Below are 57,671 nucleotides of genomic sequence, written 5' to 3'. Positions count from 1 at the left end.
AGGCCGCTGCCGCTCACCATTTGCTGGATTCAGGCCGCCATATCGGCAAGCTGGTATTAACCATGGCCCCCTTGCCATCAGATAAATAAGGGTCATAGCAGACTTGGCCGAGGTGGATGCGGTGATATCCAACGCGGAAAGTATCCCGCCGCAGGCGTAAGGGTTGCGGTAAATAAAAAAGAGACCGGCTGATGGCCGGTCTCTTTTTTGGTAACCGGAAGGGACATTATTTTTATGGCATCGGATTAAAGAACGCGAACGTCCGATTACGCTTCGCTAATCGAACCTACAGACTTTCTTGACTTATTTGGCCACGACTTAATCTTTCTACGTTCTTTTTCAACCAATCTTGAACGCCACATTAAGTCTGACAGTAAGATTGCTATAGCAAAATTAAAGCGCATTCTTGGTGTTGAATTTGACTCCAGCTCCTCTGGGCCACACCAAGGTAACTGACTCACAAGATTTAGTACCTTACCAGAACAAAAATCCACACCTCTCCAACTATGACCAAACTCATTTCTAATCTTACGGATTATAGTTATCTCATGATACTCACTTTCTTCAATAAGACCGAGCGCATGAGCAGCAGTTACCTTAGCGGCAAACGTTCCAAGTGGTGCATTGAAACCACTAACAAGTTCACTACCTGATTTGTTTTTAACAAAAAATGACTCAAGAATATTTTTCAACCAGTCATCTAACACTGCGGCTGCATTAAGTACAGCCCCGCGATCACTCTCTTTATTGAACTCCAACAGAAATTCAGATAGTTCAATGATTTCTGTTTCTGTCTGCATAAAACGCCCCTGGTATTAACCCTTGAATCAGATAAACATTTTTAACATTAATAGCTAAATAAAACGCCCCCCATCTTGCGATGGAGGGCGTTTTATTTTCCGGCTATTGGGCCAAGCTGGCCCAATCTTCAGGAATTACAGGGATTCAGCGGTCGCAACCACGTTTTCCACGGTAAAGCCAAATTCCTTGAACAGCAGCTCGGCCGGTGCGGACTCACCGAAGGTGGTCATACCGATGATCTTGCCACCGAAACCGACGTACTTGTACCAGTAGTCAGCGATGCCGGCTTCGATGGCCACACGCTTGGTGACGGAGGACGGCAGGACGGACTCTTTGTACTCGGCAGACTGGGCGTCGAACACATCGGTAGACGGCAGAGAGACCACGCGCACGGCACGGCCCTTGGCTGTCAGCTGCTCATAGGCGGCAACGGCCAGTTCCACTTCGGAACCGGTGGCGATCAGGATCAGCTCCGGAGTACCGGCGCAATCCTTCAGCACGTAGCCACCCTTGGCGGTATCAGCCAGCTGCTGGGCAGTACGGTCCATCTGGGCCAGGTTCTGACGAGAGAAGATCAGAGAGGTCGGGCCGTCGGTACGCTCGATGGCGTGTTTCCAGGCGATGGCAGATTCAACCTGGTCACACGGACGCCAGGTGCTCATGTTCGGAGTCAGACGCAGGGAGGCGATCTGCTCAACCGGCTGGTGAGTCGGGCCATCTTCACCCAGACCGATGGAGTCGTGGGTGTAAACGAAGATAGCGCGCTGCTTCATCAGGGCGGCCATGCGCAGGGCGTTGCGGGCGTACTCCATAAACATCAGGAAGGTAGCGCCGTAGGGGATGAAACCACCGTGCAGGGCGATACCGTTCATGATGGCGGACATGCCGAACTCGCGTACACCGTAGTGGATGTAGTTGCCGGAGGCATCGTCGTTGGTCAGGGACTTGGAGCCGGACCACATGGTCAGGTTGGATGGAGCCAGGTCGGCAGAGCCGCCCATGAACTCCGGCAGCAGCTTGCCGAACGCTTCCAGAGAGTTCTGGGACGCTTTACGGGTCGCAATCTTGGCCGGGTTGGCTTGCAGGGTTTCGATGATCTTGGCGGATTCGGCAGCCCAGTTGGCCGGCAGTTCGCCAGCTGTACGGCGCTTGAATTCGGCAGCCAGAGTCGGGTGAGCGGCTTCATAGGCAGCGAACTTGGCAGCCCAGTCGGCTTCCAGCTTGGCACCCTTCTCCTGAGCGTTCCACTCGGCAGCGATATCGGCCGGGATAACGAACGGGGCGTGGTCCCACTTCAGGAAGGCACGAGCCGCGGCGATCTCGTCGTTGCCCAGCGGTGAGCCGTGGCAGTCGTGAGAACCGGATTTGTTCGGGGAACCGTAACCGATGATGGTGCGGCAGCAGATCAGGGTCGGCTTGCCGGTCTCGGCCTTGGCGGCTTCGATGGCGGCATTGATGGCTTCCGGGCTGTGACCGTCAACAGCCGGGATAACGTGCCAGCCGTAGGCTTCGAAACGCTTGACGGTGTCGTCGGTGAACCAGCCTTCTACGTGACCGTCGATGGAGATACCGTTGTCATCCCAGAACGCGATCAGTTTGCCCAGTTGCAGGGTACCTGCCAGGGAGCACGCTTCGTGGGAGATACCTTCCATCAGGCAGCCGTCGCCCATAAAGGCATAGGTGTAGTGGTCAACGATGTCGTGGCCCGGCTGGTTGAACTGCTCAGCCATGGCTTTCTCGGCGATCGCCATACCAACGGCGTTGGTGATGCCCTGACCCAGCGGGCCAGTGGTGGTTTCAACGCCCGGTGCATAGCCGTACTCCGGGTGACCCGGGGTGCGAGAGTGCAGTTGGCGGAAGTTTTTCAGATCGTCGATGGAGAGGTCATAACCGGAGAGGTGCAGCAGGGAGTACAGCAGCATGGAGCCGTGGCCGTTGGAGAGAATGAAACGGTCGCGGTCGGCCCACTTGGGGTTGTTCGGGTTATGTCTGAGGTGGCTACGCCACAGCACTTCGGCGATATCCGCCATTCCCATGGGGGCGCCCGGGTGACCGGAGTTGGCTTTTTGAACGGCATCCATACTCAATGCACGAATGGCATTGGCAAGCTCTTTACGAGAAGGCATCTGAATCTCCTGCGATTGCTTCATTTGATGGCCAAGATTAAGGCGCGTTATTGTCCCAGCAGGGCGCGCGGCGTGCAAATATTATCTGGATGAATAAAGTGGCTTTGGGAGGACAATCGCTTTTCTTGCCCTCTATTGACCAAAGCAACCAGAGAAAAACGTTTGATCCCCATCCCTTTCGGGATAGGAGATCACAGCTTGTGACCCATTGGACACTGTGCGACAAAATAGTGCTGGCAATCGCGGGGGGCGCTAATTAATATAGACGTCCAGATGTAGATACCTCTACACCATCCCATTCACCCGGTTATTGCTGTGGCGATAACCCAGACAAGCTGAGATTCATATCATGGCAAAGCTGTTTACTTCCGAGTCGGTCTCCGAAGGCCATCCCGACAAGATTGCGGACCAGATCTCCGATGCGGTACTGGACGCCATCCTCAAGCAAGATACCAAGGCCCGTGTCGCCTGCGAGACCCTGGTCAAGACCGGTATGGTCATGGTGGCCGGCGAAGTAACCACCTCTGCCTGGGTTGATATCGAAGAGATCGTGCGTGATACCGTGCGTGAAATCGGCTACACCCACTCCGACATGGGCTTCGACGCTGACTCCTGTGCCGTGCTGAACGCCATCGGCAAGCAGTCCCCGGACATCAACCAGGGTGTTGACCGCAGCGATCCGCTGGAGCAGGGCGCTGGCGACCAGGGCCTGATGTTCGGCTACGCCACCAACGAAACCGACGTGCTGATGCCGGCCCCCATCACCTACTCTCACCTGCTGGTGAAGCGTCAGGCTGAAGTGCGCAAGAACGGCACCCTGCCGTGGCTGCGTCCGGATGCCAAGAGCCAGCTGACCTTTGCCTACGACGACGCAGGCAAGATCATCGGTGTCGATGCCGTTGTACTGTCTACCCAGCACGCTGAATCCATCAGCCACAAGGATCTGGTTGAAGCGGTACGCGAAGAGATCATCAAGCCGGTGCTGCCGGCCGAGTGGGTCAACAAGGACACCAAATACTTCATCAACCCGACCGGCCGTTTCGTTATCGGCGGCCCGATGGGTGACTGCGGTCTTACCGGTCGCAAGATCATCGTCGACACCTACGGCGGCATGGCCCGTCACGGTGGTGGCGCCTTCTCCGGTAAGGACCCTTCCAAGGTTGACCGCTCCGCTGCCTACGCCGCCCGCTACGTTGCCAAAAACATCGTTGCCGCCGGTCTGGCCGATCGCTGTGAAATCCAGATCTCCTACGCCATCGGCGTGGCCGAGCCGACCTCCATCAGCGTGGAAACCTTCGGCACTGCCAAAGTCGCCGAAGATCTTCTGGTCAAGCTGGTACGCGAGCACTTCGAACTGCGCCCGTACGGCCTGATCCAGATGCTGGATCTGAAGCGCCCGATCTACCAGGCTACCGCTGCCTACGGTCACTTCGGTCGCGACGAGTTCCCGTGGGAGCAGACTGACAAGGCCGAACTGCTGCGTTCCGCCGCTGGCCTGTAAGGCTCGCTGTTGTGATAAAAGGGGAGCCTGGCTCCCCTTTTGCTTATCCGCTATCTGACGAGATGTTGATGTCTGCCACTCCTGCCCAGCTTGTCGCCCTGCTGCAACAACGCGTCGACGCCTGCTTTGTGCAGGCCGAAGCGCGCCTTGGCCGCACCTTCCCCCGCCCGCAAGTCCATTGCAACATGCGCGGTCGGGCGGCGGGATCGGCGCGGCTGCAAACCTGGGAGCTGCGCTTCAATCCTGCCCTCTGTCAGGCCAACCAGCAGGCGTTTCTGGATGAGGTCGTGCCCCACGAGGTGGCCCATCTGCTGGTCTATGCCCTGTGGGGTGAAGGTCGCGGCAAAAGCCGGGTCTTGCCCCACGGCAAGCAGTGGCAGTCGGTGATGCGGGAGGTGTTCGGCCTTGAGCCCAGAACTACCCACAGCTTCGATCTGGCGGTATTGGCCCAGCGCACCGTGCCCTATCGCTGTCACTGCCAGCAGCATCAACTGTCGATACGCCGCCACAACAAGGTGGTACGTGGCGAAGCCCGCTATCACTGTCGTCGCTGCAAGCAGCCGCTGGAGCGGGAACGGCCGGAGCCAGAGCAGTAAGCCAGCTTGTGTCGCGCCCCTGTGGTAGGGTGCCCGCCATCGTTCGTCAATCACCCTGTTTTGCAAGGAATCCCATGCGTTTCATCTCCTCCCTCGCCCTGACCCTGCTGGCCGGTTTACCGCTGCTCAGCGCCCCCCTGCACGCCCAGACCTTTCGCGAAGCCAAGCAGGATCTGGTGAAGCTCTATCGCAGCCAACCTGCTGTCACCACCTTCTACTGCGGCTGTGACATCAATTATCAGGGCAAGAAAATGAGCCCGGATCTCGCCAGCTGCGGCTATGAGCCGCGCAAGCAGGCCAAGCGCGCCGCCCGCATCGAGTGGGAACACGTGGTCCCGGCCTGGGAGTTCGGCCACCAGCTGCAGTGCTGGCAGGATGGCGGTCGCAAGAACTGCGAAAAAGCGAGCCCCGAGTTCAACAAGATGGAGGGGGATATGCACAACCTCTTCCCCGCCATTGGCGAGGTGAACGGCGATCGGGCCAACTACCGCTTCTCCGACTGGAACGGCAAGCCGGATCAGTACGGCCAGTGCCAGATGCTGGTGGATTTCAAGGATCGTCGGGTACAGCCGCCCAAGGGGCCGGTGCGGGGCCAGATTGCCCGCGCCTACCTCTACATGAGCGAGCAGTATGGGCTGCGTCTGGCAGCGCAACAGCGTAAACTGTTTGAAGCTTGGGACAGGCAGTACCCTGCAGAAGGCTGGGAGTGCGAGCGCAACCGCCGCATCGGCAAGCTGCAGGGCAATACCAATCCCTTTATTGAAAAGCAGTGCCAATAACCCCATTTGACCAGGGAGGGGGATCGCCCCTCCTATTATGAAGCCCTTCCCTACTGCCGCGTGAGCCTTGCTCACCGCCTCGCAGCAGGAGATAAAGAGTTTCCAAGCGAGAGACTGACAAGCAGCCATGCGCATTCCACGTATCTATGAACCGGCCACCCTGCAAGTTGGCCAGACCATCGCCCTGTCGGAAGACGGCGCCAACCATATCGGCCGGGTACTGCGCATGCAGCCGGGCCAGCAGCTCGAGCTGTTCAACGGCGATGGCAATCAATATCCCGCCACGATCGCCAGCGTCGGCAAGAAGTCGGTGGAAGTGACCATCGAGCGCTGCGATGCCCAATCGGTGGAGTCACCGTTGGCCATCCATCTGGGTCAGGTGATCAGCCGTGGCGACAAGATGGATTTCACCATCCAGAAATCGGTGGAGCTGGGCGTCACCTGCATTACCCCGCTCTTCTCCGAACGCTGCGGCGTCAAGCTGCCGGCCGATCGACTGGAGAAGAAGCGCGAGCAGTGGCAGAAGGTGGTGATCAGCGCCTGCGAACAGTGCGGCCGCAACGTAGTGCCAGAGGTGCGTATGCCGATGGAGCTGGACGCCTGGCTGGCGGAAGAGACCAAAGAGCTCAAGCTCAACCTGCACCCGCGCGCCGAGTACAGCATCAACACCCTGCCAGTTCCCGAGCACGGCGTGCGCCTGCTGATTGGCCCGGAAGGGGGATTGTCGAGCGACGAGATCGCCCGTACCGTGCAGGAAGATTTCAAAGAGATGCTGCTGGGGCCGCGGGTGCTGCGTACCGAAACTGCCGCCCTAACTGCGATTACTGCGCTGCAGTGCCGCTTTGGCGATCTCGCTTGAAACCAGTCCAATGTCTTACTGCGAGGTCGTGATCAAGGCTCATGCGCTGCTCGGAATCCTCACGTATGTCTATACGCTCCGGTTCCTGCGCTGCTCTTTACCTTGCTGACGACCTCTCGCGACAGACTTTGAACAGGTTTTAAGAATCTCACTCGCAATCGAGCCACAAGAAGGATATTCGGATGACCATTAAACTCGGCATCGTGATGGACCCCATCTCGGCCATCAACATCAAGAAAGATTCCAGCTTTGCCATGCTCGAAGAGGCGCAAAAGCGCGGCTATGAGCTCTTCTATCTGGAGATGAAGGATCTCTACATGGAAGCTGGTCGCGCCTTTGGCACCATGCGCCCGCTCACCGTCAAATATGACTATGCCGACTGGTACACCCTGGGCGAGGTGGTGGATCAGCCCCTCTCCAACCTCGATGTGATCCTGATGCGCAAGGATCCGCCGTTCGACACCGAATTTATCTACGCCACCTATATGCTGGAGCGGGCCGAGGATGAGGGTTGCCTTATCGTCAACAAGCCGCAGAGCCTGCGTGACGCCAACGAGAAGCTCTACACCGCCTGGTTTGCCGAACACACCCCGACCACGCTGGTGACCCGCCGCGCCGACAAGCTGCGCGCCTTCCACGCGAAGCACAAAGACGTGATCCTCAAGCCGCTGGACGGCATGGGCGGTGCCTCCATCTTCCGCATGAAGGAAGATGACGCCAACGTCGGCGTGATTATCGAGACCCTGACCGCCCACGGCAGCCAGTACTGCATGGCGCAGACCTATCTGCCCGCCATCAAGGATGGCGACAAGCGGGTACTGGTGGTGGATGGCGAGCCGGTTCCCTACTGTCTGGCCCGTATTCCGGCGCAAGGCGAAACCCGTGGCAATCTGGCTGCCGGTGGCCGTGGTGAAGCGCGTCCCCTGAGCGAAGCCGACTGGGCCATCGCCCGTGCGGTAGGCCCCACCCTGAAGGAGAAGGGGCTTATCTTCGTCGGCCTCGATATCATCGGCGATCGGCTGACCGAGATTAACGTCACCAGCCCGACCTGCATTCGCGAGATTGAAGCCGCCTTCGACGTGCACATTACCGGCATGCTGATGGATGCCATCGAGCGTCGGCTGGCCCAGTAATCACCAGGCAGGCTAAACCGACCTGTTCGGGGGTAACCCGCCCCTGACAAGCCCTGAAAAAGAGAGGGTGGCCCAGCGCCATCCTCTCTGTTTTAAGACAATCCGGAAAGGGGCGGGATCTCGCCCAGCCCAAAAAGCGGTTTTTCCCATGGGGATCAACTGCCATAATTGACCTCAAATACCTTTGCACTATTTGGCCTCTATGCAAACACTGCAAAATCACTTCCTGCTTGCCATGCCAAGCCTGACGGATCCCTACTTCGAGCGTTCGCTGGTCTATCTGTGCGAGCACAACGAAGAGGGCGCCATGGGACTGGTCGTCAACATTCCGGTCGAGATGTCGCTGGAAACCATGCTGACTCAGCTCCAGCTCAACCCGCCCAACAACCCGGAGCTCAAGCAGCCGGTACTGCAAGGTGGGCCGGTTCACGCCGATCGTGGCTTCGTGCTGCACAGCTTCCGCCCCGGTTTCAACTCCACCCTGCAGGTGGGGGATGAGATGATGGTGACCACCTCCAAGGATATTCTGGAAACCCTGGGTACGAGCGAGGCCCCTGCCCATTGGCTGGTGGCCCTTGGTTATGCCGGCTGGAGCGCCGGGCAGCTGGAGCAGGAGCTGGTGGACGGCGCCTGGCTGGTGATCCCCCCCAATCCGGCTCTGGTGTTCAAGACCCCCATTCACAAACGTTGGCAGCAAGCTGCCGCCAGCATAGGGGTGAACCCGGTTCACCTCTCCAGCGACATCGGCCACAGCTGATCGGCTGGCCCGCTCCGCTCTCTATTTCGAGGATTTATCAGTTATGTCATCACGCAGCATCATGGGCTTTGACTATGGCACCAAGAGCATTGGCGTCGCCATCGGTCAGGAGCTAACTGGCACTGCCCAGCCTCTGCGCGCCCTCAAGGCCAACGACGGCATCCCCAACTGGGACGAGATTGAGAAGCTGCTCAAGGAGTGGCAACCGGACCTGCTGGTGGTCGGCCTGCCGCTGAACATGGATGGCACCGATCAGGAGATCACGGTACGGGCCCGCAAATTCGGCAACCGGCTGCATGGCCGTTTCGGCAAGCCGGTGGAATTCAAGGATGAGCGACTCACCACCACAGATGCCCGTGCCCGCCTGTTTGAGCGGGGCGGCTATCGCGCGCTGGAAAAGGGCAGTGTGGACGGGGTATCGGCGCAGCTGATCGTCGAAGCCTGGATGGAAGAGCAGTACAACTAAGCCATCAACAGCAAGGCAAGGGTCGCCGCCCTTGCCTTGTCTCGCACTATCCTCCCCTCATTACGCCTGTGATTGACCCGCGACCAGCCCCTCGGCCTCTGTCGGCGTCGCATTCATCATCCGGTTGAGCCAGGGCACCATCAGCCCCATCACTACCGCAATCAGCAAGGTCGCCATCCCGATCTTGCCAAACACGCCGGTGTAAATGGGCAAAGTTTGCAGCGGATCCGTCATCCCTTGCGGCACGGCGGTAAAAGTCGCCACATAGCCCCCCAGCAGGGACGCCATCGCCTGAGTCAGGAACCACATTCCGAGAATGAAGCCCATCAGCCGTTGCGGCACCAGCGCAGCCACCATCGCCAGTCCCAGCGCACTGATCATCAGCTCTCCCAGACTCTGGAACAGGTAGATAAGCACCATAAACCAGGGGGAGGTCAGCCCCTGCTCATCGGCAAACCACCAGCCGGATGCCGCCGCCGTCAGAAAGCCCAGCGAGCAGAAGAACATCCCGAGGGTGAACTTGAGCGGCATGGTGAGATCCCGCCCCTTGCTGCCCATCCGGGTATAGATCATCGCGAGTACCGGGCTACCCACCACCACCCAGAAGGGGTTGAGCGCCTGGAAGCTGATTGGGTTGACGCTCATGCCCAGCATTTCGTGGTGCATGTTGTTGATGGCAAAGAAGTTCAGAGACGTCGGCATCTGGGCGTAAAGCACATAGAAGAGCACCGCCTCCAGCATTAGCACGAAGGCCACATACATCTTGTTGCGACCCACGGTGTCGAGCTTGAACGCCTCGCGGAAAAAGAAAATCACCACGGCGATAGTCACCGTCATCAGCACCATGTTGGCGATCACCACGTGGTGCATCAACCAGGCACAAAAGAAGACCATGACCACCGAGCCAGCCAATACCATCAGCAACTTGCCGTAGTTGAGGGGCAGATGATCCGGCTCGGAGCCAATGTCTTTCACCATATTGCGGCAGGCAAAGAAGGTGAGCAGCGCAATCACCAGCCCGACACCGCAGAGGTTGTAGGTGACGGTATAGCCGTAGTGATCGGCGATGACCGGAGCCAGCGACAGGGAGATAAGCGAGCCGATATTGATCGACATATAGAACAGGGTAAAAGCCCCATCCAGCCGCGGATCTTTTGGCTGGTAGCATTTTGACAGCAGGCTGGCCGGATTGGCCTTGAACAGGCAGTTACCAACTGCAATGGTGCCCAGCGCATAGAAAATCAGGTCGGGATTATAGATAGAGAGGCCGGTCATGAAATAGCCGATAACCAGAACCACGGCCCCCAGCACCATGGTGCGCTTGGTACCGAGAATATGGTCGCCGACATAGCCACCGACCGAGATCAGGCCATATACCAGCGCCGAGAAGGCACCGAAGGTAATAAAGGATTGCTCTTGGGAAAATCCCAGTTGTTGCACAAAGAAGACCGCCAATACCCCCTGCACGCCGTAATAACCGAAGCGCTCCCAGAGTTCGACGAAAAATATCATAAAGAAGGGTTTGGGTTGTTGTAACAACCCGGTCGGTGCTGTTGCTGGACGCATATCAACCTGCCTTTGCTGAGATTTATTTTTATTAATCTGATGGTGGCTACCGCACTATTTTTTTGCCCGCCATTGCCATAACGGGGAGCACAGTCAGCCTGCCAATCTGGCTATTTTCGGGTGCAAGCGCCCCGTTCGATGAAAGGTGTTTTTCATCTAGCCGGTTTCAATTACGGGTTATCGGGGGATGGTGAGTGGCGTCTCCCAGTACAGTTACCGGCTCCGGGTTCTACCTTTGCTGCATCCCTTCACTCAAGCCGGTTTATCAACCTTGATGCTTATTCCTCTCTGCTCCGTCACTCATGGCTGGTGGCCAGATAGCCGGGGCATGACACGGCCACAGACGACCTGTGGGGCTGGCTCACGCCGCGCTCTACTGACAGTCACCTACGCAGGCGCTATCTAACCCCGCCATTCCAAGGGGTGTCATGCTATATCACTGCAAATACAGGAACTTAATGGTCGATCACACTTTAAAAGTGACCATTAGTGAAGTTTTCTAATGAAACCACATGAATTTTTTTCGTGAAAAGAGCTTCACTCGAGACGTGCAACCAAGGCTAATCTGTGCATAAAGAGAGTTGAATGGCACACAGTTGAACCCGAACTCGGCACTTAAGTCGTGCAAAAGCCCACTCATCCGGGCGATACGACAACAAAAAGCCGGAGCAGATGGCTCCGGCTGCTCGATGGGCACCGTCACGGCCACATTAGCGTGGCGATTCGTCGTTGTAGAGCCGCCGGATCTCGTTGCGCAGCCACATCACCTTGGCATCCTGATTGTGCCGTTTGTGCCACAGCAGGATGAAGGCGATCTCCAGCTGGGCGTAGAGCTTCTCGGGGAGCGGCAGCGGCATGGCGATCAGATTGTCGTGATGCCGACTGGCATAACCACCACAGTAAGAGGGCGCCACCGCAATCAGCTCGTGGCTCGACTGGGAGGCAATATGCAGCGCCTGCTCGAAGCTGGAGACCATGATGGGCACCTCCCGCTTCAGCCCCTCGTCCTCCAGCAGACTGTCGAGGGCCCAGGTATCGTTCGCTTCCCACACCATGCTGATCTGGGGGCAGGCCAAAAAATTCTCCAGCGACCACTTCTGCTGGAGCAAGGGGTGATCCTTGCGCAGGAACACCACCGGGCGATCGGTGAACAGCACCTCGTGATCGATGTAATAAGGCAAGCGGTTGACCTTGGCCAGGGAGCGGCCATGGGTCTCGCGGGCGCAGAAGCCGAGATCCGCATCGCCATTGACGATGTCGTTGAGGGAGTGGTGATCCCACCCCAGCATCCTGACCACCGAGTTGGGGTACTTCTGGTAGATGGTCATGGGCAGATCGCTCAGGAAGCTGATGTAGAAGGGGGACTCCATCACTAGGGTGAAGCGGGCACCATCGGGGATCGCCTCGCTATTGAGCGAGGTGATGTTGTCAGTGAGCTGGAACCAGACCTTCAGCTCCTCCTCCAGGGTCAGGGAGAGGTTGGTGGGCTGCAACCCCTGCCGTACCCGTACAAACAGGGGATCGTCAAACCACTCCCGCAATTTGGCCAAAGACTTGCTCACCGCCGACGGAGTGACACAGAGCTTTTTCGCCGCCCCTGCCACACTGCGCTCCTGCATCAGGTACTTGAATACCACCAGCAGGTTCAAATCGAGTTCACCCAGATTGCGCATATCCCCTCTCATCTTCCATCAGCCCTGCGACCGCGCTTCACGAAGCGCGAGCCATGGTAACAGCCCTTTGACAGCCAGGTAACTGAGCAGTGCCAGCAGCAGAGCGCAGATCAGCATCTCGGACGGAGTAAAGCCAAGTTGGCCCAGCAGCCAGATATAGAGGCCGGAGAGGCTGATCTGCATGATGCAGAGCACGGCGCTGGCAAAGGCCACGTTATGCTGACAACCATCGAGCGCCTCCCCCATCGCTACCCCGAAGCCACAGGAGAAGCCGACACAGACCAGCGCAAACCCCGGCAGCAAAAGATGGATATCGCCCCCCGCCTGCCAGCTGCCGATCAGTGAGCACGCCGCCAGCAGATAGGAGAGATGAGACACCGCCAGCACCTTCTGTTTGCCCAGCCAGCGCAACAGCAGGGGCATCAGAAAGGAGGTGGACATACTCACGCCGGCCATCACCATCATCACGATGGAGTACTGCTCGGTGGTGAAGCCAAACTCCTTCATCAGGATCAGCGGCGAGACGCTGACATAGACCAGAATGGCGGTCACGCTGGCACTGGTCAGCAGGGAGAGCAACATAAAGCGCGGGGAGCGCAGCAGGGCAAAGGGTTGCCCCGCGCTACTCCCCGGTTGCCGCGCCGGGCGGGTCTCCTTGAGCAGCAGCAGGTTGACAAGACCGCTGACAGCCGCCACCAGCGCCATCGCCACGAAGATCCCGCGCCAGTCAAAATGGGACAGAATTAGGTAACCGAGCACCGGCGCCAGCACCGGGATCACGCAGATCACCCCGTTGATCATCGAGAGCGCCATCGCCAGCCGCTCCTGACTCAGCACATCCCGCAGCACGGTAAAGGTCATGATATAGAGCGCCCCCGCCCCGACTCCCTGCCAGAAACGGCCGAAATAGAACTGGCCAATCTCCTCCGCATTGCCTGCCACCAGCGAGGCGAGGACAAAGATCAGCGCCCCCCCGAGCACCACCCAGCGCCGCCCGTAGCGATCGGCAATCATCCCGCCCAGCAGCACGGTGGCCGCCATACCGAACAGATAGATAGAGAAGGCGGTGTGGATCTGCGCCTCGCTCGCCTGCAAGGCATCGGCAATCTGGGGCACAGCGACCAGATAGAGATCGATCCCGACCGGATAGAGGATGATCATCAGAAAGGCGCACAGCAAAAAAGTTCTCATGGAGGCTCCGTAACAGAAATCTGGCCCCTGTTCGGCCAAAAGCGCGACAAACAGCAGGCAAACTGGTGACTATGCGGAGCACTATAGGAGGGGGCTACCACCACACCTAGTGAAGAGATGGCGATCTATACATTCCAAAATGGAAATATTGTTTCTATCGGTGTGCTATTCAGGCAACTAGATGGACAAGCCGCCGGGCAGAAGAGCACCGTGAGCTGAGTAAAAATAAACGCGATAAAAAGTGCACCGGGTACAATCCCGGCGCACTCGCTTGCGGTAAAACGCAGCCCCCGTGATTAGTCGGCCAGCTTGCTCAAAATGGCGTAGGCCGCCTTGATCCGGGCATCATTGGGATAGTTGCGGTTGGCCAGCATGACGATGCCAATCCCCTTGGCCGGGACAAAGGCAACATAGGCACCAAAGCCGTTGGTCGATCCCGTCTTGTTGTAGAGCCGCGGCTCCCCCATATCTTTGGGCGCGGCAAAGCGTTCCACCGGATTGGCCTTGAAGCTCACTGCCGGCGAGTTGCCCGCCAGCAGTGCCTGCTCGGTGACGGGATAGGCATAACTCTCCCAGCCCAGCCCCTGAGTCATCTCTCCTACCGAGAAGAAACCGGTATGAGTCATGGCAATGGCCTGCTGCATGGTTACATCACCGCGTTTGGTCATGTTGGCCTCGACAAACTTGATGAAATCCGCCGAGCTGGTCTTGATGCCATAGGCCTCGTCCGCCAGCACTCCCGGATTGACCCGGATCGATTTGTCCTCTTTGGAGTAGCCATAGGCGTAATCACCCATGGCTGCCGCAGGCACCTTGAGGTAGGTGTGGGCAAGGCCGAGCCCCGGCAACAGAGTCTGGCTCATCAGTTGCTCGAAGGGTTGGCCCAGAGAGCTCGCAGCCAGATAGCCGAACAGACCTATGCTGGGGTTGGAGTACTCCCGTTTGGTACCGGCGGCAAAGCGCGGCGTCCACTGGCGGTAGTAGGCTTGCATCTTCTCTGCCGAGTCGACCGCATCGGGGAACTGCAGTGGCAAGCCACCTGCACTGTAGGTGGCAAGATCGGCCATGGTCACACCATCAAAGGCAGACCCTTTCAGCCAGGGCGCGTGCAGGCTCACCTTGTCATCCAGCTTGAAGCCCCCCTTGACCACGGCGTAGGCACCGAGGGTCGCGGTCAGGGTCTTGCTGACCGAGCCGATTTCAAACAGGGTCTGCTCGCTGACGCGCTGACCGCTCTCCCGGTTGGCAACGCCATAGTTGAAATAGTGGGTCTTGCCATCTTTCAGTACGGCAACTGCCATTCCCGGGATCCGGTACTCCTTGAGCACCGGCTGAATGGTGCCATCCACTATTGTGCTCAGGGATACCTCACCGGCAGCATAGGAGAGCGAAGATGACAATGAAGAGAACAGCAGGGTGGCCAGCGTTAATAGTGAAGTCGTGGTTCGTGATTGCATTGGGTTATTCTCGTGGCAAATGAAATTGGGATTAGCATAAACAAGATGTATGTGCCCACGATGAAACTGTGTGAAGTCTCGGTGAAGTGAGCATCGCTTACCGCTCGATGAGCCCTTACTCTGCTCGCTGGCGTATAAGCTGTTGGGGCCAAGGAAAGAAACGGAGGCGCAGGTGAGATCACAAGAACAGATCACGACCGTACTGGGGACACTGGAGCAAGTCATTCTGGGCAAGCCGCTACAGCTGAAAATCGCGCTGGTGACCCTGCTGGCGCGCGGTCATCTGCTGATCGAAGATCTGCCCGGCATGGGCAAAACCACCCTGGCCCACGCCCTGGCGCAGGTGCTGGGGCTGGCATGCAGGCGGATGCAGTTCACCGCCGATCTGCTCCCCGCCGACCTGCTGGGGCTTCAGATTTTTGACCCCCAGCAACAAACATTTCGCTTTCACCCCGGCCCCATCTTCACCCAGGTTCTACTGGCGGACGAGATCAACCGCGCCAGCCCCAAAGTACAGAGCGCCCTGCTGGAGGCGATGGCCGAAGGCAAGGTGAGCATCGAGGGCCACACGCACCCACTCCCCGATCCGTTTTTCGTCATCGCCACCCAGAATCCGGCGGATCAGGCGGGCACCTATCCGCTGCCGGAATCCCAGCTCGACCGCTTCGCCGTGCGACTCTCGCTGGGTTTTCCACCACGAGAGGCGGAGCGCCAGCTACTGCGGGGCCACCAGCCGACTGGCCCGTTGCCCGCCATGCTGGATGCTGCCGGACTCGCCACCTTGCAAAGCGAAGGGGGGGCTATCCATGTTTCCGATGCCACCCTCGACTACCTGCTGGCACTGGTGCACCAGAGCCGCTTTGATGGAGATCTGCCACAGCCCCTCTCCCCCCGTGCAGCCCAGACCTTGCTGGCGGTGAGCCGTGCTTGGGCGCTGGTGGCGGGGCGGCGCTTTGTCACGGTGGAGGATGTGCAGGCCGTCTTCCCTTATGTGGCCGAGCATCGGCTGCGGGGCAGCTTTGGCGTACAGCACGGTGAAGCCTGTCCCCTTAGCCAGCGATTGCTGGCCCGGGTCGATCCGGACAATCCCTGATGAGCAAATTGCTAAACCGTTGGCAGCAGTGGCGAGCCCGCTGGCAGCGGCGCTGGCTCGACCTCCGCATTCCTCCGGCCCGCCAGATAACGCTGGGACCGAGAACCCTCTTTATTCTCCCCACCCGCATGGGGCTGCTCTATCTGCTGGTGCTGCTTGCCATCTATCTGCTCGGCACCAACTACCAGAACAATCTGGTATTGCTGGTGGCCTACTGCCTCGGCAGCCTGTTTATGGCAGCCATGTGGCTCACCCACCGCAACCTGCTGGGGCTGGAGCTGCTGGGTGGCCCGCTGGTGCTGGGGGAAGCGGGTAGCCAGCTGCCTATCCGTATCTTGGTGCAGAGCCCGCGCCCGGTACAGGCACTTCACTTTAGCCTCAACGAAGGCACCCTCTGGCTGGCACAGGCCGACGCTGTGGCCAGCTCAGTTATCCTGCCAGTATCGGGCTCTCGCCGCGGGCCACTGCCCCTTGGCCGATTGCGGGTCGAGAGCCGCTACCCCCTCGGCCTGTTTCGCTGCTGGTCCCTGCTGGACTTGCAACTGGAGGGCTGGCTTTCCCCCAAACCGGCATTCGGGGCGTTAAGAGGGGAGCATGCGACCCAAAGCGAGGGGCATCAGGGCCAGCCCGCTCCGGCCACTCTCGGTGACTTTGATACCCTGCGGACACATCAGGCCGGTGAGCCACTGAGCCGGGTCGCCTGGAAGCAATTTGCCCAAGGGCGCGGCCTGCTGACCAAGCAGTTTCATGAACCTCAGCAGGATGACACTCACCTCACCTTGCAGCGGATCGCGGGTGGGGATCTGGAGCAGCGGCTGGCGGTGCTGGCCTGGTGGTGCGCCGATTACGGCAAGCGGGGTATCCCCTTCACCCTGACGTTGGCAAACCAGACGCTGGGGCCCGATAGCGGCGCCGCCTTTGTGCAGCGCTGCCTGCTGGCACTGGCCCAATTCGATGCCACACCACCGAAGAGCACGCCAGATGCTGCTCGATAACCGCCGCCTGCTGCCACTCATCGCCCTGCAACAGCTGCTGCTGGTCGCGGCGCTCTGGCCCCAGTTGCAACTCTGGGTAGTGGCAGTGGGCGCCATCACTCTCGGCGTCCGGGCCATGATGCTGTGGCGCGGCTTGCCGCCCCTGCCTGCCCGCTGGTTGGCGCTGCTGGCCATCACAACCGTGGTGTTGCTGGGGTTGCAGTGGCGCACATTGGGCACCCTGCCCGCCCTGATCAATCTGCTCTGGCTCGGCTATAGCCTCAAGATGATCGAGGTACGGCGCGAGCGGGATATCGAGCAGGTGCTGCTGCTCGCCTTCTTCCTCATCGCGCTGGCGCTGGTACAACGCCAAAGCATCGGCTGGACAGCCGGGATGGCAGTGGCACTCTGGCTGGCAGTGACCGCGCTGGTGACCGCCGTCGTCCCCGAGCAGAAACGGCCTTGGCGCAGTGCGGGGAGCGCCCTGCTGCTGGCGCTGCCCTTGCTTATCACCCTGTTTATACTACTGCCAAGGCTGCCGCCCCTCTGGCAGATGCCCACCACCAGCCGTGCCCTGTCCGGCCTCTCGGAAGAGCTGGCCCCCGGCGATATCAGCGAACTGGTCAACTCCTCGGAACTGGCGTTTCGGGTCAGCTTTGCCGATGGCCCGCCCCCTGTCCGCGAGCGCTATTTTCCGGTGATGCGCCAAGAAGTTTTCGATGGTCAGCGCTGGTTGCTGAGCCCCGAGGTCAAAGCATGGCAGCAGACAGTGCCGGTGCAGACCGGGCTGACCCTTCTGGCATCATCTTCACGGGCAAGCAATCAGCTGGCAGATAGTCCATTACCCGCCGGGAGCTACGAGGTGATCGCCGAGCCCCAGCGCCACCGCTGGGCCTTTGCCCAAAGTGAACCGACTATTCTGACTGGATCAGTGCTGCTCACCCCCATTCACACCCTCTATCGGCAGGGGAGCGGCGAGGTGGCAATCCGCTATCGCATTGGCCGCGGCGAAGCACAGATCGAGGACGACCACCAAGCCGCTCAGCGCAACCTGCAACTGCCAGCCGGAGGCAACCCGAGAGCGCGCGTCCATGGCCAAGTGCTGGCTGTGCGCTATCCGGATCGCGCAGAGCTGGTCGCCGCCCTGCTAGCGCAGTTTCGCAGCCAATCCTATTACTACACCCTGACACCGCCACGACTTGGCGGTGACGGGGTGGATGAGTTCCTGTTCGATACTCGGCGCGGCTTTTGCGGCCACTACGCCATGGCGACCGCTTTCGTGCTGCGCGCCGCCGGTATTCCGGCACGGCTGGTCACCGGTTATCTCGGCGGCGAGTGGAATCCCACGGGCAACTATCTGGCGGTACACCAGTTCGATGCTCACGCCTGGGTGGAGTATCTCGATGAAGGAGGAACATGGCGGCGAATCGACCCCACTGCGGCAGTGGCACCGGAGCGCATTGAAGGCGGCGTGAGGGAGGCCCTGAGCGACGAGTTTACCGCCGCCGACCCCCTCGCTTTGCAGCGTTATCGCAACTGGGCCCTGCTCAATCAGCTGCGCTGGTGGGGCAACAATATCGACTACCAGTGGAGTCGCTGGGTGATTGGTTACGATGCGGGCCAGCTCTGGCAGCAAATCGGTCTGCGCTGGCCTGCACTGGCGGGATACACTCCCTGGTTGATCCTCGCCAGCCTGATGCTGGTCGCCCTGCTGGTGAGCTTGCCCCTGCTGTTGCCCGCCCGTCTGCCGCCAGAGCGGCGCATCTGGCAACCCCTGCTCAAACGGGGCAAACGCAGCGGCTATTCCCCAGAGCCTGCCGAGAGCATGGGAGCATGGTGCGAGCGGCTGGCGCGGCTGCGCCCCGACCTTGCCCATCCCCTGCTAAAGAGTGCGTGGCTCTATCGCCGCTGGCGTTATGCCCTCCTCAACGACCGGCAACAAGGGCGCTGCTGGCGCCTGTTGCAACGGCGTATCAGACAGCTCGCCCAGCGCTGGGATCAGCCGCCGAAGAGCGGCTCATAAAAGAAGGGGGAGCCACCGGCTCCCCCTTCAGGTTTTAATCAAGAGGTTTGACTCACCGCTTGTTATTTTTTGGTCGGATTGTCCCAGATCCCCTCTTCCAGCTGGGAGCGGATCTCGGGGTATTTGTTGGCATCGAAGGTGGGCACCTTGCCCAGCCTGAGCTGGTCGTTGTAATCCTTGGCCAGCTTGATGGCGACGCCGGAGAGCAGCAGGATAGCCACCAGGTTGACGATGGCCATCAACCCCATGGAGACATCAGCCATTGCCCAGACGGTCGGCAACTCGCCCACAGAGCCGAACATCACCATGCCCAGCACAAACATCCGGAACAGCATCAGGCCGCCCTTGTGGTTGTGCTCGAGGAACACCAGATTCGTTTCGGCATAGGAGTAGTTCGCCACGATAGAGGTGAAGGCGAAGAAGAAGATGGCCGCCGCGATAAAGATGTTGCCACCGCTGCCAATCTGGGAAGAGAGCGCCCGCTGGGTCAGCTCGACACCGGTCACGCCGGAGCCCGGCTCAAACTGACCTGACATCAGGATGATGGCGGCGGTACAGCTGCAGATGACGATGGTATCCATAAAGACCCCCAGCATCTGCACATAACCCTGGGAGGCCGGGTGCGGCGGATAGGGAGTGGCAGTCGCTGCAGCGTTGGGCGCAGAGCCCATGCCCGCTTCGTTGGAGAAGAGACCACGCTTGATACCGTTGATCATCGCCTGGGAGATGGCATAACCCAGCGCACCCGAGCCAGCCTGCTCAATCCCGAAGGCGGACTTGATGATCAGCATGAAGACATGGGGCAACTCGGTGATGTTCATCGCCACGATCACCAGCGCCAGCAGGATGTAGGCCAGCGCCATAAAGGGCACCACCAGCTCGGCAAAACGGGCAATGCCACGAATGCCGCCGAAGATAATCAGGCCGGAGAGCGCCACCAGCGCCAGACCGCTGACCCAGTCAGGAATGCCAAACGCCACCTTCATCGCCAGACTGATGGAGTTGGCCTGCACCGCGTTGAACACCAGGCCAAATGCCAGGATCAGGCAGAGCGAGAAGACCACCCCCATCCAGCGCATGCCAAGGCCTTTCTCCATGTAGTAGGCCGGGCCACCACGGTAGTTGCCATCCTCATCCTTGACCTTGTAGAGCTGGGCCAGGGTGCTTTCAACGAAGGCGGTCGCCATGCCGATAAAGGCAATCAGCCACATCCAGAAGATGGCGCCGGGGCCACCCAGATAGATGGCGACTGCCACACCGGCCAGGTTGCCGGTACCGACACGGGCGGCAAGGCTGGTACAGAGGGCCTGGAAAGAGGAGATGCCCGCGTTGTCCGATTTACGACTGTTTTTCAGCACGGAAAACATGTGGCCAAAGTGACGGATCTGGATAAAACCCAGGCGGAAGGTGAAAAAGATACCGACCCCGATGAGCAGGTAGATGAGCACGGCTCCCCACATCAGGTCGTTTAGCATCGCAATCAAGGTGTCCATAATTCTCTCGTTGTTATTCACATCCATGGCCAGTCTGCGCTGACCGTTTTCTGTCTGTCGTTTAATTAGCGTTTCGCTAAAGGGGCGGAATCTAGCACAGCGGGAGAGCCCGGAATAGTGATCCCGGTCACGCGAGACACAAAAAACGAACGGTAAAAGCCCATAAAGCTCCATTTAAATCGCAAACTTTCAACAAACTCAATAATTCAATCAGACAGGCCACCATTAAGCCCCATAAGAGAACCATTTTGGTATATCCCTGATGAGCTATACGAAAACGCAAACGCTTGCATGAAATGGCTTTCAAACGGAGACATTTCGCCAAACGTTTTCGCTGTAATTAAATTTCAAGTACGTAGTGAGATAATTTATGTGATCGACGACACAAATATGGATATTGGCTAAAAAAGTTCAGCTGAAAGCAAACAGGATCGAGGTCGGAACGAAATGTAAAAAACCTTACTAATCATATAGTTTCAAGCCATAAAACGGGATAACTCAACAGCCTGAATGTTTAACAACCAAGCGCCCCTATTGCAGGATGCACCACATCAGTATTAATTAGGCAGGCAATGACGATGGGCCGCCCCCATCGCGCTTTTCTGAGCCTGAGGCACCAAGATCCTGTAATTTTATTTCAGAACCACCGTCTCAAGCCCGCAACCCAGGGATTACTCCCTCATTAAGAGATGATATTCGCTATGGCCGATAAATTAACCCAGCTGAAAGCCCTGACCACTGTTGTTGCAGACACCGGTGATATCGAAGCCATCAAACGCTATCAGCCCATCGATGCCACCACCAACCCCTCTCTGGTTCTGAAGGCCTCCGAGATCCCCGAGTACGCTCCGCTGATCGAAGACGCCATCAAGTGGGCCAAAGCCCAGAGCCAGGACAAGGCACAGCAAATCATAGACGCGGGCGACAAGCTGGCCGTCAACATCGGTCTGGAAGTGCTGAAGATCGTTCCGGGGCGCATCTCTACCGAAGTGGATGCCCGTCTCTCCTTCGATACCGAAGCCAGCATCGCCAAGGCCCGCAAGCTGATCCGTCTTTACAACGAAGCGGGCATCAGCAACGACCGCATTCTGATCAAGCTGGCCTCCACCTGGGAAGGGATCCGTGCCGCCGAGGTTCTGGAGAAAGAGGGTATCCAGTGCAACCTGACCCTGCTGTTCTCCTTCGCCCAGGCCCGTGCCTGTGCCGAAGCCGGTGCCTTCCTGATCTCCCCGTTCGTGGGTCGCATCCTCGACTGGTACAAGGCCAAAAATGGCCGTGATTACACCGCCAGCGAAGATCCGGGCGTGGTCTCCGTTACCTCCATCTACAACTACTACAAGCAGCACGACTACCCGACCGTCGTGATGGGCGCCAGCTTCCGCAACACCGGCGAGATCCTGGAACTGGCCGGTTGCGACCGCCTGACCATTGGCCCGGCCCTGCTGGAAGAGCTGAGCAAGAGCGAAGGCGCCGTGGTACGCAAACTGGACTACACCGGTGAGCGCAAGGCCAAACCGACCCCGATGACCGAAGCCGAATTCCGCTGGGAACTGAACCAGGATGCCATGGCTCACGAGAAGCTGGGCGAAGGCATCCGCATGTTTGCCATCGACCAGGGCAAGCTGGAAACCATGTTGGCAAGCCGCCTGTAATCGGTTCTTTTTTCTGATAAAAACCGGGCCCCTACCAAGGGGCCCGGTTTTTTTTCATGGGCTTTTTTAGCGCTGTCATAGAGTCGTCACGAAAACGTTTTAATTTCAGATTCGTTATGTTATACGGGTGGTGAAAACGATAAAAACCAAGGAGGGAGCCATGGAAATGTTCAACTTCGATTATGACGAGGTGGTTGAACTCGGTTCGCGTAGCCGCGGGACAACGGGAAAAAAACGTAAATGGCGTGAAATCGAGGCGTTGAAAGACAAACATCGCCTGCAGAAGGAGCTGCAATCCATCGATATCGCCTATGAAGGTCTTACAGACGAGATTGAACTGTAATACCGCCAAGACACCTGTAAAAGCGCTCCGCATAGCCGGGGCGCTTTTTTATGCCGCTATCGGATGATCAAGCGGCATGTCATGCCACGGGCAGGCGACAGACAACGCGTTGCCGCAGTCCCTGACAGCCCTCACCAACAGCGTGGCATACCAACCCTGCCCCTCACCCGCGAAGACTGAGCTGTGCCGTTTCAGGGCGCATTGGGGCAATCACCGCAAGACAAGTCATCAGCAATAAAAAGCCCCCGTCGCTGACGGGGGCCTGAATACTCGGGGCAGACGGCTGCTCTTAGCAGTAGCCGTAGCCCAGCAGACGCTGGTAGCGCTGCTCCAGCAGCTGCTCGGTATCGAGCGGACGCAGGGCGTCCAGATCCTGCTTGATGCGAGCCTTGAGGTTTTTGGCCATCTTCTCCACATCGCGGTGGGCACCACCGAGGGGCTCGTCGATCACGTGGTCGATCAGCTTGAGCTCTTTCAGACGCTGGGCAGTGATACCCATCGCTTCGGCAGCCACAGAAGCCTTGTCTGCGCTCTTCCACAGGATGGAGGCACACCCTTCCGGCGAGATGACGGAGTAGGTGGAGTACTGCAGCATGTTGACGCGGTCACCCACACCGATTGCCAACGCGCCACCGGAGCCACCCTCACCGATCACGGTGCAGACCACCGGCACGGTCAGACCGGCCATCACTTTCAGGTTGCGGGCAATCGCTTCGGACTGACCACGCTCTTCGGCACCGACTCCGGGGTAAGCGCCAGGGGTGTCGATAAAGGTGATGATCGGCATCTTGAAGCGCTCGGCCATCTCCATCAGACGCAGGGCCTTGCGGTATCCTTCCGGACGCGGCATGCCGAAGTTGCGCTTGATCTTCTCTTTGGTCTCGCGACCCTTCTGGTGACCAATCACCATCACCGGCTCACCGTCGAGACGGGCGATGCCGCCGACGATAGCCTTGTCATCGGCATAGGCGCGATCGCCAGCCAACTCGTCGAAATCGGTGAAGATATGCTCGATATAGTCAAAGGTGTAGGGGCGCTGGGGATGACGCGCCATCTGGGATACCTGCCAGGCACCCAGATCACCGAAGATCTTCTTGGTCAGCTCTTCGTTTTTCTTCTCCAGCCGGCGGATCTCGTCTTTCAGATCCACGGCGTGATTGCCTTCACTCACATGTTTGAGTTCATCAATCTGCGCCTGCAACTCGGCAATCGGCTGTTCAAAATCCAGAAAAAGACTCATAGGGCCTTAGAACCTCTAATCAAAAACCAATTCAACCCGCTCTCGTCCAAGCAGGACTCGCAAGTCATCTATCAGTTGATCGGTGGGCGTCACCCGCCACTCGGTACCGAGCGTCAATCGCACCCGGGAGCCGGGGCGACGATAGTTTACCTGAACCGGACAGACTCCGGCACGGGCGGGTTCCAAAATCTCGCACAAACGCGGGAAAAAGCGATCATCAATCCGCTGTTCATCGAGGGAGATGCGGATTGCTCTGGCAAAACGCTCCCTCGCATCGTTGATATCCAGTAATTCTCGAGCCGACATTTTAAGGCCACCAGAGAAGTCATCAAAGCTGACCTGTCCAGAAACCACCAAAATGCGGTCTTTTTGCATCAATTCTTCATATTTTTCCAGCGCTTCACTGAACAGGGTCACATCGAGGCGACCGGAACGGTCGTCCAGAGTGAAGATCCCCATCTTGTTGCCACGCTTGGTCACCATGCTGCGGGCCGCGATCACCAGCCCAGCCGCCGTGGTTACGGTATCGCGGGAGGTGGGATGCAGATCGCACAGGCGACCCGAGGTATAGCGACGCAATTCGCTGCTGTACTGGTTGATGGGGTGGCCGGTGAGATAGAGCCCGAGGGTCTCGCGTTCCCCTTCCAGCCACACCTTGTCAGGCCAGTGCGGCACGTTGGCAAACGCCTTTTTGACGTCGTCAATCTCTTCAGTGAGCACGCCGAACATGTCGACCTGCCCCACTGCCTGCGCCTTGGCGTGCTGCTCGGCGGCCCGCATCGCCTCCTCCAAGGTCGCCATCAGGGCGGCACGGTGGGGGCCGAGCCGATCCATGGCGCCGGAGAGGATCAGCTTCTCCATCACCCGCTTGTTGAGCTTCTTGATATCGACCCGATTGCAGAAGTCGAACAGATCGCGGAACGGGCCGTCCTGATCCCGGGCGCTGAGGATAGCGTCGATAGGGCCTTCACCCACCCCTTTCACCGCCCCGATCCCGTAGACGATATGGCCATCTTCGTTGACCGAGAAGCGATAGCGACCGGTGTTCACATCCGGCGGGATCACCGTCAGCCCCATCCGCTGGCACTCGTCCACCAGGGTCACGATCTTGTCGGTGTTGTCCATATCGGCGGTCATCACCGCCGCCATAAACTCGGCCGGGAAGTGGGTCTTGAGCCAGAGGGTCTGGTAGGAGACCAGCGCGTAGGCGGCGGAGTGGGATTTGTTGAAGCCGTAGCCCGCAAACTTCTCCACCAGATCGAAGATCTTCATCGCCAGTTCGCCGTCGACGCCATTCTTGACGGCGCCCTCCTCGAAACCGGCTCGCTGCTTGGCCATCTCCTCGGGCTTTTTCTTACCCATCGCCCGGCGCAACATATCCGCGCCACCCAGGGTATACCCCGCCAGGGTCTGGGCGATCTGCATCACCTGCTCCTGATAGAGGATGATGCCGTAGGTCGGTTCCAGAATCGGTTTCAGGCTCTCATGCTGCCACTTCTCGTCCGGATAGGAGATCGCTTCATTACCGTGTTTGCGGTCGATGAAGTTATCCACCATGCCTGACTGGAGCGGGCCCGGTCGGAACAGGGCCACCAGTGCGATCATATCTTCGAAGCAGTCGGGGCGCAGCCGCTTGATGAGATCCTTCATGCCGCGGGATTCCAGCTGGAATACCGCCGTGGTCTCGTAGCGCTGCAGCAGGTCGAACGACTTCTTGTCATCGATGGGGATGGCGGCGATGTCCACCGGCGGCTTGCCCTCTTTGGCAAGACGCGGGTTTATCATGCCGAGCGCCCAGTCGATGATGGTGAGGGTCCGCAGACCCAGGAAGTCGAACTTCACCAGCCCGGCGTACTCCACGTCGTTCTTGTCGAACTGGGTGACCGGGTGATGGCCTTCGTCATCGCAGTAGAGCGGCGCAAAGTCGGTGATCTTGGTGGGTGCGATCACCACGCCACCGGCGTGTTTACCGGCGTTGCGCACCACCCCTTCGAGACGGCGAGCCATGTCGATGAGGTCTTTGACCTCCTCATCCTGTTCGTAGAGCTCGGGCAGCTTGGGCTCAGCCTCGAATGCCTTGGCAAGCGTCATGCCCGGATCCGGCGGGATCAGCTTGGAGATACGATCCACAAAGCCGTAGGCGTGACCCAACACCCGGCCCACGTCCCGCACTACTGCCTTGGCCGCCATGCTACCGAAGGTGATGATCTGGGAGACCGCCTCCCGACCATACATATCGGAAACGTGCTCGATCACTTCATCGCGCCTGTCCATGCAGAAGTCGACGTCGAAGTCGGGCATGGATACCCGCTCGGGGTTCAGGAAACGTTCGAACAGCAGGTCAAATTCCAGCGGGTCGAGGTCAGTGATCTTGAGGGCGTAGGCCACCAGAGAGCCCGCACCCGAGCCCCGGCCCGGGCCAACGGGGATGCCGTTGTCCTTGGACCACTGGATAAACTCCATCACGATGAGGAAGTAACCCGGGAAGCCCATCTGGTTGATCACTTTCAGCTCAACATCGAGACGCTCGTCATACTCGGGACGACGCTCAGCCCGCACCGCCGGATCCGGGAACAGGAACTCGAGACGCTCCTCCAGACCCTCTTTCGATTTGGCCACCAGAAAATCTTCGGTGGTCATGTCGCCGGTCGGGAAGTTGGGCAGGAAGTACTCACCGAGACGCACCGTCACGTTGCAGCGTTTGGCGATCTCCACCGTGTTTTCCAGCGCTTCGGGGATATCGGCAAACAGCTCGGCCATCTCCTCCTGACTGCGCAGGTACTGCTGGGGGCTGTAGCGACGGGGACGGCGTTTGTCCATCAGGGTATAGCCATCGTGGATGGCAACCCGGATCTCGTGGGCGTCGAAGTCATCGGCGTTGAGGAACACCACCTCGTTGGTGGCGACCACCGGCAGCTCGAACTCGGTGGCGATGGCCACCGCCATGTGCAGGTAGACCTCTTCGTCGGGTCGACCGGTACGCAGCAGTTCGAGGTAGTAGGCATCGGGGAAGTGGGTCTGATAGAAGGCGACACACTGCTCGGTCATCTGCCGGTTGCCCTTGAGCAGGAACTTGCCCACATCCCCCTCGCGGCCACCGGAGAGGACGATCACCCCCTTGGCGTGTTCGGCGAGCCAGCTCTTGTCGATAACCGGCCGCCCTTGCACGTGGCCGCGCTGGTAACCGCGGGAAATAAGCAGGGTGATGTTCTGGTAGCCGTCGTTATCCATGGCCAGCAGGGTGAGACGGAACTGCTCGTCGCCGAGCTCATCGCTCTGCACCCAAAAGTCGGCACCGACGATGGGCTTGATCCCCTTGCCGTGGGCCGCGCCATAGAAGCGCACCAGACCGCACATGTTCATCTGATCGGTCAGCGCCAGCGCCGGCATGTTGTTGGCCGCAGCCGCCCCGACGATGGGGTTGATCTTCTGCAGGCCATCGACCATGGAGAAGTCGGAGTGGACTCGCAGGTGGATAAAACGGGGTTCAGCCATCGTCATCTCCTCTCGCTGCTCAAACTAAATGGCATGGTCTACTCGATCCCCAGTGCGCGGCGCACCGGTTTGAAGCTCTTGCGATATTCGGGCAACGGGCCCCGTTCGGCCAGAATGGCGAGGTGCTCAGCGGTCGGATAACCCTTGTGACGGGCAAAACCATATTCGGGATGACGGCTGTCCAGCTCGGTCATCTCGCCGTCGCGGGTCACCTTGGCGAGGATCGAAGCGGCACTGATGGCGGCCACCAGACTATCGCCCTTGACCACGGCGCGCGCTTCCATCGGCAATGCAGGGCAGCGGTTGCCATCGATAAAGACCAGCTCGGGGGTGACCTTCAACCCCGCCACGGCGCGCTGCATCGCCAGCATGGTGGCATGCAGGATGTTGAGCTCGTCGATCTCCTCCGGAGTGGCGCGACCGATGGCCCAGGCGAGCGCTTTCTCTTTGATCTCGTCAAACAGGGCGAAGCGCTTCTTCTCGGAGAGCTTCTTGGAGTCGTTGAGCCCCGCGATCGGATTGGCGGGATCGAGAATGACCGCAGCGGTGACCACGTCACCCACCAGGGGGCCACGGCCCACTTCGTCCACACCGGCAACCAGCTTGTCGTCAGGAATATCGATCATCATCTTGTAGCCTTGAATCAAAACAGGCCCCGTGGGGCCTGACAGGGGTCGACTGGCGCGGCATTACCGCTCGAAAACGAATGAACGGGTAGCGCGGCGCAATCGACGGTCCGAAATAGCGTTATCTGCCGAGCAGATCCGCCACCGCATCGGCGGCCTGCGAGTCGGCATTGCAGCGGATCAGCTGGTGCAGCTCGGTGAAGGTGTTGACCAGCGCACTGTTGTCGTGCTCGAAGTACTTGCTCACCTCTTCCACCAGATTCTCCGGGGTGCACTCATGCTGGATGAGTTCCGGCACCAGCATGCGACCGGCGAGCAGGTTGGGCAGAGAGACAAATTCGGTCTTTACCAGTCGCTGGGCCAGCCAATAGCTGAAGGGCTTGAGCTTGTAGCCCACCACCATCGGCTTTTTCACCAGCATGGCTTCAAGCGCCGCGGTACCAGAGGCCAGCATCACCACGTCAGCGGCGATCATCGCCTCGCGGCCCTGCCCTTCCAGCAGCACCATGTCGAGACCCGGTGCTACCTCGGCCTTGATGGCCATAAACTGCTCACGCCGTTTCTGGTTGACCAGCGGCACGATGAAGCCGAGATCCGGATAGCGCACCGTCAGGTGTTTGCATGCCTCGAGAAACAGGGGGGACATAAAGCCCACTTCTGCGGTGCGGCTGCCCGGCAGCACCGCCAGCCAGCGGCGATTGGCATCGATACCGAGATTGCGACGCACGGCAGCCTGATCCGGCACCAATGGAATGTCATCCGCCATGGTGTGACCGACAAAACGGCAAGGGGCGTCGAAGCGGTCGTAGAAGGCTTTCTCGAACGGCAGGAAGGCGAGCACCATGTCGGTAGCGGCCTTGATCTTATGAATGCGGTTCTGGCGCCAGGCCCACACCGAGGGGCTGACATAGTGAACCGTCTTGATACCGGCGCGGCGCAGTTTCAGCTCCACTCCGATATTGAAATCCGGTGCATCCACGCCGATGAAGATATCGGGCGGATTGGCAATAAAGTGGCGCAATAGTTCGCGACGGACCTTGAGAATGCGCGGCAGACGGCCCAGCACCTCGGTGATCCCCATGACGGAGAGCTCTTCCATCTCGAACAGGGCCTTGACGCCGAGGGCCTGCATCCGCGGCCCGGCGATCCCTTCGAACTGCACATCCGGGTAGCGGGCTTGCAGCTCACGCACCAGACCGGCAGCCAGAATGTCGCCGGAGACCTCTCCGGCGACTATACCGATTCGAACCGGATCAGGCACGGATGATCCCGCGTTCGTTATCTTTGAGGAAATCCACATAGAGCTGGACGGCCGGTTCGGCTTGCGCCATCTCGATCAGCACCGGCAGCACCTCTTCGATGGTCTTGCCAGAACGGAAGATCTCTTTGTAGGCACGCTTGACGGCAGAGATGGCCTCGGCGCTGAAACCGCGGCGACGCAGACCTTCTGAGTTGACCCCGAATGGCTTGGCGTAGTTGCCGGCGGCCATCACGTAAGGCGGCACGTCCTTGTTCAGGGCGGCGCAGCCACCGACGAAGGCGTGGGAACCGACGCGACCGAACTGGTGAATGGCGGAGAGACCACCAAAGATCACGAAGTCACCGATCACCACGTGGCCCGCCAGGGTCGCGTTGTTGGCGAAGATGCAGTTGTCACCGATGATGCAATCGTGGGCAACATGAACGTTGACCATGAACAGGTTACCGCTGCCCACCTTGGTCAGGCTCTGATCCTGAATGGTACCGCGGTGGAAGGTGCAGTTCTCGCGAATGACGTTGTTGTCGCCAATCTCGAGGAAGGTGCGCTCACCGGCGTACTTCTTGTCCTGGCAATCCTCACCGATGGAGGTGTGCTGGAAGATCTTGTTGTCGCGACCAATCTTGGTCGGGCCCTTGATCACCACATGGGAACCTACCCAGGTGTTGTCACCGATTTCCACCTCGGCGCCGATGACAGAAAAGGGGCCGATTTCAACCCCTTTACCGATCACGGCAGACTCATGGACGATGGCAGTATCGTGAATGATGGCAGTCTGGTCGATCACGTGTGTTAAACCTCGCGTTTGGCGCACATCAGCTCGGCGGTACAGACCACTTCACCGTCGACGGTGGCGACACCGGTGAACTTGGCAATACCGCGACGCTCTTTCAGGAACTCCACGTCGAGCACCAGTTGGTCACCGGGGCCGACCGGACGCTTGAAGCGAGCGTTGTCGATTGAGGCAAAATAGTAGAGTTCGTTGGGAGACGGCTTGCCCACCATGGTAAAGGCCAAGATACCGGTGGCCTGTGCCATCGCTTCCAGGATCAGTACGCCCGGGAACACCGGCTTGGCCGGGAAGTGCCCCTGGAAGATCGGCTCGTTGAACGAGACGTTCTTGATGGCACGCAGAGTTTTGCGTTCATCGCTGATCTCGTAGTCGTCTACACGATCCACCATCAGAAACGGATAACGGTGGGGCAGCAGATCCATGATTTCCTGGATACCCAGGCTCTTCTTTTCAGTAGTCAAAACAGTACCCTATACCAATCGTGATTATTCTTGATCCAGCTTCTTCTCAAGCTTGCTTAACCGCTTGTGCATCTCTTCGATACGCATCACCCGGGCGGCGGTCTTGCGCCACTCTTTATTGGTTTGCAGAGGGATGCCGGAAGAGTAGACACCGGGCTCGGTAATGGGTCGCATCACCATGGCCATACCGGTAACGGTGGCCTGGTCGCAGATCTCCATATGCCCGTTAAAGACGGAAGCGCCGCCAATGATACAGTATTTGCCGACCTTGAGACTACCAGCCATCACGGTAGAGCCCGCCACGGCGGTGCCGTAACCGATCTCGACGTTGTGGGCGATCTGGCACTGGTTGTCGATGATGACGTTGTCAGCGATGCGGGTATCTTCCAGCGCACCGCGGTCAATGGTGGTACAGGCACCGATCTCGACCCGGTTGCCAATGGTCACACCGCCGAGCTGGGGGATCTTGATCCACTCGCCACGCTCGTTGGCATAACCGAAACCATCGGCGCCGATCACTGTGCCGGATTGAACCAGACAGTCGGTGCCCATAGTCACATTGTGATAGAGGGTGACGTTGGCCCACAGCCGGGAGCGGGCTCCCAGCCGGGTGTTCTTGCCAACGAAACAACCCGGGCCAATGCGTACATCATCACCCAGCACGACGCCGGATTCGATCACTGCATTGGCGCCGATGGCCACTCTCTCGCCCAGTTGCACGTCAGCCGCGATGACGGCGCTCGGATGAATATCCGTGGCCGGCTGCGGGGTGGTGTCCAGCAGTTGGGCTACCCGGGCAAAGCCCACATAGGGGTCTTTGAGCACCAGGGCATTGGTGGGACAAAATGGCAGATCCGCTTCTGTAATGAGCACGGCGGTCGCCTTGCTCTGCTCCAGATAAGAACGGTACTTCTTGTTGGACAGGAAGGTAATCTCACCCTCCCCGGCCTTTTCCAGTGTCGCTACCTTGCGGATTTCCAGGGTTCCGTCGCCATGGACCTGGGCCCCCAGTTGCTGGGCCAGCTGTGCGAGAGTGAATGCCATCAATTAGTTGCTCTTGCTTACCTGAGAAATAACCTGGCCGGAGATGTCCAGCTTGCTGGCGGCATACGGGGCGGCATTGCGCTCCAGCACCAGATCGTAACCATTGCTCTTGGCGATGGAGTCGATGGCAGCCTGCACCTTGGTCAGGATCTTGTTGCGCTCTTCGGACTGACGGCGGCCGTTGTCCTGCTCAAAGGCTTGACGCTTCTGGTTGAACTCCATCTGCAGCTTGGCCAGCTTCTCCTGATTCTGCTTTTTCTGCTCGGCGCTCATGAAGGCTTCATCCTTGCGGAACTTCTCGACCAACTTCTGGCCTTCCTGTTCCAGCTTCTGCAGCTCACGCATGCGCGGCTCGAATTCACCTTTCAGCTTGGCTGCAACGGCTTCACGCTGGGGCAGCTTTTGGAAGACTTCGCCCATGTCGACCACGGCGATCTTGGTCTCAGCGAAGGCAGAACCCATGCCGGCAGCCATCAGTGCAAAGCTCAAACCAGCTACTTTCAACGCTTTATTCACACTTACTCCTTGTTCCCTCATGGCGAGGGCTACCTGATTTACCCGATTATGCAAGCGGCGTTAGGACCGTCTTGTTACCTGGTGAGGCACGCATACCGCGCGTCCCATCATTGAAGACCCCCACCGCATGGGTGGGGGCGAAACTCTGCTTAGAAAGTACGACCGATGTTGAAGGAGAAGAACTCGGTGCGATCCCCTTCATATTTCTTGATCGGCTTGGCCAAGGCGAACACCAGCGGCCCCATCGGCGAGAGCCACTGCAGGGAGACACCGGCAGAGACCCGGATATTGCCCGGGTTGGAGTAGTCCTGGCTCAGATAGTTGCAATCAGAACCGGCGGCGCAAGGATATGCTCCGTTGGCAAAATCGGTGCTCCAGACGGTACCTGCGTCCATAAAGACGGTGGAACGGATCTGCGGACGATAGGTCTCGGAGACGAACGGGGTCGGGAAGACCAGCTCCAGTGAAGCGACGGCCAGAGCGTTGCCCCCCACCGAGGTGTCGGAACCTTCGTAGTAACCAGTTTCACACGGCTGAGAACCCGTGCAACTGCCAGCACCCGGCTTGTTGTAGGTTTTGTAGATGGCCTTGGGACCAATGGTATTGCTCTTGAAGCCGCGTACTGTATCGAAACCACCGGCATAGTAGTTCTCGAAGAACGGCAGCATGGAGTCATCGCCATAGCCGTTACCGTAGGAGACACGACCCTTGCCGATCATAACCCAGCTGTGATCCGCATCGAGCGGGAAGTAGTGGGCATCTTCGGCGGAGAGCTTGTAGTACTGCAGTTCCATGCCCGGCACGGTCACCTTGGCGTTGATACGCTGACGATCGCCAGAAGTCGGGAACATCCCCTTGTTCAGGGTAGAGCGGGTCCAGCCAGCGGTGACATCAACGGTCACGAAATCGAGGTTGGAACCATCCTGTGAGTAAGCATTCCAGAACTGATCCATCTGTACCGACTGGCGGTTATCATTCCACTGATCCCAGCAGTAGGTATTGCCATCAGTATCCGGATTGTCCTTCAGACACTCCTGATAGTTCTGGGCATTGAATGACGGACGGCTCAGCTTGGTGCTCTCGATACCGGTACTGAAGTCGAGACGGTTGAACTCATTGACCGGGAAGCCGCTGGAGAGACGGAAACCAATGGTTTCATTCTCGTAATCAACGATATCGGCATCATCGGCGCGGAACTGGTTGTAGTAGACCCGACCACCCAGGCTGACACCATCCACGGTGAAATAGGGGTCGTTGTAGCTCAGGTCAACGTTCTTGGAGTAGTCGTTGGTGCTGGCGTTGATGGAGACCTTTTTACCGGTACCCATAAAGTTGTCCTGGGAGATCCCCGCCTGCAGGCTCAGACCCGATTCGGTGCCGTAACCGATACCGGCGTTGATGGAACCCGCTGGCTGCTCCTTGACCTTGAAGTCGAGGTCAACCAGGTCATCGTTGCCCGGCACCCGCTTGGTGTCCACTTCTACACTCTCGAAATAACCGAGACGGTTGAGACGGCTCTTGGACTGCTCGATGTTGTCGGAGGAGAGCCAGGTGCCTTCCATCTGGCGCATCTCGCGACGCAACACCTGATCTTCGGTGGTTGCGTTACCGCTGAAGTTGATGTTGCGCACATAGACACGAGGGCCCGGCTCAACGTTGACGATCAGCTCAACTTCCTTGGTCTTGTCATTGACCTGCGGGAAGGTGACCACTTTCGGATAGGCATAACCGTAACGGCCGAGGAACTTGGAGAGCACCTCTTCGGTATGAGTCACCTGACTGGCAGAGTAGGTGCTGCCGGCAGCAATCGGGATCAATCCCTTCATCTCGCCACCGCGGTCGATCAGGTCACCCTTGAGCTGGACACCGGAGACCTTGTACTGATCCCCTTCCTTGATGTTGAGGGTGACGTAAACGCCCTTCTTGTCGGGGGTCATGGAGACCTGGGTAGACTCCTGCTGGAAGCGGATATAGCCACGATCCATGTAGTAGGAGCGCAGGGTCTCGATATCACCCGCCAGCTTCTGTTTCTGATAGCGCTGATCGGCGGTGAAGTTCCACCAGGGCACTTCGTCGCGCAGGGAGAGCTGGGCAATCAGTTTCTCTTCCGGGAAGACGCTGTTGCCGACGATGTTGATCTGCTGGATCTTGGCCGCTTCCCCTTCCACGAAGGTGAACTTGAGGTCGACCCGGTTGCGCGGCAACGGGGTGACGATGGCCTTGACCTTGGCGGAGTATTTACCCACGCCATAGTAGAAATCTTCCAGTCCCTTCTCGAGGGAAGTGAGTACGGTGCGATCCAGCGGATCACCCACACGGATACCGGAGGACTCCAGACTCTGGGTCAGTTGCTCCTCTTTGATATCCTTGTTGCCGGCAAACTCGATGCTGGAGATGGTCGGACGCTCCTTGACCATCACCTGCAGCACCTGGCCGTCACGGTAAACCTTCACATCCTCGAAGTTACCCGAGGCATAGAGCTTTTTGATGGCGCTGGCCAGAGCCACGGAGTCGACGGTATCACCGACCCGGATCGGCAGGTTCAACAGTGCGGCACCCAGGGTCACCCGTTGCAGACCTTCGACCTGGATATCTTGCACCACAAAAGAGGCAGGGGCCGCCTGGGCCAGGAAACTGGCACCCAGCAGGCAACTCAACACCAATGCTTTTTTAACAGCCATTTTGTTCTTATGTGTCCTTGTTGATGCTCTGGCCTCAGAGGCGAGCGAAATCGTTAAACAGCGCAATGCCCATCAATAACATCAGAATGGCGGCACCGATCCTGAAACCCACTTCCTGTATTTTCTCTGATACCGGCTTGCCGGTGACCGCTTCGATCAGGAAATAGACCAGATGGCCACCATCAAGCACCGGCAGGGGGAACAGATTGATAATCCCCAGATTGACGCTGATCAGCGCCAGAAAACTCAAGAAATAGACCAGACCATAGTCGGCACTGCTGCCGGCGCCCTTGGCAATGGAGATGGGGCCACTCAGGTTGTCCAGCGACACGATGCCACCAATCAACTTGCCAATCATGTCAAAGGTGAGCGTGATCAGGCTCCAGGTTTTGTCCGCGCCATGCCACAGCGCCTGCAAAGGCCCATACTGTAACAGAATTCGATATTCATCCGGTAATGGAACCAGTTGCGGTGAGAGACCGACGAATCCCACCAGCTTGCCCTGCACCTTGCGGCTATCCGGGGTCAGGGTCACGTTGAGATCACTGTTGTTGCGCTCAACCACCACTTGAAGGGGTTCGCCCGGTGCCTGCTGCACCAGCTCGACGAACTGGGCCCACTCGGTGATCTCCTGCTCACCGACCCGCTTGATGCGATCGCCAACCTGCAAACCCGCCTTTTCACTGGCACTCTTAGCTACCACGGCCGACACCACTGGCAATACCTTGCCACCAAGGGGCACGATCCCCAAGCTGCCGATCGGGGATTCCCGGTCCGGATCAAACTTCCAGCTCTCCAGCGACAGATTCTTGTCGGTGGCATAGCTGGTCTGGGGGGCTTTGACCTTGAGGGTGACCGACTGATCGCCCAGATGGCTCAGCAGGGCATAAGTGACGCTCTCCCAGTCGCCGGTCTGCTCATCACCGACCCCGACAATCTCCATGCCCGGCAGGATGCCCGCCTCGGCCACGATGGACGCAGGGCGCACCTCGCCAATCACCGGTTTTACCGCCGGCACACCGATCACGAACATCAGCCAGAGGGCAAACAGGGCAAACACGAAGTTGGCCATGGGACCTGCGGCGACAATCGCCATCCGCGCCCAGACACTCTTGTGGTTGAAGGCATACTGCTCGTCACCGGGCTTGAGTTCATCGACCCGGCCATCGAGCATCTTGACGTAACCACCGAGCGGGATCAGCGCCAGCACATATTCGGTGCCATCTTTACCCATCCGGCGCCAGATCGCCTTGCCAAAACCGATGGAGAAGCGCTCAACCTTGACGCCACAACGACGGGCCACCCAGAAGTGACCAAACTCGTGCACCGCGACCAGCAGGCCCAGCGCAACAACAAAAGCACCGATATTCCACAACACACCGCCCATCAGCCAAGCTCCTCAATCAAAGTGTGAGCACGGGCTCTTGCCGCACCGTCCAGGGCAAACAGATCATCGAGCGAGCCGACGGCGCTGCTCTCCAGCGCCAGCATCACTGCCTCGTTGATCCGGGCAATATCCATAAAACCGATGCGCCCGGCCAGGAAGGCGGCAACCGCCTCCTCGTTGGCCGCATTGAGCGCAGTAGTCGCCGCTTGTCCCTTCTGGCAGGCATTGATGGCCAGCGCCAGACAGGGGTAGCGATCATAATCAGGCCGGATAAAGCTGAACTCTCCGACACTGAAGAAATCCAAAGGTTCCACACTGGAGGGGATGCGATTGGGATAAGCAAGCGCATGGGCGATGGGGGTACACATATCCGGATTGCCAAGCTGGGCCAGCACGGAGCCATCCTTATACTGCACCATGGAGTGGATCACCGACTGCGGGTGGATCACCACCTGGATCTGCTCGGGCGCCGCATTGAACAGCCAGCGCGCCTCAATGTACTCCAGCCCCTTGTTGATCATGGTGGCGGAGTCGACCGAAATCTTGGCCCCCATCGACCAGTTGGGATGAGCGATGGCCTGCGCCGGCGTCACCTTCGCCAGCTCGCTGATCTCGGTGTAACGGAACGGGCCGCCAGAACCGGTCAGCAAAATCTTGCTGATCCCCGCCGCCGCCAGATCGCAAAAACCGGGCTGGCGCTGCACGGCGGTCGGCAGACACTGGAAGATAGCATTGTGTTCGCTGTCGATGGGCAGCAGCTCGGCGCCATGTTCGCGCACGGCCTCCATGAAGAAAGCACCGGACATCACCAGCGCCTCCTTGTTGGCCAGCAAAATTCGCTTGCCGGCACGTACCGCGGCCATGGTCGGGGCCAGTCCGGCCGCACCGACGATGGCGGCCATCACGCTATGGGTGTCGGGGTGAGCGGCAACCTCGCAGAGGGCTGCTGCACCAGACATGACCCGGGTCGCACTGCCGTGCGCTTTCAGACGGGCAGCCAGTTCACGGGCGGCATCCTCATCGACCATCACGGCAAAACGGGGGGAGAATTCGAGGCAGTCCCGCAACATGGCATCCACGTTGCGGGCGGCGGTCAACGCCAATACTTGCCAACTGCCCGGGTTATGGCGCAGCACTTTCAAGGTACTCTGACCAATGGAGCCAGAGGCCCCCAGAATAACCAGTGACTTGTGCATCAAAACTCCTGACTGAGTAGCAGATAACTGAGCAGAAACACCGGCAGGGCGGCGGTCAGGCTGTCGATCCGGTCGAGAATGCCGCCATGACCCGGCAACAGGGTGCCGGAGTCCTTGATGCCCGCCTCGCGCTTGAACATGCTTTCGGTCAGATCGCCGAGTACGGAGGCTAGCACCGCCAGCAGAGAGCAAAACAGCACGGTGATCATCTTGGCAGGAACAAATCCCATCGACCAGGTGACACCGATGGCCAGCAGGCTGGCGGTAAAGAGGCCGCCGCACATCCCTTCGATGGTTTTGCCCGGACTCACAGCCGGTGCCAGCTTGTGCTTACCGAACGCCTTGCCGAAAAAATACGCGCCAGAATCTGCCGCCCAGACCAGTCCCATCACGAACAACAGGATCCAGGCCCCCATCATGGGGTCATGGTAAAAGTTGTAACCACGGATGGCGACCAGCGACCAGTAGAAGGGAACCAGAGTCACCAGACCAAACAGCGACTTGAGCCAGATAGACTCTTTCCACAGCTTGGCGCTTTGGGGATAGCGCAGCACCATCAGCAGACCCAGCAGCCACCAGCTTACCGCGGTCCAGAGCACGCCCATCACGAGGGGGTGCAGGTGAGGCGTCCAGAGTTGCTCCACCGGCAGCCAAAAGAGGCTGGCACCGAGCAACAGACAAAATACGATGGGTAACCATTGCTGCGGAGCAGCAGAGACAAACCCACTCCATTCGCGACTGGCCAACAAAAACACCAGCGCTGCCAACAGGGCAAAAAATTTCAATGGCAGAAAGAAGAGCGCCCCCAACACCAGGGGGATCAACATCAAAGCAGTAATAATTCGTTGTTTTAGCAAAAGAAACCTCTCTCTTGGGAGCGGGGTTTAGCCGGTCTGCTGCTCGGCGATCAATTCCCGTATCTGTTCACCCGTGCAACCGAAGCGACGCTCGCGGGCAACGAAAGAGGCAACCGCCTCACTGAACTCGGCCTCGTTGAAATCGGGCCACAATACCGGGGTAAAATAGAGCTCTGCATAGGCGAGCTGCCATAACACAAAGTTGCTGATGCGATGATCGCCACCGGTACGGATCAGGAGATCCACCGGCGGCAGGTCGGCCATACACACTTCGCGACCAAGCATGGATTCATCGATGTCATCAGCGGCCAGTTCACCGGCAACAACCGCGCGGGCCAGCTTGCGAGCCGCCTGAGCGATATCCCACTGGCCGCCATAGTTGGCCGCAATATTCAGGGTCAATCCCTTGTTATTGGCGGTCAAGGCTTCCGCCTTGGCGATTTTGGCCTGCAACCGATCACTGAAGCGAGCGGTATCGCCAATCACCCTGAGCCGGATCCCGTGACTGTGAAGTTTGTTCACCTCGCGGCCCAGCACGGTAATGAACAGCTCCATCAAGGCGCTGACTTCCCCTTCCGGACGACGCCAGTTTTCGCTGGAGAATGCAAACAGGGTCAATGCCTCGATCTTGGCTCGCGCAGCAAAGGTAACGGCCTCGCGCACTGACTTGACGCCCGCCTTGTGGCCATAAACCCGCATCTTGCCTCGGTTCTGGGCCCAGCGACCGTTACCATCCATGATGATGGCGACGTGACGGGGTAAAGACGAGTTGGCACAATCACCCAACGCAGCCAAAAGCGACATGGTTTTCTCCCACAAAGACAAAAGCGCCGTGCAGGGGCACTACACGGCGCTCGTAATATACCTTTCAGGCGCTTAGATTTCCATTAGCTCCTTCTCCTTTACAGCAAGAGCCTCATCGACCAGCTTGATGTAGGAGTCAGTCAGTTTCTGGATCTCTTCCTGGGCGCGACGGTCGTCGTCTTCGGAGATCTCTTTGTCCTTCAGCAGCGCTTTCAGGTCGGCGTTGGCATCGCGGCGAATGTTGCGCACGGCAACACGGGCGTTTTCCGCTTCGGCACGGACGATCTTGGTCAGGTCGCGACGGCGCTCTTCGGTCAGCGGCGGCAGCGGCACGCGCAGGGTCTGGCCATTGCTGGAGGGGTTCAGGCCCAGATCGGAGGTCAGGATCGCCTTCTCTACCGCCTGGATCATGGAGCGGTCAAAAATGGAGATGGAGAGGGTGCGAGCATCTTCTGCCACGACGTTGGCCAACTGTTTCAGCGGAGTGGCAGCACCGTAATACTCAACCTGGATGCCGTCGAGCAGGCTCGGGTGAGCACGGCCAGTACGGATCTTGGACATCTGGGTCTTGAGTGATTCGACACTCTTGCCCATACGCTCCTTGGCGTCGTTTTTAATCTCGTTGATCACAGCGGTTTTCCTTTTGGCGAACGAGCCGCCATGCGGCTCGCATCTATATTATTTGCTGACGTAATGGATCAGGGTACCTTCCGGCTCACCCATGATAACCCGGCGCAAAGCGCCCGGCTTGTTCATGTTGAACACCCGGATCGGCAGATCATGGTCACGTGCCAGAGTAAAAGCAGCAAGATCCATCACCTTGAGCTCTTTTTCAAGAACTTCATCATAACTCAATTCATGGTACAGCACGGCATCCGGATTCTTGACTGGATCTTCGTTGTATACACCATCAACCTTGGTGGCCTTGAGCACTACATCGGCTTCAATCTCGATCCCGCGCAGGCAAGCCGCAGAATCGGTAGTGAAGAAGGGGTTGCCAGTACCGGCAGAGAAGATCACCACTTTGCCTGCACGCAGCTGGCTGATTGCCTCGGCCCAGCTGTAGGAATCACAAACCCCTTGCAGGGAAATGGCAGACATCAGACGGGCATTCACATAAGCACGATGCAGAGCATCACGCATGGCCAGACCGTTCATCACGGTTGCCAGCATACCCATGTGGTCGCCCACCACGCGGTTCATGCCCGCCTTGGCAAGACCGGCACCACGGAACAGGTTGCCGCCACCGATGACCAGACCGACCTGAACACCCAGCTCAACCAGCTCTTTGATCTCTTGGGCCATCCGCTCCAGCACTGCCGGATCAATGCCGAAACCCTCGGATCCTTGCAGGGCTTCACCACTCAACTTCAGAAGAACACGTCTGTATGCAGGTTTGGGATTGGTACTCATGTCACTGATTCCTGGTCATATAAAGACCGCGACATAAGTCGCGGTCTGGGGAAACGGAAAAACCGGTTCGATTAGGCCTTTTGAGCGGCCGCGATTTGGGCTGCAACTTCAGCAGCGAAATCGGTCTCTTGCTTCTCGATGCCTTCGCCCACTTCGAAACGGGTGAAGGAGACAACGTCAGCGCCTTCTTTCTTCAGCAGCTCGGCAACAGTCATGGAAGGATCTTTCACGAACGGCTGACCAGTCAGGGAAACCTCACCGGTGAACTTCTTCATGCGACCTTCAACCATCTTCTCGGCGATCTCTTTCGGCTTGCCGGAGTTGATGGCGATGTCGATCTGGATTTCGCGCTCTTTGGCAACGACTTCAGCAGATACATCTTCAGGCTTGACGAATTGCGGGCTGTTGGCTGCAACGTGCATGGCCAGATCTTTGGCCAGTTCGTCGGAACCACCGGTCAGCTTGGTGATAACACCGATGCGGGAACCGTGAACGTAGGTGCCCAGGTTGTCACCTTCAACCAGCATCACGCGACGCAGGTTCATGTTCTCACCGATCTTGGCGATCAGGTTGGTGATGGTCAGCTCTACGGATTCGCCGTTGCCAAAATCAGCGGCTTTCAGCGCATCAACGTCTGCGATCTTCTGGGTAGCTGCGATCTCGACGATCTTCTGACCCATGGCCAGGAAACCGGCATCCTTGGAAACGAAGTCAGTCTCGCAGTTCAGCTCGATCATGACGGCAACGTTGCCTTCGGTACGGGCGAAAATCACACCTTCAGCGGCGATACGGCCAGCTTTCTTGGCGGCTTTGGCCTGACCGGATTTACGCATGTTCTCGATGGCCAGCTCGATATCGCCGTTGGCCTCTTCCAGTGCTTTTTTGCAATCCATCATGCCAGCGGCGGTGCGCTCGCGCAGTTCTTTTACCAGGGCGGCAGAAATGTTTGCCATGTCCAGTATCCTCGGTCTTGAATTGACAAGAAACAGGGGCCACAAGGGCCCCTGCTAACCAATTACATCAGCTTGGTTAATAAGGGCTTTGCAGACCTTATCAATTACTCAGCTTCAACGAAGCCATCTTGTTCGGCTTGAACAACGATGTCCTGCTCGCGAGCTTCCAGTACGGTGTCAGCAGCAGCATTCAGGTACAGCTGTACGGCACGGATAGCGTCGTCGTTACCCGGGATGACGTAATCGACGCCGTCCGGGTTGGAGTTGGTATCAACGATGGAAACTACCGGGATACCCAGGTTGTTGGCTTCTTTGATAGCGATGTGCTCGTGGTCGGCATCGACAACGAACAGAACGTCAGGCAGGCCGCCCATGTTCTTGATACCACCCAGGCTCTTCTCCAGCTTTTCCATTTCGCGAGTACGCATCAGCGCCTCTTTCTTGGTCAGCTTCTCGAAGGTACCGTCCTGGCTCTGGGTTTCCAGATCTTTCAGGCGCTTGATGGACTGACGAACGGTTTTCCAGTTGGTCAGCATGCCGCCCAGCCAGCGGTGGTTAACATAGAACTGGTCGCAACGCTCAGCGGCTTCTTTTACGGCTTCAGACGCGGCACGCTTGGTACCTACGAACAGTACCTTGCCTTTCTTGGCAGCTACGGAGCTGATGAAGTTCATGGCATCGTCAAACATCGGAACGGTTTTTTCCAGGTTGATGATGTGAACTTTGCTGCGGGCACCGAAGATGTAGGATTTCATTTTCGGGTTCCAGTAACGAGTCTGGTGACCGAAGTGAACGCCGGCTTGCAGCATGTCGCGCATAGAAACTTTAGCCATTTTATACCTCTGTATTGGGGTTAGGCCTCCACACATCCCATATAACCGACCCGTTAAGGCACCCCGGCATATGTGTCGATGTGTGTGTGTTGTTTAAGTAAGGGTGATGAAATCGGGACGCAAGTTCCCCATTCCGGCGCGCTTTATACCATAACTTTGTTCAGGACACCACCGGCCGACACTCTAAACAGGTGTAAATCTGGATCCCGCCAGAGGAGGTTGCGACTGCCATTTGACGCTGTGATGACAATCACACTGGAAGTACGCGGGGGTTGCGGATAAAATTTTGGCCTGATTGCAAACGCATCTATTTTTCATTACCTGATTGCCGGACATCGATAGATGCGCGATCAGGTCCCAAGAGAGATCCCATGTCCATTAAAATCAAGACACCGGAAGAGATTGAAAAGATGCGCGTTGCCGGCCAATTGGCCGCCGATGTGCTGGTCATGATTGCGCCCCATGTCAAAGCTGGCGTCACCACTGACGAACTGAACACCCTCTGCCACAACTATATTGTCGACGTGCAGCAGGCCATCCCGGCCCCGCTCAACTATCACGGTTTCCCGAAATCCATCTGTACCTCGGTGAACGATGTGATCTGCCACGGCATCCCGAACCACAAGAAGCTGCGTGATGGCGATATCATCAACCTCGACATCACCGTTATCAAGGATGGCTACCACGGCGATACCTCGGCCATGTTCATCGTGGGGGAAACCACCCCGCTGCGCCGCCAGCTCTGCAAGGTTGCGCAAGAGAGCCTCTACGCTGCCATCAAGAAGGTGCGTCCGGGTGCCTGCATCACCGAAATTGGCGCCGTGATCCAGCCCATCGTCGAGAAGGCCGGCTTCTCCGTGGTGCGTGACTACTGCGGCCACGGCATCGGTGCCGAGTTCCACGAAGAGCCGCAGATCCTGCACTACCGCAACAGTGGCAAGCTGGAGCTGAAAGCAGGCATGTGCTTCACCATCGAGCCGATGGTCAACAGCAAGAAGTATCACTGCAAGGTCAATCCGAAGGATGGCTGGACCGTGACCACCAAGGATGGCGGCGACTCCGCCCAGTGGGAACACACCCTGCTGGTGACCGAGGATGGCTGCGAGGTACTCACCCTGCGCCCGGACGACACTATCGACCGCTTCATCAAACACAGCTAACATCGAACCCCGGCCCTTGTGAAAAGCGCCGGGGTTTTTACTGCCTGTTTCAGCCAGATGCCTGCCACTTGTGTGTGAGATGCCATGGACGCCAGCCTACTTTCCCCTCATCTGTTACCCGACGACCAGCTCACCCGCGATAACTGCAAAGAGTACCTGAGCCGCTTTCTAGGCTGGCTGCACGCCCGTTTCGATGCCGGTGACAACATCATCGAGCTGGTTGCCACCCGCTCCGAATACATGGATCAGTTGCTCTGCCGCCTGTGGCAGAAGTTTGGCTTCGACAAGAGCGACCTGACCCTGATCGCGGTGGGGGGCTATGGCCGCGGCGAGCTGCACCCCCACTCCGATATCGACCTGCTGATCCTCTATGACGGCGACGAACTGGACGAAGTGTTGGGACTACGCATTGGCGAGTTCATCACCCTGTTGTGGGATCTCAAGCTGGAGGTGGGTCAGGCGGTGCGCAACGTGGCGGAGTGCCTCGAGCAGGGGCGCGCCGATATTACGGTCGCCACCAACCTCATCGAGGCCCGCTACATCACTGGTCGCCAAGAGGGCTTTCGGCAACTGAAAGAGGCCACCGGCCCCCAGCACTTCTGGCCAAGTGAAGCCTTCTTTCGTGCCAAGCGCCAAGAGCAGGCGGAGCGGCACCAGCAGTTTCTCGGTACCGCCTACAAACTGGAGCCGGATCTCAAGTGCAATCCGGGCGGCCTGCGCGACATTCAGACCCTTGCCTGGGTCGCCCGTCGCCACTTCGGCGCCACCACCTTGTTCGAGATGACCAGCCACGGCTTTCTCAACCGCGCCGAGTACCGCGAGCTGCTCGACTGCCAGAACTTCCTCTGGAAGGTGCGCTTTGCCCTACATATGGCCATCAACAAGGGGGACAACCGCCTGCTGTTCGACCGCCAGCGCACCGTGGCCCAGATGCTGGGCTTCGAGGGGGAAGGGAACGCTCCGGTCGAGCAGATGATGAAGCGCTTCTACCAGACGGTGCGGCGGGTCGCCGAACTCAACGAGATGCTGCTGCAACTGTTTGACGAGGCGATCCTCGGCAACAGCGCCATGGATGTGCGCCGCCTCTCCGACGAGTTCCAGCTCCGTGGCCGCCTCATCGATGCGGTCGATGCCGAGCTGTTTGCCCGTGAACCGGTCGCTATTCTGCGTCTCTTCTATCAGATGGCCCAGCATCCCGAGATTGCGGGCATCCACTCCGCCACCCTGCGCCAGCTGCGCGAGGCGCGCCGCAAGCTCAACTGCTGGCTGCAGGAGTTGCCGGACTGCCGCCGCCTGTTTATGGCGCTGCTGCGCCATCCCAACGGCATCGGCCTGCCGCTTACCCTGATGCACAAATACGGCATCCTCGCTGCCTATCTGCCGCAATGGAACCTCATCGTCGGCCAGATGCAGTTTGACATGTTCCACGCCTATACGGTGGATGAGCACACCCACCGGCTGCTCAAGAACATTCACGGCTTTCCCAACCCGGCCAATCGCCAGAGCCACCCGCTCTGCCATGAAGTGTTCACCCGACTGCGTAAACCGGAGCTGCTCAGCATCGCCGCCCTGTTCCACGATATCGCCAAGGGGCGGCGCGGCGATCACTCGGAACTTGGCGCCGTCGATGCGCTGGAGTTCTGTCAGCTGCACGGCCTCGATCGCTACGAGAGCCGGCTGATCGCCTGGCTGGTGCGCCACCACCTGCTGATGTCGGTCACCGCCCAGCGCCGCGATATATACGATCCCGACGTGGTTACCGACTTTGCCCAGAAGGTGCGCGACGAGCAGCATCTCGACCTGCTCTACTGCCTCACCGTGGCCGATATCTGCGCCACCAACGATAGCCTGTGGAACGACTGGAAGGGCACCCTGCTGCGCGAGCTCTACTTCGCCACCCAGAAGGCGCTGCGTCAGGGGCTGGAGAACCCGCCCGACATGCGGCTGCGCATTCGCGAAAATCAGCGTCAGGCCAAGCAACTGCTGGCACAACGGGATGTATCGGAAGAAGCGATCAATCAGCTCTGGGGCGACTTCAAGGCTGATTACTTCCTGCGTCACAGCCCGGAACAGATCGCCTGGCACTGCCGCCACATCATCGAGCATGGCGACAATCCGGCTCCGCTGGTGATCATCGGCAAACACCCGACCCGCGGCGGCAGCGAGGTGTTCATCTACTGTCGCGACACGCCGAACCTGTTTGCCACCGTGGCCTCGGCGCTGGATCAGAAGAACCTCAACATCCACGACGCCCAGATCATGAACTCGCGCAGCAACTTCGTGCTCGACACCTTCGTGGTACTGGAGCCAAGCGGCGAACCCATCAGCCCCAACCGCACCGCTACCATCAAGAAGGCGCTGGAGAAAGCACTGCAGGAGCCGGGCAAGCTGGTACTGCGCAACAAGCCGCTGTCACGGCGCCACCGCCAGTTCAGCGTGCCAACCCGGGTGGTCTTCCTGCCCCGCTCTTCGCCCACTAAAGGGGAGAGCCGTCACACCCTGATGGAGCTGACTGCCCTCGATACCCCCGGCCTGCTGGCGCGGATCGGTGCGGTTTTCCAGCAGTGCGGACTGTCGCTACACGCCGCCAAAATCGCCACTTTCGGTGAGAGGGTCGAGGACTTTTTCAGCCTGACCAGCCTCGATGGCGAGCCATTGACCGCCGAGCAGCAAAAACAGCTGGAAGAGCGACTGGTACACCAGCTCAATCCCCAGCAGTCGGTACTGGATTAAGCGAAGAGTGATTCGAAAGAGGCTGATTGTCGGGCGTTTTTTGCCATACCAAACAACTGGTTGGCGCACACAGGATGAAGAAATGGCCGCTGGCCGGAAGAATTCCGGTCAACCCCTTAAAAACAGTCGGAAAAGTGTGATACAACAAACAGAATTTTTTAAAGGAAACCTGTCATGACCGAGTTGCAACAGATCATTGAAGCGGCCTTCGAGCGCCGCGACACCATTACTCCGGGCTCCGTGGATAGCGCCACCAAGTCCGCCATCCTGCAAGCCATCGACCTGCTGGACTCCGGCAAAGCACGGGTTGCCGAGAAGATCGCCGGTGAGTGGGTTGTCCATCAGTGGTTGAAGAAAGCGGTACTGCTCTACTTCCGCATCAACGACAACGGCATCATCAAGGGCGACGATGCCCAGTACTACGACAAGGTTCCCCTCAAGTTCTCCAACTATACCGCCGAGCAGTTCAAGGAAGCGGGTGTGCGCGTGGTGCCGCCGGCAACAGCTCGCAAAGGCTCCTTTATCGCCCCCAATACCGTGCTGATGCCCTCCTACGTCAACATCGGCGCCTTCGTTGACGAAGGTACCATGGTCGATACCTGGGCCACTGTCGGCTCTTGCGCCCAGATCGGTAAGAACGTCCACCTCTCCGGCGGCGTCGGCATCGGCGGCGTACTGGAGCCGCTGCAGGCCAACCCGACCATCATCGAAGACAACTGCTTTATCGGTGCCCGCTCCGAAGTGGTTGAAGGGGTGATCGTCGAGGAAGGTTCCGTCATCTCCATGGGCGTCTTCATCGGCCAGTCCACCCGCATCTATGACCGTGAAACCGGCGAGATCCACTACGGCCGCGTACCGGCTGGCTCCGTGGTCGTCTCCGGCTCCCTGCCCTCCAAGTGCGGTAAATACAGCCTCTACGCGGCGGTGATCGTCAAAAAGGTCGATGCAAAAACCCGTGCCAAAGTCGGCATCAACGCCCTGCTGCGCTCCATCGACGAGTAATCAGCATTGCTGTGATGAAAGGGCGCCTGATGGCGCCCTTTTCATTTTGGCGCCCCTGTCACAGGCAAGCCATGAGGCATCGGTTAAGATGGATGGGACAGGATCGTTTCAAACCGAGGAAGCCTGATGTACGAGAATCTGAAGAGCCTGGGGATCCAGGATCCCGCCTCCGTCGACAGCTATACCCTGCGCCAGGAGGCCAACCACGACATCCTCAAGATCTACTTCAAGAAGCAGAAAGGCGAGTTCTTCGCCAAGAGTGTCAAATTCAAGTATCCACGCCAGCGCAAGACCATGCTGGTCGATTCCGGTACCCATGAGTACAAGGATGTCACCGAGATCAACGCCAACCTCAAATATGTGGTGGATGAGCTGGACAACCTGACCCAGGGCGTCCATCAGCAGGCCGACCCGGACATCAAGCAAAAGATCCTGCGCGACCTGCGCCATCTGGAAAAAGTGGTACAAAACAAGATCAGCGAAATCGAACGGGATCTGGAGAAACTCTAACCCTCCCCCTCTTGCTTAAAGAGCGCCCAATGTGGCGCTCTTTTTATTGGCTGACTTTATATAGGTTTATCAGGTGATGACATGCGATAAGTCGAGCGAGGCACACCAGCGGTTGTGCCGACATAGGGCATCCCGTTACACATCGCATCTTGGGTAACGAGACTCCTGCCGAGTTCGACCTGCTGTGACTCGCACGATCCATAACCAGAAATAGCAAGAGGGAGGCTTTCGCCTCCCTCTTCAAACACGCTGATATTCAGGCAACAGGATTAGTTGCTCTTCATCCAGATGTCCATGTCGGTTTTCAGGTTGTCGGACTTGGTACCGAAGATGGCTTGAACGCCGGAACCAGCCACTACCACACCGGCAGCACCCAGTTTCTTCAGACCAGCCTGGTCAACCTTGGCAACATCTTTCACACCAACACGCAGACGGGTGATGCAGGCATCCAGAGAAGCGATGTTCTCTTTACCACCGAAGGCGGCAACCAGAGCAGCAGACATCTCGTCTTTGCCTTGGCCAACGGCCTCTTCAGCAGTCTCGTCTTCACGACCCGGGGTTTTCAGGTTCATGGCACGGATAACGAAGCTGAATACGACGTAGTAGATAGCCGCGTAAACCAGACCCAGACCAACCAGCAGCAGCATGTTGTCGGCACGCGGTGATTGCACCACGAAGTCGATGAAGCCGTTGGAGAAGGTGTGACCGTGTACGATACCCAGAGAGTTGGTCAGCACATAAGCCAGACCAGCCAGTACAGCGTGGATTGCGTACAGAACCGGAGCGATGAACAGGAAGGAGAATTCAATCGGCTCGGTGATACCGGTCAGGAAAGAGGTCAGGGCTGCAGAGGCCATGATACCAACGATCTTGGCGCGGTTTTCCGGCTTGGCAGCGTGAGCAATGGCGAACGCAGCAGCAGGCAGACCGAACATTTTGAACAGGTAGCCACCAGCCAGCTGACCAAAACCGTTACCGGCAGCGCGGGAAGCGTCATCAGCAGTCAGGAAGCAGGTCATGATACCGTGAACAGTTTCACCGGCACCGTTGACGCAGGTACCAGCCTGATAGAAGAACGGTACGTTCCAGATGTGGTGCAGACCGAACGGGATCAGGGAGCGCTCAACCACGCCGTAGATACCGAAGGCCAGTACCGGGTTCTGGTTGGCAGCCCAGTCAGAGAAGGCACCGATGGCACCACCCACTGGCGGCCAAATCACGGACAGGATCACACCCAGACCGATGGAGAGGAAACCGGTGATGATGGGTACGGCACGTTTGCCCGCGAAGAAGCCCAGGTACTCTGGCAGCTGGATCTTGTAGAAACGGTTGAACGCCCAGGCAGCGATACCACCGGCCAGGATACCACCCAGCACGCCGGTTTCGATGGTTTCAACACCCATCACAGGTGCCATGACCTTCAGGGTTGCGACCATGATGCCGTAGCCAACGATGGCTGACAGACCGGATACACCGTCGTTATTGGTAAAGCCCAGAGCAACACCCACTGCGAACAGCAGGGCCATCTGGCCAAATACGGAACCACCGGCTTGCTCCATTAATTGGGAGACAATTTCCGGCATCCAGCTGAAGTGGGCAGCACCCACCCCCAGCAGAATACCTGCGACTGGCAAGACTGATACTGGCAGCATCAGCGCCTTACCAACCTTTTGCAGATTAGAGAAAGCATTTTTGAACATTGTGTGCGCTCCTGAATGGATTGTCGTCCCTGAACGATCTATCTGGATGAAATAAGGACTGATTCATTCAGATATCTTCGAGTCGGGCTTGTTTATTTTGACCATCAGAATATAACCCAGCGGGTCATAAATTGCTGCTTTCGAAGGCGGGGGAATATTGAATTTGGAGGGAAGATCACAACTTGTTTAGCGGCTAAAAAACGCATCTAATAAAAATTAATAATCCGCATTATCACTCTATTACAAAGACATATAAATAGCAGTTTCACTTTGTATTTTAATAATGCCATTTACATCAAATAGCAACTCACTGTAACAGAATGTAACGGCGTGATTTTTATTTATTACAGTCTACCGATTAAAAAGGCCTCCAACAAGGGAGGCCTCAATAAATATATCTGACCAGCAAACGGTCGTATTACTCTATTGTTGCGAGCGCTTGACCGCATCAATAAACACGCTTTTTGCTTTGGTTGAACCAGCCCGCTCGGCCTCGTTCACCAGCTTCATCGCCTTGTCGATATCCCCCGCCTTGACTGCTTTTTCGATCTGGCTCTGATAGAAGGCTTCAGTTTCACTCAACATGGCAGGAGCAGGTTTGGCTGCGACCGCAGCTGTTGCAGTTGTGGTAACGGCTGCGGTAGTCGCTATCGCTGTAACCTGCTGACCCTGGCTCATAGCCACCTTGTCGGCATATTCGGGTTTGAATACCGCTTCAAGACCACTTCCACGGGCCATATCTTTGACTTTGATCTGCACCAAGCCCCACGGGGAGTGCGGGATCACCGGATCCTTGATATCAGGCTCAACGGTACCATTAGCACGAGCAAACGCTTTTGATGGATGCAGGATTGTTGTGCTGCCTGAGAGCTTATCCGCGGGCGCATAAACGATCATGTATGTTTCGCTGGCCGGGTTGCCAGGCATGCTGCGATCAACAAAAACACGCCCTTCAATACGGTCGTTATCGAGCAAGTGAGCAGGCTGATAGCTGAATACTGACTCACCCAGGACCCGAGTCACCTTGAATTCGGCATCCAGCATAATGACCTTGGGCACCATCACGGTTTTACTCACCTGTGATGCCAGGCTGATCGCCAGATTGCCGGTGTTGGTCGGCAAGCGATAAGCCGCAAAGTAACTCATCCCCTCATCAAACTGAAAAGTGGGTTGCTTGCCATCGATGGCCAGCAAGGTCTCACCTTCAGGCAAGGGGGCATAACTGAAATCTTTAAACGCCACACAGCAGCTTGAGGCTTTGGCCAACGCTTGCTTGGCTTGATCTGCATCGCTCAAGATCGAGCCATGTTCTTGCAGAGGAACAACCATGTTTCCGGCACAACCGGTTAATAGCGCAGTGATTACGGCTGCAATAGACATCTTTACCCGTTTCATTTTTCTTATCTCCATAATCCGGTGGCCGTGATCCGGCGAAACAAAACTGCCCCCATAAGGGGGCAGTCACTAACTTAACTTAAACTTTTGCTTACCACCAAGCTTCTGCTTGAACACCAAACTGGTAGGTGTCTTTGGAGGTATTGCCTTCGAAGACTTTCTTGTCTTCGTCGTTAGCCAGGTAGGAGGCGAACACACGGATTTCCGGACGGGCCCAGAAGCTGGAACCAGCAGACCAGGCTTGAGCCAGGGTCAGCTTGTAGCCGGCATCTTTGTCTTCGCTGCCATTGGTGGACTTGTTGTTGTCCTTGAAGTAACCGCCTTCAAAGATGGTCTTGTTGAAGTCATCCCACTTGTACATCGGGCGAACAACAACAGACATGGTTTCCCACTTGTCGTTGCCGTCCCACATTTCGTTGCCTACACCGTAAACCAGCTGGTGACCCATCTCCCAGGAGTTGCCCATCGGAACAACGCCCCAGTTGATGATACGGAAACCGTCAGCACCGTCTTTGGCTTCAGCGCCGTACCAGGAACCATCGCCATAGAAAGCCATGGTCTTGGAGTAACCTTCGGTACCGTATTGCAGCACGGTTTTGTTGAAACCACCGAGGATGCCAGCGGTCAGTTCAGCAGTCAGCATCACGCCATCTTGCGGATTCTTTTTCAGTGCTTTCTGATCGTTGGTCTCATTGACCAGAGCATAGTCAACGCCCAGTTCCAAGGACGCATCGGTCCACAGCGGGATGCCGGCATAACGCAGATCCAAGGTGTTAACGTTCAGATCTTCATTCTTCTGATAGGTCGGGTTACCGTTGCCATCCACTCCGGTTTGGGTGTACTGGCCAAACACATCGGCAGCGCTGCGATCGTTGCGTACCCATGCGAAAGATACTTTACCCGGACCAGCCTGGATGCCTTCGATACCAGCACCGGCACCGGAGATGTTCCAGTAGTAGAAGTCGGAGATGTGGATGTCATGGCGTTGATAGTAACGCTTACCAGCCCACAGGGTTGCTTCAGGAGCAAAGTTCAGCAAGCCTTTGGCTTGTACGTTGAACTGACGCAGAGCGAAGTCGGAATCACCATTGCACTGCTTGGCATCGAAGTTACAAACAGTACCGGTACCTTCCCAGTCGTTTGAACCGTTGGAAGCCATGGCAAACATGGAATCAACATAGAAAGTCTTGCCATCTTTGTTGAATACTTCCTGACCCAGTTGCACTTCACCGTAGGTATCATTTTCGTTACCAAGACGGCCAACTTTATTGACGTTGTATTTAACCATGTCGCCGTCGCCGGAAACACCGACGCCGGAACGGAAATAACCGTGGAAATCTACGGCAAAGGCGGCTTGGGAAGCCAGGGCGGCAGTAACAGCTGCTGCAATCGGGAGCCACTTCATTTTCATTGTCATATTCCTTATTTCCCGCAGTGAGGAGTGTGATCCTGAATATTCAACTTCTTATCACCATGTAATCCTGTTGGTGATAACCGAGGTTGATTATAGGGAGCGTATTTCACGACAAATATGAAGCGACTCACAAAATGGCGACAAATCGCTCGGCAAACGATCTCCACAACAACAACAAGTAAAAAAGCCATCAACCGCGCAATTAAAATCCGGAAAACAAGAAAAACACACAACAACAACAACCCTGAAAGCGTTATCATTAATTAATTCGCGATAGAACTAAAGTCATTATTTTACGTTCGAATGACAAAAACATGACTGAGATCGCTTTCAAGATGGAACTTTTATTTGGATGACGGGTCTGCGGTGCGCGTGAAACCATTACGGCAATGGAATGCTAAAAGGGGAAAATAGCCCTCCGCCATCAGGGGAAATATGCGTTGCAGAGTGAGATGGTTTTTGTGCAAATAACAATCCCCTGCTACTTAAGGCTCAGGGGATTGATATGGCTCTATTCAAGAGAATATTCAGGGCTGAATATCCCACTTTTTCAGCCAGCTGAGTGCCACCTGTTCGGGTTCATCGTGCACGGTGGCATCCAGCTCCAGCGGGGAAATCACTCGCGTGGCCCCCAACTCTTGCAGCAATCCGTCCAGCCGACGGCCTGCGCCACAAAAATGGTCATAGCTGCTGTCACCCATGGCAATCAGGGCATACCGCAGCCCCTTGAGCCAGGGCGCCTTGTCAGCCAGCTCGCTGGCAAAGGGCTGCAGATTGGGAGGAATGTCCCCCTGCCCTGTAGTGGCACTGACCAGCAATAAAAAACGGCCGGGGTCAATGTCCGCCAGCCGTGCTTCTTCGTGCAGAGAACAGTGATGCCCCTTGCGTTCCAGCTCATCTGCCAAGGTCTCGGCCACCAGCATGGCTGCGCCATAGACAGTTCCTACCACGATATCGATCTGCGCCATTCTCCTCTCCCTGCTTGAGTCACTCTTTTAGCAACTCTATCAGCAAGCTGGCGTCAGATGCCACCGGTTCAGGGCTGAGGATCAGGCGCTTAGTAGTCGCTCTCGCTGGCGGGCCAGCCCAGCTCGGCAAACAGGCGCAGCACATCCTGACCGAGTGGCGCCTGGATCCGCATCGGCACCTTGAGCACCGGATGGGTAAAGCTCAGGGTGCGGGCCACCAGCAGCAGCCGTTCGCAGCCAAAGTGCTCGCGAAAGAAACGGTTGTGGCGGCCATCCCCGTGGGTGGTATCCCCGACAATGGGGTGGAACAGGTGATCCATATGGCGGCGCAGCTGATGCTTGCGGCCGGTCTTCGGGAACAATCTGACCAGACTGTAGCGACTGGTGGGGTGCTTTTTGGAGACCGCGTGGGGCAGCTCGACCTGATGCAAGCGCCGGAAGGTAGTGACGGCATCCTGCGCCGGGCGATCCGGGTTGCTCATGGCATCGGCAATCTTGTCCAGCTGCTCCTTGAGGGGATAGTCGATCACCCCCTGCTCGGGTGCCCAACCGCGCACCAATGCCAGATACTCCTTGTGCACCTGACGCTGGGTAAAGGCTTCGGTCAGCGCGCGGGCAATCACCGGTTCGAGCGCAAACAGCAGCACCCCGGAGGTGGGCCGATCGAGGCGATGCACCGGATAGACATGGCGACCGCCGATGAGATCCCGGGTCATCTGCATGGCAAAACGGGTCTCGCCCTTGTCGAGCCAACTGCGATGCACCAGCAGACCGGACGGCTTGTTGACCGCCACCAGCCACTCATCCTGATAGAGCAGAGTCAGCTTCAGGTCACTCTCTTCTCGGGTTTGCGCTGGCATCATTGTTCGATCACTTTGCCGGAAAGCAGCAGATCGAAGCGGGCGATCAGTCGCAGCAGCGCTTCTGCTTCGGCCAGATCTTCTTTGTAGACTTCGCTGGCCATGGGATAGAGGGAGACGCTGGTGGGCAGCGGAGCCTGCAACATCACCAACTGCTCCATGCGCGGGATCAGCACGAACTGCAGCCACTGATCAAAGCTCAGGGTATCGACACAAAAAGGCAGGGTGCTTGCCAGGGCTTCGTCACCGGGATGGTCAGCTTGCCAGCGCTCAAGGCGCTGCAACTCGGCGGTGAGTTCCCCCAACAGGCCAGCTACCAGCAAATATTGATTCATCTCGCTCTCTTCCTCATAACCACAGATTGATCCGCTGACCCGACAGGGTCAGTCAGGATGCCAGTACATTCGATCGCGCAGCACCGGCGATTCAGCCGGCTCGTCGACATACACGGCAGCCAGCACGGCCTGCCGCCGTTAAAAAAGGGCGATACTATACACCTCCCCCCGCATGGCTGCCATGTTGATATCTACCGCAACGCGCGTCTGCTGCCACTGGCTATCCTCGGCAAGGGCCTTATAATCGGCCCGCATCACCATTAGCCGGATCTCACCATGTCTGCGACGCCTACTGCCATCAATACCTTGACCGAATTTCTGACTCAGGCTGGCACCCAGTTCCAGCTGTTTGACATGGGCCGCCAAGTGCGGCCACTGGCAAGCGATACCTTTGTGCGCATCGAACAGCAGCAAGAGCCCTATCCCTGGCCGCTGCAACAGCACGCCTGGCTCGGTGTGCACTTCTTCCAGCCGAGCGAGTCTCGCCACTACCTCTGGTTCCTCAAGTTTGCCCTCGATGAGCGCGGCCTGCTGATGTCAAATGGCCCCAAGCTGTTCATGGATCAGGTGGTGGAGACCCTGGGCTACAAGCTCACCGGCGATCTGGATGAAGAGAAAGCCCAGCGCTTGGCCGACAATCCCTACACCTTCCGCCCGGCAGAGGCAAAAATGGCCAGTCTGCACGCCAAACTGGCGCGCCAGCTGGAGCAGGCCCCTTCGGCCTATTACGATGCCCTCTGTCACTATCTGGCCGCACCCAACGACACCGGTTGGCAAACGCTGGGGCTGCAGGGCTTTGCCGATCTGGCCGAGCGGCTGCATGATGAGCGCAATCTGGCGCTGATCTGCAAGGCACTGCCCAAACTGCCGCAAGAGCCGCTCTACGCCCTCTGCCAGAGCCTTGAAAACGCCCCGCTGCCGCCGGCAGTCCAAGGGGCCCTGCTCGAGCGGATCGGCAAGGAGCAGGAGTGCGCCGCCCCCAACCCGGAGACCCTGGCCTACCTCTGCCGCGCCATGGCCTCCTGCCCCGGCAGCACTTTGCGCACCAACAAGCTGCTGACCCTGCTGCAAACCCAGCCAAGCCCTGCGCTACTGCTCGCCATCGCCGGTCGGCTCTGGCCCGATCTGAAAGATGCCAATCTGCTCAGCTACTATCTGGAACAGCTGGCGCTACAACCGACCCAGTTCTTCAATCAGGTTTTTGCCGAGTTGGTCACTTTACCGGCCCTGCGCAATGATATGCTGGCCAGACTGCGCGACCCCGAGCGCAGCGATGCGCTGGGCAAGGCCATCGGCCGTCTGTTTGCCTCGGCCTGATCCCTCGCCTCCCCCTCACGCCACGAGGCAACACGGCGGGAAATAGAAAAAGAGATCGGGAGTGCCGAGCAGGACTCCCGGTTATCGACATCACGATAAGGAAGCCCGCCTATGGGAGAGATGCTCGGAATTTTGTTGCTGATTGCCGTAGCCGGCCTGTTCTGGCTGCAACGCCAACAGGCAGAAGTGGCCTGGCAATACATGCGCCGCTACTGCCAGCACCATGATCTGCAACTGCTGTCGCTGGCCCGCAACCGGCGGGAGCTGGCCCGCAATCCCCTGCGGCTGCTGACCCACTATCAGTTTGAATTCTCCAGCGATGGCGAGAGCCACTATCAGGGCACCCTCAAGATGCAGGGGCTGCACATCGTGGGCGTTGATCTGCCACCCCATCGCATCCCCTCTGCCTGATCCCCAATCTCGTCTCTGCGCCCGATGGCTGTGCCTGTCTATAATCTCAGGGATTAAACAAAGGGAGAGACGAGATGGAACCCCTTGTCCACGATCTGCCAGCCCTGTTTGCCCAGCTCGGGATGGCCAACGACGAGCTGAGCCTGCACCGCTTTGTGCACGACCATCACCTCGACAATGAAACCCTGCTGCCGGAGGCCGGTTTCTGGAATGCCGCCCAGGCCAGCTTCCTGCGCGATGCCCTGTGGAACGACTCCGACTGGTGCGAGGCGATCGACCAGCTCGATGTGATGCTGCGCCAGCCCCGCTAAGCCGCCCGCCCCTTTCCTCCCCTGCCGGCTTTGGTTAAGATCCCGCCCCGATATCGATCCACCCTTCTCACCCAGAGCATGCTTATGTCCGCCCACGAGATCATCCGAATTGCCAACGAGCTGGCCGCCAAGGGCCTGACGCCCACCACTGCCATGATCAAGGCCCGCCTCACCCAGCCTGTGCCGATGGCCGAGCTGCTGAAAGTGCTGAGCCAGTGGAAGCAGCAGCCAGTTGCGACCGCCGAGAGCGAGATCCTGCCAGAGGCTGTGCCTCAGCCAGCACCGGAGCTCACCCTGCAGCAACTCGCCGAACAGCTCGCGCGCATCGAACAGAAGGTGGATCGCCTGACCGACCTGCTCCTCCAGCAGGGGCAAGGCTGAACCATGTATATCGTCGAACTCTGCTTTGAGTGTTACCGCGATACCTCCCTTGGCGAAGCCGAGCGGGCCATCGTCAACTACCTCGACATGCTGCGTTATCAGGGCCAGATCCTCGGGCGGGAATTCCCCACCAGCATGCATGACGGCTATTTCGTCAGTCGGGTAGTCTGCCCGGAGCAGGATAGCCTGCACCCCGACAACCAGAGCGAGCAGGTCAAACTGGCCGAACAGCAGCTCAATCAGGCCGGGTTATTGGCGCCAAAGCTCCATCTTCAAGGGGCGGATCTGCTCTCCGACAGCACCGACCCTTGCGGCACACAGGGCGAGCGCCCCAGCTGGATGATGCTCTATACCAGCTTCCTGCATACCTGCTCGCCGCTGCGCTGTGGTGACCACTTCGCCCCCATTCCGCTCTACCAGCTGCCCGCGGTCGCCAACGGCGATCAGAAACAGATCATCAAGTGGCAGGAGGATTGGGAGGCATGCGATCAGCTGCAGATGAACGGCTCCATCGCCGAACATGCGGCGCTGCACGAAATCGGCGAAGTGGGCAGCCGCCTCTACCGGCGCGGCACCGATTTGGCCAAACGGTTGGAAGTGCTGAGCGGCATCCCCACCTACTACTACCTCTACCGAGTGGGCGGGTTGAGCGCGGCCGAGGAGAAGGCGCGCCCCTGCCCCAGCTGTGGCGGTGAGTGGGCGCTGGCAGAGCCACTGCACGAGATCTTCGACTTCAAGTGCGACAGCTGCCGTCTGATCTCCAACCTCTCCTGGGATTTCAAGGATTAAGCGCGTTCCCTGTACGCGATGCCATAAAAAAGAGCCTTGCCGCATGGCAAGGCTCTTTTCGTTCCGATGAGTAACCTTGGCTCGAAGCGGCGCTATTGCGGCAACGTTTCCAGCCGCTCCAGAAACGCCGGCAAAGAGGGCGCCAGCGTCAGACGGCGGCCGGAATCGAGCCACTCCAGCCACACCTGACCACTCTCGTTATCCAGCGAGATGAGCGTCATCTCGTTGCGGGTGGTGGCAATAAAGATGGAGGGGGTTCGTTTTAGCTTGCGCAGCATCAGCAAGTGGCCGATGAGGTTCTCCTTGAGCAGGTCGAGATCCACGTCGTTCCACGGCAGGAGCAAT

At 58.1% G+C, this 57,671-nt stretch carries 53 protein-coding genes (2 of these 53 running past the window's edge); 22 read left to right on the top strand and 31 right to left on the bottom strand.

Annotation, left to right across the window (positions count from 1 at the left end; translation table 11 throughout):
- Positions 1 to 89, top strand: the final stretch of a protein-coding gene (locus G5306_RS17035; protein WP_421313269.1) for an NAD(P)H-quinone oxidoreductase. 943 nt of this gene lie to the left of the window's left edge; 89 of the gene's 1,032 nt are visible here — the last part of the coding sequence; its start codon lies off the left edge, out of view; it ends in the stop codon at positions 87 to 89.
- A 177-nt stretch (positions 90 to 266) separates the two neighbouring features.
- Here G5306_RS17035 and G5306_RS17030 read toward each other — a convergent pair whose 3' ends face one another.
- Both G5306_RS17030 and tkt read right to left on the bottom strand, forming a co-directional pair.
- The gene (locus G5306_RS17030) at positions 267 to 800 is read right to left on the bottom strand and encodes a transcriptional regulator (protein WP_164537512.1); all 534 of its coding nucleotides are present in this window, start codon (positions 798 to 800) and stop codon (positions 267 to 269) included.
- Between the two features lie 135 nt (positions 801 to 935).
- A complete protein-coding gene (tkt, locus tag G5306_RS17025; protein WP_005343828.1) occupies positions 936 to 2,927 on the bottom strand; it encodes a transketolase in 1,992 nt (663 codons plus the stop codon).
- A 349-nt stretch (positions 2,928 to 3,276) separates the two neighbouring features.
- Here tkt and metK point away from each other — a divergent pair, with 349 nt between their 5' ends.
- The 7 genes from metK (at position 3,277) to ruvX (ending at position 9,018) form a co-directional block, all read left to right on the top strand.
- A complete protein-coding gene (gene metK, locus G5306_RS17020; RefSeq protein WP_042058491.1) occupies positions 3,277 to 4,428 on the top strand; it encodes a methionine adenosyltransferase in 1,152 nt (383 codons plus the stop codon).
- 68 nt (positions 4,429 to 4,496) lie between these two features.
- Complete coding sequence (locus G5306_RS17015; RefSeq protein WP_421313266.1) at positions 4,497 to 5,024, top strand: SprT family zinc-dependent metalloprotease; 528 nt, start codon at positions 4,497 to 4,499, stop codon at positions 5,022 to 5,024.
- 74 nt (positions 5,025 to 5,098) lie between these two features.
- Positions 5,099 to 5,803 (top strand): endonuclease, encoded by a 705-nt coding sequence (locus G5306_RS17010; RefSeq protein ID WP_421313264.1) that lies wholly within the window; start codon positions 5,099 to 5,101, stop codon positions 5,801 to 5,803.
- Positions 5,804 to 5,930: 127 nt separating this feature from the next.
- On the top strand, positions 5,931 to 6,662 hold the full coding sequence (gene rsmE / locus G5306_RS17005; RefSeq protein WP_041208100.1) for a 16S rRNA (uracil(1498)-N(3))-methyltransferase: 732 nt from the start codon (positions 5,931 to 5,933) through the stop codon (positions 6,660 to 6,662).
- Between the two features lie 182 nt (positions 6,663 to 6,844).
- On the top strand, positions 6,845 to 7,795 hold the full coding sequence (gshB, locus tag G5306_RS17000) for a glutathione synthase (RefSeq protein ID WP_005358722.1): 951 nt from the start codon (positions 6,845 to 6,847) through the stop codon (positions 7,793 to 7,795).
- 202 nt (positions 7,796 to 7,997) lie between these two features.
- Positions 7,998 to 8,552, top strand: coding sequence for a YqgE/AlgH family protein (locus G5306_RS16995; protein ID WP_005349793.1), 555 nt, complete (start codon positions 7,998 to 8,000; stop codon positions 8,550 to 8,552).
- A 43-nt stretch (positions 8,553 to 8,595) separates the two neighbouring features.
- Positions 8,596 to 9,018: a Holliday junction resolvase RuvX gene (gene ruvX / locus G5306_RS16990; protein ID WP_005343821.1), complete on the top strand. Its 423-nt coding sequence runs from the start codon at positions 8,596 to 8,598 to the stop codon at positions 9,016 to 9,018.
- A gap of 60 nt (positions 9,019 to 9,078) precedes the next feature.
- Here the strand turns inward: ruvX and dtpB are convergent, their stop codons facing one another.
- From dtpB to ampC, 4 genes are all read right to left on the bottom strand, one after another.
- Positions 9,079 to 10,584: a dipeptide/tripeptide permease DtpB gene (gene dtpB, locus G5306_RS16985; protein ID WP_421313262.1), complete on the bottom strand. Its 1,506-nt coding sequence runs from the start codon at positions 10,582 to 10,584 to the stop codon at positions 9,079 to 9,081.
- A gap of 710 nt (positions 10,585 to 11,294) precedes the next feature.
- Positions 11,295 to 12,257, bottom strand: coding sequence for an HTH-type transcriptional regulator YidZ (gene yidZ, locus G5306_RS16980; protein WP_216979315.1), 963 nt, complete (start codon positions 12,255 to 12,257; stop codon positions 11,295 to 11,297).
- Positions 12,258 to 12,275: 18 nt separating this feature from the next.
- Positions 12,276 to 13,448: an MFS transporter gene (locus G5306_RS16975; protein WP_421209730.1), complete on the bottom strand. Its 1,173-nt coding sequence runs from the start codon at positions 13,446 to 13,448 to the stop codon at positions 12,276 to 12,278.
- A gap of 296 nt (positions 13,449 to 13,744) precedes the next feature.
- Positions 13,745 to 14,905, bottom strand: a complete 1,161-nt coding sequence (gene ampC / locus G5306_RS16970) for an FOX/MOX family class C beta-lactamase (protein ID WP_421209732.1) — start codon at positions 14,903 to 14,905, stop codon at positions 13,745 to 13,747.
- A 172-nt stretch (positions 14,906 to 15,077) separates the two neighbouring features.
- Here ampC and G5306_RS16965 point away from each other — a divergent pair, with 172 nt between their 5' ends.
- The 3 genes from G5306_RS16965 to G5306_RS16955 are packed head-to-tail and all read left to right on the top strand — an operon-like array spanning position 15,078 to position 18,995.
- Positions 15,078 to 15,998 (top strand): AAA family ATPase, encoded by a 921-nt coding sequence (locus G5306_RS16965; protein ID WP_421313260.1) that lies wholly within the window; start codon positions 15,078 to 15,080, stop codon positions 15,996 to 15,998.
- Positions 15,998 to 16,993, top strand: a complete 996-nt coding sequence (locus tag G5306_RS16960) for a DUF58 domain-containing protein (protein ID WP_421313258.1) — start codon at positions 15,998 to 16,000, stop codon at positions 16,991 to 16,993. The genes G5306_RS16965 and G5306_RS16960 overlap by 1 nt, the downstream gene beginning before the upstream one ends.
- Entirely contained in the window at positions 16,980 to 18,995 is a 2,016-nt protein-coding gene (locus tag G5306_RS16955; protein WP_421313256.1) for a transglutaminaseTgpA domain-containing protein, read from the top strand. Before G5306_RS16960 ends, G5306_RS16955 begins: the two co-directional genes overlap by 14 nt.
- A gap of 62 nt (positions 18,996 to 19,057) precedes the next feature.
- Here the strand turns inward: G5306_RS16955 and G5306_RS16950 are convergent, their stop codons facing one another.
- Complete coding sequence (locus G5306_RS16950; RefSeq protein ID WP_042055130.1) at positions 19,058 to 20,488, bottom strand: alanine/glycine:cation symporter family protein; 1,431 nt, start codon at positions 20,486 to 20,488, stop codon at positions 19,058 to 19,060.
- A 701-nt stretch (positions 20,489 to 21,189) separates the two neighbouring features.
- Here G5306_RS16950 and tal point away from each other — a divergent pair.
- A complete protein-coding gene (tal, locus tag G5306_RS16945; RefSeq protein WP_005343804.1) occupies positions 21,190 to 22,140 on the top strand; it encodes a transaldolase in 951 nt (316 codons plus the stop codon).
- A 160-nt stretch (positions 22,141 to 22,300) separates the two neighbouring features.
- Positions 22,301 to 22,483 (top strand): DUF3545 family protein, encoded by a 183-nt coding sequence (locus G5306_RS16940; protein ID WP_005338547.1) that lies wholly within the window; start codon positions 22,301 to 22,303, stop codon positions 22,481 to 22,483.
- Between the two features lie 289 nt (positions 22,484 to 22,772).
- Here the strand turns inward: G5306_RS16940 and accA are convergent, their stop codons facing one another.
- The 17 genes from accA to rpsB form a co-directional block, all read right to left on the bottom strand.
- Positions 22,773 to 23,723 carry an acetyl-CoA carboxylase carboxyl transferase subunit alpha gene (gene accA / locus G5306_RS16935; protein WP_005338549.1) on the bottom strand — a complete coding sequence of 317 codons (951 nt, stop codon included), beginning with the start codon at positions 23,721 to 23,723 and terminating at the stop codon, positions 22,773 to 22,775.
- A 15-nt stretch (positions 23,724 to 23,738) separates the two neighbouring features.
- On the bottom strand, positions 23,739 to 27,218 hold the full coding sequence (gene dnaE / locus G5306_RS16930) for a DNA polymerase III subunit alpha (RefSeq protein ID WP_236356388.1): 3,480 nt from the start codon (positions 27,216 to 27,218) through the stop codon (positions 23,739 to 23,741).
- Positions 27,219 to 27,256: 38 nt separating this feature from the next.
- Positions 27,257 to 27,847 (bottom strand): ribonuclease HII, encoded by a 591-nt coding sequence (gene rnhB / locus G5306_RS16925; RefSeq protein ID WP_421313254.1) that lies wholly within the window; start codon positions 27,845 to 27,847, stop codon positions 27,257 to 27,259.
- Between the two features lie 118 nt (positions 27,848 to 27,965).
- Positions 27,966 to 29,105, bottom strand: a complete 1,140-nt coding sequence (gene lpxB / locus G5306_RS16920) for a lipid-A-disaccharide synthase (protein WP_421313253.1) — start codon at positions 29,103 to 29,105, stop codon at positions 27,966 to 27,968.
- Entirely contained in the window at positions 29,098 to 29,889 is a 792-nt protein-coding gene (lpxA, locus tag G5306_RS16915; RefSeq protein WP_236352923.1) for an acyl-ACP--UDP-N-acetylglucosamine O-acyltransferase, read from the bottom strand. Before lpxA ends, lpxB begins: the two co-directional genes overlap by 8 nt.
- 5 nt (positions 29,890 to 29,894) lie before the next feature.
- Entirely contained in the window at positions 29,895 to 30,356 is a 462-nt protein-coding gene (gene fabZ, locus G5306_RS16910; RefSeq protein WP_005338559.1) for a 3-hydroxyacyl-ACP dehydratase FabZ, read from the bottom strand.
- Positions 30,357 to 30,380: 24 nt separating this feature from the next.
- Positions 30,381 to 31,400 (bottom strand): UDP-3-O-(3-hydroxymyristoyl)glucosamine N-acyltransferase, encoded by a 1,020-nt coding sequence (gene lpxD, locus G5306_RS16905; protein WP_219263302.1) that lies wholly within the window; start codon positions 31,398 to 31,400, stop codon positions 30,381 to 30,383.
- A 3-nt stretch (positions 31,401 to 31,403) separates the two neighbouring features.
- A complete protein-coding gene (locus tag G5306_RS16900; RefSeq protein WP_005338563.1) occupies positions 31,404 to 31,916 on the bottom strand; it encodes an OmpH family outer membrane protein in 513 nt (170 codons plus the stop codon).
- A 149-nt stretch (positions 31,917 to 32,065) separates the two neighbouring features.
- Positions 32,066 to 34,597 (bottom strand): outer membrane protein assembly factor BamA, encoded by a 2,532-nt coding sequence (gene bamA / locus G5306_RS16895; RefSeq protein WP_236562581.1) that lies wholly within the window; start codon positions 34,595 to 34,597, stop codon positions 32,066 to 32,068.
- Positions 34,598 to 34,631: 34 nt separating this feature from the next.
- On the bottom strand, positions 34,632 to 35,984 hold the full coding sequence (gene rseP, locus G5306_RS16890) for a sigma E protease regulator RseP (protein ID WP_421313251.1): 1,353 nt from the start codon (positions 35,982 to 35,984) through the stop codon (positions 34,632 to 34,634).
- On the bottom strand, positions 35,984 to 37,180 hold the full coding sequence (gene ispC / locus G5306_RS16885; protein ID WP_040066582.1) for a 1-deoxy-D-xylulose-5-phosphate reductoisomerase: 1,197 nt from the start codon (positions 37,178 to 37,180) through the stop codon (positions 35,984 to 35,986). Before ispC ends, rseP begins: the two co-directional genes overlap by 1 nt.
- Positions 37,180 to 38,037 carry a phosphatidate cytidylyltransferase gene (locus tag G5306_RS16880; RefSeq protein WP_421313249.1) on the bottom strand — a complete coding sequence of 286 codons (858 nt, stop codon included), beginning with the start codon at positions 38,035 to 38,037 and terminating at the stop codon, positions 37,180 to 37,182. The genes ispC and G5306_RS16880 overlap by 1 nt, the downstream gene beginning before the upstream one ends.
- A gap of 27 nt (positions 38,038 to 38,064) precedes the next feature.
- Positions 38,065 to 38,841 carry a polyprenyl diphosphate synthase gene (uppS, locus tag G5306_RS16875; RefSeq protein ID WP_216951881.1) on the bottom strand — a complete coding sequence of 259 codons (777 nt, stop codon included), beginning with the start codon at positions 38,839 to 38,841 and terminating at the stop codon, positions 38,065 to 38,067.
- A 72-nt stretch (positions 38,842 to 38,913) separates the two neighbouring features.
- On the bottom strand, positions 38,914 to 39,471 hold the full coding sequence (gene frr, locus G5306_RS16870; RefSeq protein ID WP_421172796.1) for a ribosome recycling factor: 558 nt from the start codon (positions 39,469 to 39,471) through the stop codon (positions 38,914 to 38,916).
- Between the two features lie 48 nt (positions 39,472 to 39,519).
- Complete coding sequence (gene pyrH, locus G5306_RS16865) at positions 39,520 to 40,254, bottom strand: UMP kinase (RefSeq protein ID WP_005343782.1); 735 nt, start codon at positions 40,252 to 40,254, stop codon at positions 39,520 to 39,522.
- 71 nt (positions 40,255 to 40,325) lie between these two features.
- Positions 40,326 to 41,207 (bottom strand): translation elongation factor Ts, encoded by an 882-nt coding sequence (tsf, locus tag G5306_RS16860; protein ID WP_005343781.1) that lies wholly within the window; start codon positions 41,205 to 41,207, stop codon positions 40,326 to 40,328.
- Positions 41,208 to 41,311: 104 nt separating this feature from the next.
- Positions 41,312 to 42,040 carry a 30S ribosomal protein S2 gene (gene rpsB / locus G5306_RS16855; RefSeq protein ID WP_204385178.1) on the bottom strand — a complete coding sequence of 243 codons (729 nt, stop codon included), beginning with the start codon at positions 42,038 to 42,040 and terminating at the stop codon, positions 41,312 to 41,314.
- 371 nt (positions 42,041 to 42,411) lie between these two features.
- On the opposite strand from rpsB, the gene map reads away from it, so the two are divergent.
- The 4 genes from map to G5306_RS16835 all read left to right on the top strand — a co-directional run bounded on the left by map (position 42,412) and on the right by G5306_RS16835 (position 47,445).
- Entirely contained in the window at positions 42,412 to 43,200 is a 789-nt protein-coding gene (map, locus tag G5306_RS16850) for a type I methionyl aminopeptidase (protein WP_216951883.1), read from the top strand.
- Between the two features lie 84 nt (positions 43,201 to 43,284).
- Positions 43,285 to 45,933, top strand: coding sequence for a bifunctional uridylyltransferase/uridylyl-removing protein GlnD (gene glnD / locus G5306_RS16845; protein WP_421313248.1), 2,649 nt, complete (start codon positions 43,285 to 43,287; stop codon positions 45,931 to 45,933).
- 174 nt (positions 45,934 to 46,107) lie between these two features.
- Positions 46,108 to 46,935, top strand: coding sequence for a 2,3,4,5-tetrahydropyridine-2,6-dicarboxylate N-succinyltransferase (dapD, locus tag G5306_RS16840; protein ID WP_005338581.1), 828 nt, complete (start codon positions 46,108 to 46,110; stop codon positions 46,933 to 46,935).
- A 126-nt stretch (positions 46,936 to 47,061) separates the two neighbouring features.
- Positions 47,062 to 47,445 carry a DUF3461 family protein gene (locus G5306_RS16835; protein WP_005338583.1) on the top strand — a complete coding sequence of 128 codons (384 nt, stop codon included), beginning with the start codon at positions 47,062 to 47,064 and terminating at the stop codon, positions 47,443 to 47,445.
- 269 nt (positions 47,446 to 47,714) lie between these two features.
- Here the strand turns inward: G5306_RS16835 and ptsG are convergent, their stop codons facing one another.
- The 6 genes from ptsG to G5306_RS16805 all read right to left on the bottom strand — a co-directional run bounded on the left by ptsG (position 47,715) and on the right by G5306_RS16805 (position 54,117).
- Complete coding sequence (ptsG, locus tag G5306_RS16830) at positions 47,715 to 49,145, bottom strand: PTS glucose transporter subunit IIBC (RefSeq protein ID WP_005338586.1); 1,431 nt, start codon at positions 49,143 to 49,145, stop codon at positions 47,715 to 47,717.
- 423 nt (positions 49,146 to 49,568) lie between these two features.
- Positions 49,569 to 50,540: a MalM family protein gene (locus tag G5306_RS16825; protein ID WP_421313246.1), complete on the bottom strand. Its 972-nt coding sequence runs from the start codon at positions 50,538 to 50,540 to the stop codon at positions 49,569 to 49,571.
- A gap of 91 nt (positions 50,541 to 50,631) precedes the next feature.
- Positions 50,632 to 51,951: a maltoporin gene (locus G5306_RS16820; RefSeq protein ID WP_302054505.1), complete on the bottom strand. Its 1,320-nt coding sequence runs from the start codon at positions 51,949 to 51,951 to the stop codon at positions 50,632 to 50,634.
- A gap of 530 nt (positions 51,952 to 52,481) precedes the next feature.
- Positions 52,482 to 52,922 (bottom strand): flavodoxin, encoded by a 441-nt coding sequence (locus tag G5306_RS16815; RefSeq protein ID WP_421313245.1) that lies wholly within the window; start codon positions 52,920 to 52,922, stop codon positions 52,482 to 52,484.
- A gap of 89 nt (positions 52,923 to 53,011) precedes the next feature.
- Complete coding sequence (truC, locus tag G5306_RS16810; RefSeq protein ID WP_421313243.1) at positions 53,012 to 53,785, bottom strand: tRNA pseudouridine(65) synthase TruC; 774 nt, start codon at positions 53,783 to 53,785, stop codon at positions 53,012 to 53,014.
- Positions 53,782 to 54,117: a YqcC family protein gene (locus G5306_RS16805; protein ID WP_005338596.1), complete on the bottom strand. Its 336-nt coding sequence runs from the start codon at positions 54,115 to 54,117 to the stop codon at positions 53,782 to 53,784. Before G5306_RS16805 ends, truC begins: the two co-directional genes overlap by 4 nt.
- A 276-nt stretch (positions 54,118 to 54,393) precedes the next feature.
- On the opposite strand from G5306_RS16805, the gene G5306_RS16800 reads away from it, so the two are divergent.
- From G5306_RS16800 to G5306_RS16780, 5 genes are all read left to right on the top strand, one after another.
- Positions 54,394 to 55,434 carry a DUF3549 family protein gene (locus tag G5306_RS16800; RefSeq protein ID WP_335818398.1) on the top strand — a complete coding sequence of 347 codons (1,041 nt, stop codon included), beginning with the start codon at positions 54,394 to 54,396 and terminating at the stop codon, positions 55,432 to 55,434.
- A 111-nt stretch (positions 55,435 to 55,545) separates the two neighbouring features.
- Positions 55,546 to 55,845, top strand: coding sequence for a DUF3301 domain-containing protein (locus G5306_RS16795; RefSeq protein WP_234603541.1), 300 nt, complete (start codon positions 55,546 to 55,548; stop codon positions 55,843 to 55,845).
- A gap of 74 nt (positions 55,846 to 55,919) precedes the next feature.
- A complete protein-coding gene (locus G5306_RS16790; protein ID WP_005338602.1) occupies positions 55,920 to 56,156 on the top strand; it encodes a DUF2789 family protein in 237 nt (78 codons plus the stop codon).
- Between the two features lie 84 nt (positions 56,157 to 56,240).
- The gene (locus G5306_RS16785; RefSeq protein WP_005343755.1) at positions 56,241 to 56,537 is read left to right on the top strand and encodes a DNA-binding protein; all 297 of its coding nucleotides are present in this window, start codon (positions 56,241 to 56,243) and stop codon (positions 56,535 to 56,537) included.
- Between the two features lie 3 nt (positions 56,538 to 56,540).
- Entirely contained in the window at positions 56,541 to 57,326 is a 786-nt protein-coding gene (locus G5306_RS16780) for a Zn-ribbon-containing protein (protein ID WP_421258329.1), read from the top strand.
- Positions 57,327 to 57,418: 92 nt separating this feature from the next.
- Here G5306_RS16780 and syd read toward each other — a convergent pair whose 3' ends face one another.
- On the bottom strand, positions 57,419 to 57,671 hold the 3' end of the coding sequence (gene syd / locus G5306_RS16775) for a SecY-interacting protein (RefSeq protein ID WP_421313241.1). 296 nt of this gene lie beyond the right edge of the window; the window shows 253 of its 549 coding nt (coding positions 297-549); its start codon lies beyond the right edge, outside the window; it ends in the stop codon at positions 57,419 to 57,421.

Source organism: Aeromonas sp. 603404 (genome assembly GCF_049171775.1).
Classification (GTDB): domain Bacteria; phylum Pseudomonadota; class Gammaproteobacteria; order Enterobacterales; family Aeromonadaceae; genus Aeromonas; species Aeromonas veronii_A.
Note: the sequence above shows the minus strand (reverse complement) of the source record. Positions and strands in the feature narration are given on the sequence as shown.

Bases quoted from the DNA above. Each gene is read 5' to 3' on its own strand.
- G5306_RS17030 (WP_164537512.1), bottom strand. From the start codon at position 800: ATGCAGACAGAAACAGAAATCATTGAACTATCTGAATTTCTGTTGGAG.
- tkt (WP_005343828.1), bottom strand. From the start codon at position 2,927: ATGCCTTCTCGTAAAGAGCTTGCCAATGCCATTCGTGCATTGAGTATG.
- metK (WP_042058491.1), top strand. From the start codon at position 3,277: ATGGCAAAGCTGTTTACTTCCGAGTCGGTCTCCGAAGGCCATCCCGAC.
- G5306_RS17015 (WP_421313266.1), top strand. From the start codon at position 4,497: ATGTCTGCCACTCCTGCCCAGCTTGTCGCCCTGCTGCAACAACGCGTC.
- G5306_RS17010 (WP_421313264.1), top strand. From the start codon at position 5,099: ATGCGTTTCATCTCCTCCCTCGCCCTGACCCTGCTGGCCGGTTTACCG.
- rsmE (WP_041208100.1), top strand. From the start codon at position 5,931: ATGCGCATTCCACGTATCTATGAACCGGCCACCCTGCAAGTTGGCCAG.
- gshB (WP_005358722.1), top strand. From the start codon at position 6,845: ATGACCATTAAACTCGGCATCGTGATGGACCCCATCTCGGCCATCAAC.
- G5306_RS16995 (WP_005349793.1), top strand. From the start codon at position 7,998: ATGCAAACACTGCAAAATCACTTCCTGCTTGCCATGCCAAGCCTGACG.
- ruvX (WP_005343821.1), top strand. From the start codon at position 8,596: ATGTCATCACGCAGCATCATGGGCTTTGACTATGGCACCAAGAGCATT.
- dtpB (WP_421313262.1), bottom strand. From the start codon at position 10,584: ATGCGTCCAGCAACAGCACCGACCGGGTTGTTACAACAACCCAAACCC.
- yidZ (WP_216979315.1), bottom strand. From the start codon at position 12,257: ATGCGCAATCTGGGTGAACTCGATTTGAACCTGCTGGTGGTATTCAAG.
- G5306_RS16975 (WP_421209730.1), bottom strand. From the start codon at position 13,448: ATGAGAACTTTTTTGCTGTGCGCCTTTCTGATGATCATCCTCTATCCG.
- ampC (WP_421209732.1), bottom strand. From the start codon at position 14,905: ATGCAATCACGAACCACGACTTCACTATTAACGCTGGCCACCCTGCTG.
- G5306_RS16960 (WP_421313258.1), top strand. From the start codon at position 15,998: ATGAGCAAATTGCTAAACCGTTGGCAGCAGTGGCGAGCCCGCTGGCAG.
- G5306_RS16955 (WP_421313256.1), top strand. From the start codon at position 16,980: ATGCTGCTCGATAACCGCCGCCTGCTGCCACTCATCGCCCTGCAACAG.
- G5306_RS16950 (WP_042055130.1), bottom strand. From the start codon at position 20,488: ATGGACACCTTGATTGCGATGCTAAACGACCTGATGTGGGGAGCCGTG.
- tal (WP_005343804.1), top strand. From the start codon at position 21,190: ATGGCCGATAAATTAACCCAGCTGAAAGCCCTGACCACTGTTGTTGCA.
- G5306_RS16940 (WP_005338547.1), top strand. From the start codon at position 22,301: ATGGAAATGTTCAACTTCGATTATGACGAGGTGGTTGAACTCGGTTCG.
- accA (WP_005338549.1), bottom strand. From the start codon at position 23,723: ATGAGTCTTTTTCTGGATTTTGAACAGCCGATTGCCGAGTTGCAGGCG.
- dnaE (WP_236356388.1), bottom strand. From the start codon at position 27,218: ATGGCTGAACCCCGTTTTATCCACCTGCGAGTCCACTCCGACTTCTCC.
- rnhB (WP_421313254.1), bottom strand. From the start codon at position 27,847: ATGATGATCGATATTCCTGACGACAAGCTGGTTGCCGGTGTGGACGAA.
- lpxD (WP_219263302.1), bottom strand. From the start codon at position 31,400: ATGGCATTCACTCTCGCACAGCTGGCCCAGCAACTGGGGGCCCAGGTC.
- bamA (WP_236562581.1), bottom strand. From the start codon at position 34,597: ATGGCTGTTAAAAAAGCATTGGTGTTGAGTTGCCTGCTGGGTGCCAGT.
- rseP (WP_421313251.1), bottom strand. From the start codon at position 35,984: ATGGGCGGTGTGTTGTGGAATATCGGTGCTTTTGTTGTTGCGCTGGGC.
- ispC (WP_040066582.1), bottom strand. From the start codon at position 37,180: ATGCACAAGTCACTGGTTATTCTGGGGGCCTCTGGCTCCATTGGTCAG.
- uppS (WP_216951881.1), bottom strand. From the start codon at position 38,841: ATGTCGCTTTTGGCTGCGTTGGGTGATTGTGCCAACTCGTCTTTACCC.
- pyrH (WP_005343782.1), bottom strand. From the start codon at position 40,254: ATGAGTACCAATCCCAAACCTGCATACAGACGTGTTCTTCTGAAGTTG.
- tsf (WP_005343781.1), bottom strand. From the start codon at position 41,207: ATGGCAAACATTTCTGCCGCCCTGGTAAAAGAACTGCGCGAGCGCACC.
- rpsB (WP_204385178.1), bottom strand. From the start codon at position 42,040: ATGGCTAAAGTTTCTATGCGCGACATGCTGCAAGCCGGCGTTCACTTC.
- map (WP_216951883.1), top strand. From the start codon at position 42,412: ATGTCCATTAAAATCAAGACACCGGAAGAGATTGAAAAGATGCGCGTT.
- glnD (WP_421313248.1), top strand. From the start codon at position 43,285: ATGGACGCCAGCCTACTTTCCCCTCATCTGTTACCCGACGACCAGCTC.
- dapD (WP_005338581.1), top strand. From the start codon at position 46,108: ATGACCGAGTTGCAACAGATCATTGAAGCGGCCTTCGAGCGCCGCGAC.
- G5306_RS16835 (WP_005338583.1), top strand. From the start codon at position 47,062: ATGTACGAGAATCTGAAGAGCCTGGGGATCCAGGATCCCGCCTCCGTC.
- ptsG (WP_005338586.1), bottom strand. From the start codon at position 49,145: ATGTTCAAAAATGCTTTCTCTAATCTGCAAAAGGTTGGTAAGGCGCTG.
- G5306_RS16825 (WP_421313246.1), bottom strand. From the start codon at position 50,540: ATGAAACGGGTAAAGATGTCTATTGCAGCCGTAATCACTGCGCTATTA.
- G5306_RS16820 (WP_302054505.1), bottom strand. From the start codon at position 51,951: ATGAAAATGAAGTGGCTCCCGATTGCAGCAGCTGTTACTGCCGCCCTG.
- G5306_RS16815 (WP_421313245.1), bottom strand. From the start codon at position 52,922: ATGGCGCAGATCGATATCGTGGTAGGAACTGTCTATGGCGCAGCCATG.
- truC (WP_421313243.1), bottom strand. From the start codon at position 53,785: ATGATGCCAGCGCAAACCCGAGAAGAGAGTGACCTGAAGCTGACTCTG.
- G5306_RS16805 (WP_005338596.1), bottom strand. From the start codon at position 54,117: ATGAATCAATATTTGCTGGTAGCTGGCCTGTTGGGGGAACTCACCGCC.
- G5306_RS16800 (WP_335818398.1), top strand. From the start codon at position 54,394: ATGTCTGCGACGCCTACTGCCATCAATACCTTGACCGAATTTCTGACT.
- G5306_RS16795 (WP_234603541.1), top strand. From the start codon at position 55,546: ATGGGAGAGATGCTCGGAATTTTGTTGCTGATTGCCGTAGCCGGCCTG.
- G5306_RS16790 (WP_005338602.1), top strand. From the start codon at position 55,920: ATGGAACCCCTTGTCCACGATCTGCCAGCCCTGTTTGCCCAGCTCGGG.
- G5306_RS16785 (WP_005343755.1), top strand. From the start codon at position 56,241: ATGTCCGCCCACGAGATCATCCGAATTGCCAACGAGCTGGCCGCCAAG.
- G5306_RS16780 (WP_421258329.1), top strand. From the start codon at position 56,541: ATGTATATCGTCGAACTCTGCTTTGAGTGTTACCGCGATACCTCCCTT.